Source organism: Microbacterium sp. CR_7 (genome assembly GCF_041954755.1).
Classification (GTDB): Bacteria; Actinomycetota; Actinomycetes; order Actinomycetales; family Microbacteriaceae; genus Microbacterium.
Genome location: NZ_JAVAYF010000001.1, coordinates 621,321 through 677,529 on the forward strand (window position 1 = coordinate 621,321; position 56,209 = coordinate 677,529).

At 69.4% G+C, this 56,209-nt stretch carries 50 protein-coding genes (1 of these 50 running past the window's edge); 8 read left to right on the plus strand and 42 right to left on the minus strand.

Features of this window, described 5'->3' with window-relative positions; genetic code table 11:
* The 22 genes from carB to RAC81_RS03105 form a co-directional block, all read right to left on the minus strand.
* A protein-coding gene (gene carB, locus RAC81_RS03000; protein ID WP_375080933.1) for a carbamoyl-phosphate synthase large subunit crosses the window boundary here: on the minus strand, window positions 1-2,417 show its 5' portion. It extends 871 nt beyond the left edge of the window; 2,417 of the gene's 3,288 nt are visible here — the first part of the coding sequence; its start codon is at window positions 2,415-2,417; the stop codon falls past the left edge of the window.
* Window positions 2,417-3,571, minus strand: coding sequence for a glutamine-hydrolyzing carbamoyl-phosphate synthase small subunit (gene carA / locus RAC81_RS03005; RefSeq protein WP_375080934.1), 1,155 nt, complete (start codon window positions 3,569-3,571; stop codon window positions 2,417-2,419). The genes carB and carA overlap by 1 nt, the downstream gene beginning before the upstream one ends.
* Complete coding sequence (locus RAC81_RS03010) at window positions 3,568-4,104, minus strand: hypothetical protein (RefSeq protein WP_375080935.1); 537 nt, start codon at window positions 4,102-4,104, stop codon at window positions 3,568-3,570. The genes carA and RAC81_RS03010 overlap by 4 nt, the downstream gene beginning before the upstream one ends.
* Window positions 4,101-5,405, minus strand: a complete 1,305-nt coding sequence (locus RAC81_RS03015) for a dihydroorotase (RefSeq protein ID WP_375080936.1) — start codon at window positions 5,403-5,405, stop codon at window positions 4,101-4,103. The genes RAC81_RS03010 and RAC81_RS03015 overlap by 4 nt, the downstream gene beginning before the upstream one ends.
* Window positions 5,402-6,367, minus strand: a complete 966-nt coding sequence (locus RAC81_RS03020; protein ID WP_375080937.1) for an aspartate carbamoyltransferase catalytic subunit — start codon at window positions 6,365-6,367, stop codon at window positions 5,402-5,404. The genes RAC81_RS03015 and RAC81_RS03020 overlap by 4 nt, the downstream gene beginning before the upstream one ends.
* Window positions 6,364-6,894 carry a bifunctional pyr operon transcriptional regulator/uracil phosphoribosyltransferase PyrR gene (pyrR, locus tag RAC81_RS03025; protein ID WP_375080938.1) on the minus strand — a complete coding sequence of 177 codons (531 nt, stop codon included), beginning with the start codon at window positions 6,892-6,894 and terminating at the stop codon, window positions 6,364-6,366. The genes RAC81_RS03020 and pyrR overlap by 4 nt, the downstream gene beginning before the upstream one ends.
* Window positions 6,895-6,976: 82 nt before the next feature.
* Window positions 6,977-8,554, minus strand: coding sequence for a Rieske 2Fe-2S domain-containing protein (locus RAC81_RS03030; RefSeq protein WP_375080939.1), 1,578 nt, complete (start codon window positions 8,552-8,554; stop codon window positions 6,977-6,979).
* Between the two features lie 117 nt (window positions 8,555-8,671).
* Window positions 8,672-11,974: an SNF2-related protein gene (locus RAC81_RS03035; protein WP_375080940.1), complete on the minus strand. Its 3,303-nt coding sequence runs from the start codon at window positions 11,972-11,974 to the stop codon at window positions 8,672-8,674.
* 59 nt (window positions 11,975-12,033) lie between these two features.
* Window positions 12,034-12,444, minus strand: a complete 411-nt coding sequence (gene nusB / locus RAC81_RS03040) for a transcription antitermination factor NusB (RefSeq protein ID WP_096716109.1) — start codon at window positions 12,442-12,444, stop codon at window positions 12,034-12,036.
* 3 nt (window positions 12,445-12,447) lie between these two features.
* Window positions 12,448-13,008: an elongation factor P gene (gene efp, locus RAC81_RS03045; RefSeq protein ID WP_067118332.1), complete on the minus strand. Its 561-nt coding sequence runs from the start codon at window positions 13,006-13,008 to the stop codon at window positions 12,448-12,450.
* A gap of 75 nt (window positions 13,009-13,083) precedes the next feature.
* Window positions 13,084-13,521 (minus strand): type II 3-dehydroquinate dehydratase, encoded by a 438-nt coding sequence (gene aroQ / locus RAC81_RS03050; protein ID WP_375080941.1) that lies wholly within the window; start codon window positions 13,519-13,521, stop codon window positions 13,084-13,086.
* Window positions 13,518-14,606 carry a 3-dehydroquinate synthase gene (gene aroB / locus RAC81_RS03055; RefSeq protein ID WP_375080942.1) on the minus strand — a complete coding sequence of 363 codons (1,089 nt, stop codon included), beginning with the start codon at window positions 14,604-14,606 and terminating at the stop codon, window positions 13,518-13,520. Before aroB ends, aroQ begins: the two co-directional genes overlap by 4 nt.
* Window positions 14,603-15,121 carry a shikimate kinase gene (locus RAC81_RS03060; protein WP_375080943.1) on the minus strand — a complete coding sequence of 173 codons (519 nt, stop codon included), beginning with the start codon at window positions 15,119-15,121 and terminating at the stop codon, window positions 14,603-14,605. Before RAC81_RS03060 ends, aroB begins: the two co-directional genes overlap by 4 nt.
* Window positions 15,105-16,334 (minus strand): chorismate synthase, encoded by a 1,230-nt coding sequence (gene aroC / locus RAC81_RS03065; protein ID WP_375080944.1) that lies wholly within the window; start codon window positions 16,332-16,334, stop codon window positions 15,105-15,107. Before aroC ends, RAC81_RS03060 begins: the two co-directional genes overlap by 17 nt.
* A gap of 48 nt (window positions 16,335-16,382) precedes the next feature.
* Window positions 16,383-17,198 (minus strand): shikimate dehydrogenase family protein, encoded by an 816-nt coding sequence (locus tag RAC81_RS03070; RefSeq protein WP_375080945.1) that lies wholly within the window; start codon window positions 17,196-17,198, stop codon window positions 16,383-16,385.
* Window positions 17,195-18,745, minus strand: coding sequence for an endolytic transglycosylase MltG (gene mltG / locus RAC81_RS03075; protein WP_375080946.1), 1,551 nt, complete (start codon window positions 18,743-18,745; stop codon window positions 17,195-17,197). The genes RAC81_RS03070 and mltG overlap by 4 nt, the downstream gene beginning before the upstream one ends.
* A 2-nt stretch (window positions 18,746-18,747) precedes the next feature.
* The gene (ruvX, locus tag RAC81_RS03080; protein WP_375080947.1) at window positions 18,748-19,221 is read right to left on the minus strand and encodes a Holliday junction resolvase RuvX; all 474 of its coding nucleotides are present in this window, start codon (window positions 19,219-19,221) and stop codon (window positions 18,748-18,750) included.
* The gene (alaS, locus tag RAC81_RS03085; protein WP_375080948.1) at window positions 19,218-21,878 is read right to left on the minus strand and encodes an alanine--tRNA ligase; all 2,661 of its coding nucleotides are present in this window, start codon (window positions 21,876-21,878) and stop codon (window positions 19,218-19,220) included. The genes ruvX and alaS overlap by 4 nt, the downstream gene beginning before the upstream one ends.
* Window positions 21,879-21,951: 73 nt before the next feature.
* Window positions 21,952-22,140, minus strand: a complete 189-nt coding sequence (locus RAC81_RS03090; protein ID WP_096716118.1) for a hypothetical protein — start codon at window positions 22,138-22,140, stop codon at window positions 21,952-21,954.
* Between the two features lie 116 nt (window positions 22,141-22,256).
* Window positions 22,257-22,886, minus strand: a complete 630-nt coding sequence (rpsD, locus tag RAC81_RS03095) for a 30S ribosomal protein S4 (protein WP_375080949.1) — start codon at window positions 22,884-22,886, stop codon at window positions 22,257-22,259.
* Between the two features lie 160 nt (window positions 22,887-23,046).
* A complete protein-coding gene (locus RAC81_RS03100) occupies window positions 23,047-24,420 on the minus strand; it encodes a replication-associated recombination protein A (RefSeq protein ID WP_375080950.1) in 1,374 nt (457 codons plus the stop codon).
* Window positions 24,421-24,454: 34 nt separating this feature from the next.
* A complete protein-coding gene (locus RAC81_RS03105; RefSeq protein WP_375080951.1) occupies window positions 24,455-25,315 on the minus strand; it encodes a CAP domain-containing protein in 861 nt (286 codons plus the stop codon).
* A gap of 178 nt (window positions 25,316-25,493) precedes the next feature.
* On the opposite strand from RAC81_RS03105, the gene RAC81_RS03110 reads away from it, so the two are divergent.
* The gene (locus RAC81_RS03110; protein WP_375080952.1) at window positions 25,494-25,808 is read left to right on the plus strand and encodes a hypothetical protein; all 315 of its coding nucleotides are present in this window, start codon (window positions 25,494-25,496) and stop codon (window positions 25,806-25,808) included.
* A 3-nt stretch (window positions 25,809-25,811) separates the two neighbouring features.
* Here RAC81_RS03110 and RAC81_RS03115 read toward each other — a convergent pair whose 3' ends face one another.
* The 5 genes from RAC81_RS03115 to nirB are packed head-to-tail and all read right to left on the minus strand — an operon-like array spanning window position 25,812 to window position 31,732.
* A complete protein-coding gene (locus RAC81_RS03115) occupies window positions 25,812-26,489 on the minus strand; it encodes a sirohydrochlorin chelatase (RefSeq protein ID WP_375080953.1) in 678 nt (225 codons plus the stop codon).
* Window positions 26,486-27,613 carry a uroporphyrinogen-III synthase gene (locus RAC81_RS03120; protein ID WP_375080954.1) on the minus strand — a complete coding sequence of 376 codons (1,128 nt, stop codon included), beginning with the start codon at window positions 27,611-27,613 and terminating at the stop codon, window positions 26,486-26,488. Before RAC81_RS03120 ends, RAC81_RS03115 begins: the two co-directional genes overlap by 4 nt.
* Entirely contained in the window at window positions 27,613-28,848 is a 1,236-nt protein-coding gene (gene cobA / locus RAC81_RS03125; protein ID WP_375080955.1) for a uroporphyrinogen-III C-methyltransferase, read from the minus strand. The genes RAC81_RS03120 and cobA overlap by 1 nt, the downstream gene beginning before the upstream one ends.
* Window positions 28,845-29,210: a nitrite reductase small subunit NirD gene (gene nirD / locus RAC81_RS03130; protein ID WP_375080956.1), complete on the minus strand. Its 366-nt coding sequence runs from the start codon at window positions 29,208-29,210 to the stop codon at window positions 28,845-28,847. Before nirD ends, cobA begins: the two co-directional genes overlap by 4 nt.
* Entirely contained in the window at window positions 29,207-31,732 is a 2,526-nt protein-coding gene (gene nirB / locus RAC81_RS03135; protein WP_375080996.1) for a nitrite reductase large subunit NirB, read from the minus strand. The genes nirD and nirB overlap by 4 nt, the downstream gene beginning before the upstream one ends.
* Window positions 31,733-31,996: 264 nt before the next feature.
* Between nirB and RAC81_RS03140 the strand changes: the two genes are divergently transcribed.
* Window positions 31,997-33,352, plus strand: a complete 1,356-nt coding sequence (locus RAC81_RS03140) for a DUF349 domain-containing protein (protein ID WP_375080957.1) — start codon at window positions 31,997-31,999, stop codon at window positions 33,350-33,352.
* Window positions 33,353-33,413: 61 nt separating this feature from the next.
* Window positions 33,414-33,965 carry a hypothetical protein gene (locus RAC81_RS03145; RefSeq protein WP_375080958.1) on the plus strand — a complete coding sequence of 184 codons (552 nt, stop codon included), beginning with the start codon at window positions 33,414-33,416 and terminating at the stop codon, window positions 33,963-33,965.
* Here the strand turns inward: RAC81_RS03145 and RAC81_RS03150 are convergent.
* From RAC81_RS03150 to RAC81_RS03185, 8 genes are all read right to left on the minus strand, one after another.
* Window positions 33,952-36,201 carry a bifunctional (p)ppGpp synthetase/guanosine-3',5'-bis(diphosphate) 3'-pyrophosphohydrolase gene (locus RAC81_RS03150; RefSeq protein WP_096716123.1) on the minus strand — a complete coding sequence of 750 codons (2,250 nt, stop codon included), beginning with the start codon at window positions 36,199-36,201 and terminating at the stop codon, window positions 33,952-33,954. The genes RAC81_RS03145 and RAC81_RS03150 overlap by 14 nt on opposite strands.
* 68 nt (window positions 36,202-36,269) lie before the next feature.
* Window positions 36,270-37,259, minus strand: a complete 990-nt coding sequence (gene secF, locus RAC81_RS03155) for a protein translocase subunit SecF (protein ID WP_375080959.1) — start codon at window positions 37,257-37,259, stop codon at window positions 36,270-36,272.
* On the minus strand, window positions 37,259-38,989 hold the full coding sequence (gene secD / locus RAC81_RS03160) for a protein translocase subunit SecD (RefSeq protein WP_375080960.1): 1,731 nt from the start codon (window positions 38,987-38,989) through the stop codon (window positions 37,259-37,261). The genes secF and secD overlap by 1 nt, the downstream gene beginning before the upstream one ends.
* A gap of 50 nt (window positions 38,990-39,039) precedes the next feature.
* Entirely contained in the window at window positions 39,040-39,456 is a 417-nt protein-coding gene (gene yajC / locus RAC81_RS03165) for a preprotein translocase subunit YajC (RefSeq protein WP_375080961.1), read from the minus strand.
* Between the two features lie 73 nt (window positions 39,457-39,529).
* The gene (ruvB, locus tag RAC81_RS03170; protein WP_375080962.1) at window positions 39,530-40,555 is read right to left on the minus strand and encodes a Holliday junction branch migration DNA helicase RuvB; all 1,026 of its coding nucleotides are present in this window, start codon (window positions 40,553-40,555) and stop codon (window positions 39,530-39,532) included.
* The gene (gene ruvA, locus RAC81_RS03175) at window positions 40,548-41,153 is read right to left on the minus strand and encodes a Holliday junction branch migration protein RuvA (protein WP_375080963.1); all 606 of its coding nucleotides are present in this window, start codon (window positions 41,151-41,153) and stop codon (window positions 40,548-40,550) included. Before ruvA ends, ruvB begins: the two co-directional genes overlap by 8 nt.
* A gap of 9 nt (window positions 41,154-41,162) precedes the next feature.
* Complete coding sequence (gene ruvC / locus RAC81_RS03180; RefSeq protein ID WP_375080964.1) at window positions 41,163-41,744, minus strand: crossover junction endodeoxyribonuclease RuvC; 582 nt, start codon at window positions 41,742-41,744, stop codon at window positions 41,163-41,165.
* Window positions 41,745-41,789: 45 nt separating this feature from the next.
* Window positions 41,790-42,551: a YebC/PmpR family DNA-binding transcriptional regulator gene (locus tag RAC81_RS03185; protein WP_251587808.1), complete on the minus strand. Its 762-nt coding sequence runs from the start codon at window positions 42,549-42,551 to the stop codon at window positions 41,790-41,792.
* A gap of 147 nt (window positions 42,552-42,698) precedes the next feature.
* Between RAC81_RS03185 and RAC81_RS03190 the strand changes: the two genes are divergently transcribed.
* On the plus strand, window positions 42,699-44,078 hold the full coding sequence (locus tag RAC81_RS03190; protein ID WP_375080965.1) for a pyridoxal phosphate-dependent decarboxylase family protein: 1,380 nt from the start codon (window positions 42,699-42,701) through the stop codon (window positions 44,076-44,078).
* Here RAC81_RS03190 and pdxT read toward each other — a convergent pair.
* On the minus strand, window positions 44,075-44,683 hold the full coding sequence (gene pdxT, locus RAC81_RS03195; RefSeq protein WP_375080966.1) for a pyridoxal 5'-phosphate synthase glutaminase subunit PdxT: 609 nt from the start codon (window positions 44,681-44,683) through the stop codon (window positions 44,075-44,077). The two genes, RAC81_RS03190 and pdxT, sit on opposite strands and share 4 nt — an antisense overlap.
* A complete protein-coding gene (gene pdxS, locus RAC81_RS03200) occupies window positions 44,673-45,566 on the minus strand; it encodes a pyridoxal 5'-phosphate synthase lyase subunit PdxS (RefSeq protein WP_375080967.1) in 894 nt (297 codons plus the stop codon). Before pdxS ends, pdxT begins: the two co-directional genes overlap by 11 nt.
* Window positions 45,567-45,643: 77 nt before the next feature.
* Here pdxS and RAC81_RS03205 point away from each other — a divergent pair, with 77 nt between their 5' ends.
* Window positions 45,644-46,951, plus strand: coding sequence for an aminotransferase class I/II-fold pyridoxal phosphate-dependent enzyme (locus RAC81_RS03205; protein ID WP_375080968.1), 1,308 nt, complete (start codon window positions 45,644-45,646; stop codon window positions 46,949-46,951).
* Between the two features lie 46 nt (window positions 46,952-46,997).
* Window positions 46,998-47,849 carry a pyridoxal kinase PdxY gene (pdxY, locus tag RAC81_RS03210; RefSeq protein ID WP_375080969.1) on the plus strand — a complete coding sequence of 284 codons (852 nt, stop codon included), beginning with the start codon at window positions 46,998-47,000 and terminating at the stop codon, window positions 47,847-47,849.
* An 89-nt stretch (window positions 47,850-47,938) separates the two neighbouring features.
* On the opposite strand, the gene RAC81_RS03215 is transcribed toward pdxY, so the two are convergent.
* The 3 genes from RAC81_RS03215 to RAC81_RS03225 form a co-directional block, all read right to left on the minus strand.
* Window positions 47,939-48,499 (minus strand): HIT domain-containing protein, encoded by a 561-nt coding sequence (locus RAC81_RS03215; RefSeq protein WP_375080970.1) that lies wholly within the window; start codon window positions 48,497-48,499, stop codon window positions 47,939-47,941.
* A complete protein-coding gene (gene thrS, locus RAC81_RS03220) occupies window positions 48,496-50,421 on the minus strand; it encodes a threonine--tRNA ligase (RefSeq protein WP_375080997.1) in 1,926 nt (641 codons plus the stop codon). The genes RAC81_RS03215 and thrS overlap by 4 nt, the downstream gene beginning before the upstream one ends.
* A gap of 121 nt (window positions 50,422-50,542) precedes the next feature.
* Window positions 50,543-50,902, minus strand: coding sequence for a YnfA family protein (locus tag RAC81_RS03225; protein WP_375080971.1), 360 nt, complete (start codon window positions 50,900-50,902; stop codon window positions 50,543-50,545).
* A 22-nt stretch (window positions 50,903-50,924) separates the two neighbouring features.
* On the opposite strand from RAC81_RS03225, the gene RAC81_RS03230 reads away from it, so the two are divergent.
* Window positions 50,925-51,374, plus strand: coding sequence for a hypothetical protein (locus tag RAC81_RS03230; protein WP_375080972.1), 450 nt, complete (start codon window positions 50,925-50,927; stop codon window positions 51,372-51,374).
* Window positions 51,375-51,386: 12 nt separating this feature from the next.
* On the plus strand, window positions 51,387-52,733 hold the full coding sequence (locus tag RAC81_RS03235; protein WP_375080973.1) for a cryptochrome/photolyase family protein: 1,347 nt from the start codon (window positions 51,387-51,389) through the stop codon (window positions 52,731-52,733).
* A gap of 13 nt (window positions 52,734-52,746) precedes the next feature.
* Here the strand turns inward: RAC81_RS03235 and RAC81_RS03240 are convergent, their stop codons facing one another.
* Both RAC81_RS03240 and RAC81_RS03245 read right to left on the minus strand, forming a co-directional pair.
* Complete coding sequence (locus tag RAC81_RS03240) at window positions 52,747-53,229, minus strand: hypothetical protein (protein WP_375080974.1); 483 nt, start codon at window positions 53,227-53,229, stop codon at window positions 52,747-52,749.
* A gap of 25 nt (window positions 53,230-53,254) precedes the next feature.
* Window positions 53,255-56,209: beta strand repeat-containing protein (locus tag RAC81_RS03245; RefSeq protein WP_375080975.1), on the minus strand; the 2,955-nt coding region annotated here is incomplete at its 5' end.

Genomic DNA, 56,209 nt, shown 5'->3' on the forward strand with positions numbered 1-56,209 from the left:
ACGTCGCTGCGGCCCAGCGACACGGGCGGCAGGGTGCAGCTCGAGTCGCCGGAGTGGATGCCGGCCTCCTCGAGGTGCTCCATGACGCCGCCGATGAAGAGGTCGGTGCCGTCGTACAGCGCGTCGACGTCGAGCTCGATCGCGTCGTCCAGGAAGCGGTCGACGAGCAGCGGCTTGCCCTCCTCGATGACGACCTCGTCGGCGGTGCGCACGAAGTAGTCGCGCAGCGAGTCGGTGGAGTAGACGATCTCCATGCCGCGTCCGCCAAGCACGAAGCTCGGACGCACCAGCACGGGGTACCCGATCTCCTCGGCCACTGCCACGGCGCCCTCGACGTCGATCGCCGTGCCGTGACGGGGAGCCAGCAGACCGGCGGAGTCGAGAAGCTGGGAGAACAGCTCGCGCTCCTCGGCGATGTCGATCGCCTCGGGGCTGGTGCCCAGCACGGTGTAGCCGGCCGCCTCGATGCCCTTCGCCAGACCGAGCGGCGTCTGGCCGCCCAACTGGCAGACCACGCCGAGGATGGTGCCGCTGGCCGCCTCGGCGTCCAGCACCTCGAGCACGTCCTCGAGCGTCAGCGGCTCGAAGTACAGACGGTCCGAGGTGTCGTAGTCGGTCGACACGGTCTCGGGGTTGCAGTTGACCATGACGGTCTCGAACCCGGCATCCGCGAGCGCGAAGGACGCGTGGACGCAGGAGTAGTCGAACTCGACGCCCTGCCCGATGCGGTTCGGACCGGAGCCGATGATGACGACCTTGGTGCGATCCGACGGCTGGACCTCGGTCTCGAAGTCGTAGCTGGAGTAGTGGTACGGCGTGAGAGCGGGGAACTCCCCGGCGCACGTGTCGACCGTCTTGTACACGGGACGGATGCCGAGACCGTGCCTGACCCCGCGGATCTCCGCCTCCGTCTCGCCGCGCAGCTGCGCGAGCTGTGCGTCGGAGAAGCCGTGCTCCTTGGCGTACCGCAGGGTCGCCGCGTCGAGCTCGGGAGCCGTGCGCACGAGCTCGGCGACCTCGTTGATGAGCACGATCTGGTCGAGGAACCACGGGTCCATCGCTGTCGACGCGAAGGCCTGCTCGACCGTCGCCCCCTTGCGCAGCGCCTGCTGCAGGGTGACGATGCGACCGTCGGTCGGGGTCTTCGCGATCTCCAGGAGCTCCTCTACCGATCGGTCCTCCTCGCCCCAGTGGAAGCTGGAGCCGCGCTTCTCGAGCGAGCGGAGAGCCTTCTGCAGCGCGGTCGCGTAGTTGCGGCCGATCGCCATGGCCTCGCCGACCGACTTCATGGTGGTGGTGAGGGTGGCGTCGGCGGCGGGGAACTTCTCGAACGCGAAGCGCGGCACCTTCACGACCACGTAGTCGAGCGTCGGCTCGAAGCTCGCGGGGGTCACACCGGTGATGTCGTTGGGGATCTCGTCGAGACGGTAGCCCAGTGCGAGCTTCGCGGCGAGCTTGGCGATCGGGAAGCCGGTCGCCTTGGAGGCGAGGGCGCTCGACCGGGAGACACGCGGGTTCATCTCGATCACGATGATGCGCCCGTTCGTCGGGTCCACCGCGAACTGGATGTTGCAGCCGCCGGTGTCGACGCCGACCGCGCGGATGATGTCGATGCCGATGTCGCGCATCTTCTGGTACTCGCGGTCCGTGAGGGTCAGAGCAGGCGCGACCGTGATCGAGTCGCCCGTGTGCACGCCGACCGGGTCGACGTTCTCGATGGAGCAGACGACGACCGTGTTGTCGGCGGTGTCGCGCATGAGCTCGAGCTCGTACTCCTTCCACCCGAGGATCGACTCCTCCAGGAGCACCTCGGTCGTCGGAGAGTCGCGGAGACCGGCGCCGCCGATACGGCGGAGGTCCTCCTCGTCGTAGGCGAAGCCGGAGCCGAGGCCGCCCATCGTGAACGACGGGCGCACCACGAGCGGGTACCCGAGCTTCTCGGCGCCCGCGAGCAGGTCGTCCATCGTGTGCGCGATGACGCTCTTGGCGACGTCCGCACCCGCTTCGAGCACGAGCTCCTTGAAGACCTGGCGGTCCTCGCCCTTCTTGATCGCGTCGACCTTCGCGCCGATGAGCTCGACGCCGTACTTGGCGAGGATTCCGCGCTCGTCGAGCGCCATGGCCGCGTTCAGAGCGGTCTGGCCGCCGAGGGTCGGCAGGATGGCGTCGGGCTTCTCCTTGGCGATGATCGTCTCGATGACCTCGGGGGTGATCGGCTCGATGTACGTCGCATCGGCGAAGTCGGGGTCGGTCATGATCGTGGCGGGGTTCGAGTTCACGAGGATGACGCGGACGCCCTCCTCGCGGAGCACGCGGCAGGCCTGGGTGCCCGAGTAGTCGAACTCGCAGGCCTGACCGATGACGATCGGGCCGGATCCGATGACGAGAACGGAGTTGATGTCGTCGCGCTTGGGCATTACTGGGCGTCCTTCTTGTTCGCGTTGTTCGCGATGACCATGTCGCGGAAGCGGTCGAAGAGGTAGTTGGCGTCGTGCGGACCGGCCGCGGCCTCCGGGTGGTACTGGACCGAGAAGGCGGGGATGTCGAGGGCGCGGAGACCCTCGACGACGTTGTCGTTGAGGCCGACGTGGCTCACCTCGACCTTGCCGTAGCCGTGCGGGCTGTCGAACGAGCCCTCGAGCGGGGCGTCGACCGCGAACCCGTGGTTGTGGGCGGTGATCTCGACCCGACCCGTCTGCTTGTCGAGCACAGGCTGGTTGATCCCTCGGTGGCCGAACGGCAGCTTGTAGGTGCCGAGGCCGAGGGCGCGGCCGAGCAGCTGGTTGCCGAAGCAGATGCCGAAGAACGGCAGCCCGTCGTCGAGGACGGAGCGGAGCAGTTCGACGTGGTCCCCCGAGGCCGCGGGGTCGCCGGGCCCGTTCGAGTAGAACACCGCGACGGGATCGATCGCACGGAGCTCGTCGATGGTGACGTCCTGCGGCAGCACGTGAACCTCGAAGCCGCGCGCAGCGAGGTTGTCGATCGTGGCCTGCTTGACGCCGAGGTCGAGGACGGCGAGGTTGCCGACCTTCTCGCCCACGGCATCCGTCACCGTGGCGACCTCGACCGAGACCTGCGCCGAGAGGTTCTGACCGGCCATCTGCGGGGCCTCGCGCACGATGCGCAGCTGCTCGTCGGCGTCGAGGCGTGCCGCCTCGCCCGAGAAGATGCCGCCGCGCATAGAGCCGGCGGAGCGGATGTGGCGGGTGATCGAACGGGTGTCGATGCCGCTGATGCCGACGATGCCGTCCTGCACGAGGATCTCGTCGAGCGACGCGTTCGCGCGCCAGTTCGAGACGACGCGTGAGGGGTCGCGCACGATGTAGCCGGCCACCCAGATGCGACGCGACTCGGGGTCCTCGTCGTTCATGCCGGTGTTGCCGATGTGCGGGGCGGTCTGCAGGACGATCTGTCCGGCGTACGAGGGGTCGGTGAGCGTCTCCTGATAGCCGGACATGCCGGTCGCGAAGACGACCTCGCCGAGGGTGGTGCCCAGCGCGCCGTAAGCGCGGCCGCTGTGACGGGTGCCGTCCTCGAGGACCAGGACGGCGGGTTCGGGGAGGGAGGTCATGACTGTTCTCCTGTGTCGGTCGTGGCGATGTCGTCGCGGGCGCCGGAGGCGGGGACGAGTCGCTGCAGTTCTGAGATGAAGTTCTTCGGGTCGCCGTCGGTGAGGCGGAGGTAGGAGTCGACCACCGTGTCGTCGGCGGCGTTCCAGGCGACCCGCACGAGGCCGCCCGGCTCGACCACGCGGTCGATCGTGACCGTGGCCCGGTCTACACCGGCGAGCCGCTCCTTGGCGAGGAACACGGTGGGCGCGCCGTCGAGGCACAGGGCGAGACCGCGATCCGTGACCGCGGCCTCTCCCCTCGCCCGGTAGGCGAGCGGAGACATCGTGAGGCGTTCGAGCGGCTGGTCGTGCTTCGTGGTGGACACGTACAGCACCTCGTGCCGGTCGAGGACCTCGGCGTGCTCGGGGACGCCGAGCGGGGCCGCGAGCCCCGCGTCGCGTCGGAGACGCCGCCGCCAGGCGACGAGCATGGCCAGGAGTGCGAGCGCGGCGAGAGCGATCATCACGGCGATCGCGACATCCCTGGGGATCATGCGCGCAGCTCCTCGACCACCGAGCCCGCCTCCACGGTCAGCGTGCCGCCGTGGATCGTGTACTCGACGCGTCCCGGCAGATCGCGACCCAGGTAGGGCGAGTTCGCGCTGCGGCCGTGCAGGTCCGCCTCCGTGAACACACCGGAGACGGCTGCGTCGTACAGGGTGATCTGCGCGGGCGCTCCCACCTCGAGCGCGGTGCCGTGGCCCGCGAGCCTTCCGATGCGGGCGGGGGCGGAACTCATGACGCGGGCGACGTCGCTCCACCCGATCAGTCCGGTCTGCACCATCGTGTGGTGCACGACGCGCAGTGCGCTCTCGAGTCCGACCATGCCGTTCGCCGCGGCCTGCCATTCGCACGCCTTGTGCTCGCTGGGGTGCGGGGCATGGTCCGTCGCGACGATGTCGATCGTGCCGTCGGCGAGCCCCTCGCGCACCGCGATCACATCCTCCTCGCGCCGGAGCGGAGGGTTCACCTTGTATCGGGCGTCGTAGCCGCGCACGAGCTCGTCGGTGAGGAGGAGGTGATGCGGTGTCACCTCGGCGGTCACCGCGATCCCGCGCTTCTTCGCCCAGCGGATGATGTCGACCGAGCCCGCCGTCGACAGGTGGCAGACGTGCAGGCGCGAGCCGACGTGCTCAGCGAGGAGCACGTCGCGCGCGATGATCGACTCCTCGGCGACCGCCGGCCATCCGGCGAGCCCGAGTTCCGCCGACACGACGCCCTCGTTCATCTGGGCGCCCTCGGTCAGGCGGGGGTCCTGAGCGTGCTGGGCGATCACACCGTCGAAGGCCTTCACGTACTCGAGCGCACGCCGCATGATCAGCGGGTCGAACACGCAGAAGCCGTCGTCGCTGAACACCCGCACCTGAGCGCGGGATGTCGCCATCGCGCCGAGCTCGGCGAGTCGCTCGCCCTTCTGCCCCACGGTGACGGCGCCGATCGGCTGCACGGTGGCGTAGCCCGCCGCCTCGCCGAGGGCGAGCTCCTGCTCGACCACACCGGCGGTATCGGCGACGGGCGAGGTGTTCGGCATCGCGAACACGGCGGTGAATCCACCGGCAGCCGCGGCGCGGGTTCCGGTGAGGATCGTCTCGGATGCCTCGTAGCCGGGCTCGCGGAGGTGCGTGTGCAGATCGACGAGGCCGGGCAGCGCGACGAGGCCCTCGGCGTCGATCACGCGTGCGCCGCTGCGGCTCAGACCGCTGCCGATCTCGGCGATCCGCCCGTCCTCCACGATGATGTCGGCGCTCTCCGCGCCGAGAAGCTGTGCGCCGGTGATGACGAGGGTCTCGCTCACAGGTCCCCCCCTCGTTCGTCGTCTCGTTCGCCCGCAAGGAGCAGGTACAGCACTGCCATCCGGATGGACACCCCGTTCGTGACCTGCTCCAGCACGGTGGAGCGCGGCGAATCGGCGGCTTCGGAGGAGATCTCCAACCCGCGGTTCATGGGCCCGGGATGCATGACAATGCTATCGTCCGGCAGAGCGGCCACGCGCCGTGCGTCGAGGCCCCACCGACGGGAATACTCCCGCTCAGTCGGGAAATACGCGGCATTCATCCGCTCCAGCTGGATTCGCAGCATCATCACCGCGTCCGGACCGTGTGCGAGCGCCTCGTCGAGGTCGTAGAGCACGCGCACCGGCCAGAGCGACACGTTCTGCGGAACCAGCGTCGGCGGCGAGACGAGAGTCACCTCGGCACCCAACGTGGTCAGCAGCCAGACGTTGGATCGGGCCACCCGCGAGTGCAGGACGTCGCCGACGATCACCACCCGGATGCCGGAGAGATCGCGCCCGCGGCTCTCCGAGCCGAAGCGGCGCTTGCGGATGGTGAAGGCATCGAGCAGCGCCTGAGTGGGATGCTCGTGCGTGCCGTCTCCGGCGTTCACGACGCCCGCGGAGATCCAGCCGCTGGTGGCGAGCGTCTGCGGGGCGCCCGAGGCGTGGTGGCGGATGACGACGGCATCCGCCCCCATCGCCTGCAGCGTCTGGGCGGTGTCCTTCAGGCTCTCGCCCTTCGAGACGCTTGACCCTTTGGCGGCGAAGTTGATCACGTCGGCCGAGAGGCGCTTGGCTGCGGCCTCGAAGGAGATGCGCGTGCGGGTCGAGTCCTCGAAGAAGAGGTTCACGACGGTCTTGCCGCGCAGCGTCGGGAGCTTCTTGACCTCGCGAGACTGCGTGTCGGACATGTCCTCCGCGACGTCGAGGATGCGAAGGGCGGTCGCGCGGTCGAGAGTGCGGGTGTCGAGGAGATGCCTCATGCCTCGATCGTCACCTCCTCAGCGCCGTCGTACTCGCGCAGGCGCACGTTCACGCGCTCCTGCCGCGACGACGGGATGTTCTTGCCGACGAAGTCGGGTCGGATCGGCAGTTCCCGGTGGCCGCGGTCGACCAGGATCGCCAGGCGCACGACCGCAGGACGTCCGATCGACTGCAGGGCGTCGAGTGCCGCGCGGATGCTGCGGCCGGAGAACAGCACGTCGTCGACGAGCACGACGGTGCGGCCGTCGATGCCGCCGGCCGGGATGTCGGTCGGGTGCGGCGACCTGGTCGGATGCTTCGCGAGGTCGTCGCGGAAGAGGGTGACGTCGAGAGCCCCGACAGGGACGGACGTCTGCGCGATCTCGGTGATCAGCCGAGCGAGGCGCTGGGCGAGAGCGACGCCGCGGGTCGGAATGCCCAGCAAGACGAGGTTCTCGGCCCCTCGATTCGACTCGAGGATCTCGTGCGCGATGCGGGTCAGCGCCCGCGTGATATCGGCGTCGTGCAGCACTGTGCGTGCGCTCATCAGCCGCTCCCTTCTCCGCCTCACAGGACGGTGTTAAAGGTTGCTTGCCACTCCACTCTATCGGAGGCGCCGAGTCGGTCTGTCAGCTGGCCTCGCGGAGCACGGCGTCGGTGACCTCGTCGATCTTCTTCGAGCGGATCGGGTGACCGGTGGTCGACAGGCAGCGACCGGTCTTGAGGTCCCACTTCCAGTCGTGCATGCTGCAGGTCAGGATGCCGTCGTCGTCGACCTTGCCGGTCTTGGTGAGATCGGCGCGCAGGTGCGGGCACCGCCGCTGCACGACCCAGTCGCCGATCTCGGCGTCCTCGGTCTGATCGGTCTGCTCCTGGTACCAGTTCTCCACGTACTCGATGCGGTCGACCGACAGGCACTTGAGGAAGGTGGTGAGGAACTCGTTGAACTTGCCGCTGCGCCCCACGTGGAACTGCATCGACAGGAAGATCGAGTTCGACCAGTCGATCTCGTGGTCACGGATGTTCGTCGACACGAGGTCCGCCGGGATCGTGTACCAGTAGATGCAGTCCTCGCCCGCGTACTCGCGGACCTTGGCACGCGGGAAGTCCACGACCATGTCGAGGTCGCCGATCTTGAAGCGCACGTTGCCGCCCACGCCCAACCGGATGGTGCGGGACTTCTTCAGCAGCGGCTCCCACCAGGCCTTGAGCTCCTCGAGGATCTCCTGTGCCGGGAGGACCGCCGCGCGCGATTCCTCCTCGTCGCGGATCTCCTGCTGGCGCGACGCGCGCTGTTCCTCGAGGTACTCCCACTTCTCGTCGAAGATGTGGGTGAGCTCCGCCTCGCTGTAGAGCGTCTGCTCGGTCGTGACCTCGCCGTTCTCGACGGTGACGAGCGTGCCTGGCACGAACAGCTGGCCGTCGTACTGCGGCGACAGCTCCTTCATGTGCTCCAGGAACTGCTTCTGGTCGGTGAAGATCGACTCCCCGTTGCGTCCCATGCCGTTGAAGTCGAACAGGTCGTCGCGCAGGAACATGGGCGGGCCTGCCATCGGGAACACGTGCGGGGCGTCGACCTTGTCGATGTAGTACATGGCGCGCTTGTTCTGCGCCTCGCGCTTGAGGCGCGCGAAGTTCTGCTTGGCATCCATCGGCAGGTCGTAGACCATGGGCCACCAGATCGCACCGGACACCTGGGTGAAGTACGCATCGGGCTTGCCGAAGTGCAGCAGCTTCTCGAGGTCGAGCGGGTGCGAGTCGTTCTGGTTGAGCACCGACCCTGTGCCGTCGTCGACGCTGAGCGAGGAGTCGCCGATCGGGCCGTCGCTCGGCGCGCGCAGCGGGGTGATCATGATCTTCGTGCCGCCGCGCTCGATGATCTCGCCCGCGGGGGCGTAGGTGATGTTCGTGTAGCCGAGCGCGCGGATGTCCTGCTCGAGATCGTCGATCGGGTACTCGGGCAGCAGCACTTCGATGTCCTTGCGGATGTAGCGCTCCAGGAGCTTCGGATCGAAGTGATCGCGGTGACGGTGCGAGATGTAGAGGAAGTCCGCTTCTCGCCCGAACCGCTCCCAGTCAAGGCCGCGGTTGTCCGGGAAGGGGAACCAGGAGCCGAAGAACGACGGCCCGAGAACGGGGTCGCAGATGATGTTCCCGCCGACCGTCTCGATGAACATCCCGGCGTGGCCGAGTCCCGTGATCCTCATGTATGACCTCCTGAAGTAGCCGTACGAGTCTACCGGCGGGCTCCTGGACGGCAGCGGTGACCGGCCGTGAATACCCGAGGTCGGAGCCGTCCCCCGCCCGCGGCGCCGATCCGTCCGCTAGTCGTCGAACAGGCCGCGGATGTCGGCGGCGGTGAGCGACTGGGCGAACAGCTCCTCGTCATCCATCACCGCCGTGAACAGTCGCGCCTTGCGCTGCTGCAGCTCGAGCACCTTCTCCTCGATCGTTCCGACCGAGATCATGCGGTACACGAACACCTGGCTGGTCTGACCGATGCGGTGCGTGCGGTCGACAGCCTGAGCCTCGGCGGCCGGGTTCCACCACGGATCCAGGAGGAACACGTAGTCGGCCTCGGTGAGGGTGAGTCCGAATCCGCCGGCCTTCAGGCTGATCAGGAAGACCGGCTGCTGCCCCTCCTTGAACGACTCGATCACGTCCTGCCGGCGCCGCGTGGAGCCGTCGAGGTGGGCGTACGGAATGCCGGCGTCGCGCAGCCGCCGGGCGGCGAGGTCGAGGAACGACGTGAACTGACTGAAAACAAGCGCCCGGTGCCCCTCGGCCTGCAGCTCCGCGACGCGGTCGAGGAGCGTGTCGAGCTTGCTCGAGCCGATCTCGCCCTCGTCCTCGTCGATCAGCGCCGGGGCGAGGCTCAGCATCCGCAGCAGTGTGAGCGAGCGGAAGACGATGAAGCGGTTCCGGTCGAGATCGTCGAGGAGGCCGAGCACCTTCTGCCGCTCGCGCTGCAGCACCACGTCGTAGAGCGCGCGATGATCCGGGCTCAGCTCGACCTCGAGCACCTGCTCCTGCTTCGGGGGCAGGTCGCCGGCGACGTGCTCCTTCGTGCGGCGCAGTACGAGGGGCCGGATGCGGCGGCGCAGCTGCGCCAACCGACGGGCCCGGTACGCGCCGCCCTCCTCGTTCTCGGGCACCTTGCCCTTCTCGATCGGGTGGATGTAGCGGTCGCGGAACTTCCGCGCCGAGGGGAACAGGCCGGGGGCTGCCAGCTTCAGCAGCGCCCACAGCTCGGTCAGGCTGTTCTCCATCGGCGTGCCAGTGACGGCGTAGACCGCATCCGCGCGGAAGGTCGAGATCGCGCGGTGCAGCTTGGTCTTGGGGTTCTTCACGAACTGCGCCTCGTCGAGGATGAGGCCTGCCCACTCGACGGTCTGGAACTCGTCCTCGTCGAGCCGGGCCACGGTGTACGAGCTCACCACGATGTCGGCTTCCGCGGCGGCCTCGACGAGGCGAGCTGTGCGCTTGCCGTGCGTGCTCTCCACGACCGCGACCCTGAGGCCCGGCGTGAAGCGCGCAGCCTCGCTGCGCCAGGTGCTGAGGACGGAGGTCGGGGCGAGCACGAGGAACGGGCGGGTCTCCCCCCTCTCGCGGGTGTGCTGGACGAACGTGAGCAGCTGCAGCGTCTTGCCGAGGCCCATGTCGTCGGCGAGGATGCCACCAAGGCGGTGGTCCCAGAGGAAGGCGAGCCAGTCGAATCCGCGCTTCTGGTAGGTGCGCAGTTCGGCGTGCAGACCTGCAGGGACGGGGGTCGGCGGGACGCCGGTGGCGCCGCGGAGACCCTCGGCCGTGGAACGCCAGCTGACCGCGGGCTGCGCCTCGTCCGCCAGATCCTCGAACTCCTCCCAGAGGTCGGTCTGATAGCGGCTGATGCGCGGACCCGTCTCCCACTCGTCGAGTTCGCCCGCCTCCTCGATGAGTTCGCGCAGCCGATCGAGTGCGGGGTGAGCGAGGGAGAAGTAGCCGCCGTCGGAGAGCAGCAGCTTCCTGCGACCGCGGCTGAGCGCCGTGAACAGCGGTCCGAACGGGATCGTGCGACCGTCGATCGACACGATGATGCCGAGGTCGAACCAGTCCGCATCGGTCGTCTCGACCGTGGTGACCTTCACCTCCGGCGTCCCGGTCAGCTCGCGATACTCCTTGCGCTCCCCCGTGCGCCTCACGGTGACGCCCGCCGCCTCGAAGGCGGGGACGGCGTGCGCGACGAAGTCCGCGGCGTCGATGTCGTGGAACGCGCCGGACGGAGCGAAGCGCCTGCCGCTGTGCTCCCGCCATACCCGTTCGAGGACGGCTCGCCACTCCGCCTCGGCGGCGGGATCGCGCACCGCGGATGCGTTCGCGCCCTGGAGGAACGGCACCGTGCCGAAACCCTCGTACGTCCACGAGAAGGAGTACTCGACGACGTCGCCGCGCTCGAACGAGACGGCCAGGGCCGGGACGGGAGCGGGGATCTCAGGCAGTGCGACACGATCGGAGGTGCGCACCACGGAGCGCCGCGCGAGCAGCGGATAGACCGTCGAGACGAAGTCCTCCTCGTCGGCGGCCGGCACGACGAGGGGCTGCGCAGCCGTGAGCAGCGCATGCGTCTGCTCGCTCAACGGCGCCTCGGCCAGCACGAGCTCGATGCGGTTGCCGCCGAGCGTCGCCGCGTAGACCCCGGAGCGGCCGATCGGGTGAACGTCCAGGGCGCTCACCGCGCGATCGTCGATCGACACCTCGGCCGTCAACTCGAGCGGACCGTCGTCGTCGGGGCGCGTGATCGCCGCCGATACCTCGGCCGTCGCAGCGAGCCGCACCGACGCCGATCTCTGGGTGGACACGAGGGGGATGCCGAGCTCGGCGCCGGCTCTGAGGTGTCGCCACAGCAGGGCGGACTCGATCTGGTCGACGACGAGCCAATCGCCCGCGTTGCCGGACAGCAGCGAGTCGCGCGAGATGCTGAGCAGGTCACCGAACCAGCGGGTCTGCAGGCGGCCGAACTGCACGACGTCGCGGCGGACCGAGTCCCAGCTCGCCTGGCCCCGGATCCACGCACCGGTCTGGGCGCTCCGCACGAGCGGGCGGATCGCGAGCAGCAGCTCTCCGGTCCGCCGCGCGACGTCGCGGGCGGTCGCCGCACGGACGGGGCGCGGCGCCCAGTGGTTGTCCCCCCGCGCCGCGCGATGACGCAGCTCGACGCCGAGGGCGAGCTCCTGCGGCTGACGAGGAGCTTCGGGGCCGATCAGCGATCGCCACGACGGAGCAACGTGCGGCGTCGCGGCGACCGGAGCCTCGCGCTGCGGCGGCGATGCCATCGCCTCCGCCTGTCTCGAGTACTCGTGGACGTTCGACGCGAGCACGGTCGCCACGACGTGCTTGCAGCCCGACCGCACCGGACAGGTGCACCGGGTGGATCGGATGCGGGGCTTTCCGTTCGACGAGACGAACGCGATCTCCGTGACGTAGGGAAGGTCCTGTCCGCCTCGGACGTGTCCCTCGAGCGTGAGCGACTCCTCCTCCCACGCGACATCGAGCACGTTGCCCTCGCGGAAGTACGCGAGTCCTCGCGTGTAGCCGCCGGCATCCGTGACCTGCAGGAGATCACGGAGATCGACGTGAGGCGCGGGCATACCCGACATCCTTCCCGCGGCATCCGACATCGCGGATGCCGCCGCGATGAGGCGCGGGCTCAGGCCGCTCGGGCCACCCGCGCGAGCACGCCGTGCACGAACGCTCCGGAATCATCGGTCGAGAACTCCTTGGCGAGCTCTACCGCCTCGTCGATCGCCACGGCGGTCGGCACCTCGTCGTTGAAGAGGATCTCCCAGACGCCGATGCGCAGCAGAGCGCGGTCGACCGCGGGCATCCGCTCGAGCTTCCAGTCGCGACTGTGGGTGGTGATGTGCTCGTCGATCTCGTCGCGATGGTCGATGATCCCGTCGACCACCTCACGAGCGTAGAGCCAGGAGGCCTCGCGTGCCGGCTCGCTCGCCGCGCGAGATGCCTCGGCGGCGAGGGTCACCGCCAGGTCGTCGCCGCGGACGTCGGACGAGAACAGGATGTCGAGTGCGCGCTTGCGCGCCTTCGTGCGGGCGCTCACGCCTTACTTCTCGCGGCCGAGGTAGTCGCCCGTACGGGTGTCGACCTTGACCTTCGTGCCGGCCTCGACGAACAGCGGGACCTGGATCTCGTATCCGGTCTCGAGCGTCGCGGGCTTGGTTCCGGCCGACGAGCGGTCGCCCTGCAGACCGGGCTCGGTGTACGTGATCTCGAGGATCACCGAGGCAGGCAGGTCGATGTAGAGCGGGTTGCCGTTGTTGAGCGCGATCGTGACCTGCTGGTTCTCGAGGAGGAAGTTCTTCGCGTCGCCGACCGTGGGCGCGCCGACCGTGATCTGGTCGAAGTCGGTCTGGTCCATGAAGACGTAGCCGTCGCCGTCGGTGTACAGGTAGGTGAAGTCACGACGGTCGACGTTCTCGATGTCGATCTTCGCGCCGGCGTTGTAGGTGCGGTCGACGACCTTGCCCGAGACGACGTTCTTCAGCTTGGTGCGCACGAACGCACCGCCCTTGCCGGGCTTCACGTGCTGGAACTCGATGACGCTCCAGAGCTGCCCATCGATGCTGAGGACGACGCCGTTCTTGATGTCTGCGGTAGATGCCATGCGCGGAAGTTCCGTTTCGTGAGTCCGTGGGGCCGCTCTCATCCGGGTGGAGCCCGGGGCGGCCGACAGTCGATTCTACGGGATGAGCGCGGCGAGCTGTCGCACGGCGGTCTCGTAGCCCGCGACCCCCTCCCCGATGACGCGGACGGCGGCGACGTCGTGGAGGTACGAGTGGTGGCGGAACTCCTCCCGGGCGTAGACGTCGGAGATGTGCACCTCGGCGAACGGAAGAGCCACGCCGGTGAGGGCGTCTCGCAGCGACACCGAGGTGTGCGTGAGGCCACCGGGGTTGATGACGATCGCCGCGCAGTCCTCCCGCGCGGCGTGGATCGCGTCGATCAGGACGCCCTCGTGATTGCTCTGGATCGCGCGGAGCTCGAACCCGTGCGAGGCCGCGGCGTCGCTCGTGAGCGCGACGACGTCGGCGAGCGTCGTGGTGCCGTACACCTCCGGCTCCCGGGTCCCCAGCAGGTTGAGGTTCGGACCGTTCACGAGGAGGATCCGCCGTGTCACGCGCCCACCTCCTGGTATGCCGCGAACAACAGCGACTCATCGGGCGCCTGCAGCACGGTGGGCTTGGCGATGTCGTCGAGCAGGATGAAGCGCAGCATGCCGCCTCGCGACTTCTTGTCGCGCTGCATGGTGGCGAGCAGCTGCGGCCACGCGCCGGCCCGGTACGAGGCGGGCAGCCCGAGGGATTCGAGGATCGAGCGGTGGCGCTCGGCTGCCGCATCAGGCAGACGACCGGCCAGGCGCGACAGCTCGGCGGCGTAGAGCATCCCAACTGAGATGGCGGCGCCGTGCCGCCAGCGGTAGCGCTCCGCGTGCTCGATCGCGTGACCCAGCGTGTGGCCGTAGTTCAGGATCTCGCGCTGACCGGCCTCGCGGAAGTCGTCGGAGACGACCTGCGCCTTCATGCCGATCGCCAGCTCGACCGCACGGCGGAACTCGTCGGTCGTCGTGTCGACCGCGCGCTGCGGATCGGCCTCGATGATGTCGAGGATCTCCGGAGCCCAGATGAACCCCGCCTTCACGACCTCGGCGAACCCCGCGGTCGCCTCATTGGCGCTCAGGCTCCCGAGCTCGTCGAGGTCCCCGATCACGGCCCGCGGCGTCCAGAACGCCCCGACGAGGTTCTTGCCCTCGGCGGTGTTGATGCCGGTCTTGCCTCCGACGGCGGCGTCGACCAGGCCGAGCACCGTCGTCGGCACCTGGACGACCTGCACGCCGCGCAGCCACGTCGCCGCGACGAAGCCGGCGAGGTCCGTGACGGCTCCGCCGCCGTACCCGATCACGGCATCCGTGCGCGTGAAGTCGGCCTGACCCATCACCTGCCAGCAGAACGCCGCGACCTCGATGCGCTTGCCCTGCTCGGCGTCCGGCACCTCCGCGAGGAGCACCTCGCGCGCGCCGTTCGCCGTGTCGGCGAGCAATCGGTCGCGCAGTTCGGCCGCCCGGGCGGCGAGCGTGGGCGGGTGCACGACGAGCACCTTGCGCACGCCGGGCTCCAGCGCCTCCGACACCCGGTCGAGGATGCCGCGGCCGATCGCGATGTCGTACGGGGTCTCCCCCGTCACGCTGATGGTCGTGGTGCTCATTCCAGTCCTCTCCTCCACGCGGCGATCTCCTCCGCGATCCGCTGCATCGGTCGACGCGATGTGTCGACCGTCATCGATGCCACTTCCTCGTACCAGGCTCTGCGCTCGTCGAAGATGCGAGTCCACGCGCTCACCGGGTCGTCACCCGCGAGAAGCGGTCGTCCTCCCCCGCCGATCCGATGCACGACGGCCTCGGGCGCGACGGTCAGGAACACGACCGGGTGCTCGCGGAGCAGCGCCCGCGTGCCCGAATCCGTGACAGCGCCCCCGCCGAGCGAGACGACCCCGCCCTCGGCCAACGCGGCGGCGACCGCCTCCCGCTCGAGCTCGCGGAATCGCGACTCGCCGAACTCGGCGAAGATCTGCGGAATCGGCCCGTGCGCGCTCACGACCCGCTTGTCGGTGTCGACGAAGGGCACACCCAGTCGACGCGCCACCCGACGACCCACGCTGGTCTTGCCGGCGGCCATAGGGCCGACCAGCACCAGCGTCAGCGGGTCAGCCTCGCTCGTCATGCGCGATGAGCGCCGCCTCGGAGACCGGAGCCGTGCGCAGCTCGGCGGGGATGGCATCGAGGTACGACTCGAGGTTTCGGCGGGTCTCGCCGACGCTGTCGCCGCCGAACTTCTCGAGCACGGCGCGGGCGAGTTCGATCGCGACCATGGCCTCGGCGACGACTCCGGCCGCAGGCACGGCACAGACGTCGGAGCGCTGGTGGTGCGCCGTGGCGTCCTCGCCGGTCGCGACATCGATCGTCCGGAGGGCGTGCGGCACCGTCGCGATCGGCTTCATGCCGGCGCGGACGCGCAGGACGGTGCCCGTCGACATGCCTCCCTCGGTGCCGCCGGCGCGGTCGGAACCGCGGGTGATGCCGTCGCCCGTCGCGAACAGCTCGTCATGGGCGGCCGAGCCGCGGCGGCGGGTGGTCTCGAAACCGTCGCCGACCTCGACCCCCTTGATCGCCTGGATGCTCATGAGCGCCTGCGCCAGACGCGCGTCGAGGCGGCGATCCCAGTGCACGTGCGACCCGAGGCCCGGGGGCAGGCCGTACGCGAGCACCTCGACGATGCCGCCCAGGGTGTCGCCGTCCTTCTTCGCGTCGTCGACCTCGGCGACCATGCGCGCGGAAGTCTCCGCGTCGAAGCACCGCAGCGGATCGGCGTCGAGAGCCTCGACGTCATCTGGCGTGGGCAGTACGGCGCCGTCCGGCACCCGCACCGGCCCGATCGACAGCGTGTGGCTCACGAGGCGGATGCCGAGCTCGCCGAGGAACGACCGCGCGACCGCTCCGAGCGCGACGCGAGCAGCCGTCTCGCGCGCGCTGGCACGTTCGAGGATCGGTCGGGCCTCGTCGAAGTCGTACTTCTGCATGCCGACGAGGTCGGCGTGGCCCGGGCGCGGGCGGGTGAGCGGGGCGCTCCGTCCGCGCGAGCGGTCGGTGAGCTCGACGGGCTCGGGGTTCATGACCTCGATCCACTTCGGCCACTCGGTGTTGCCTATGCGCAGGGCGATGGGGCTGCCGAGCGTCTTGCCGTGGCGCACACCGCCGGAGATCGACAGTTCGTCCTGCTCGAACTTCATGCGCGAACCCCGGCCGTAGCCGAGCTTGCGTCGTGCCAGGTCGGCCTGGATGGCCTCGGACGACACCGGAACACCCGAGGGCAGGCCCTCCATGACGGCAATGAGTTCTGGACCGTGCGATTCGCCGGCCGTGAGCACGCGGAGCATTGCTCTAGTCTCCCACGAGCCGCGACCGCGCTCGTGCCCCGTGTCGTCCTAAGACCGCAGAACCTCGCGCATCGCCTCGACCACGGACTCCTCGTCGGGCAGCGAGCGGTCCTGGTCGCCGTGGTGGAAGATCCTGATCTGACGGACGGCCTGGTGCAGCAGCATCCCGAGTCCCGAGATCGATCGGGCGGGCCATCGTGCCGCGAGGACCGAGGGCCACGGGGCGTAGGCGACATCGAACAGCACCCCGCCGCCCTCGCCGATCCGCTCGACCACGCGCTCGTCGAGCGTCGTCCCGCCGGGCAGCGTGGCGATCGTCAGGTCCACCGACTCGACGGGTGCGTCGAAGGTCTGCACCGAGCCGGTGAGTCCGAGTCGCACGGCGAGTGCGAGAAGCCCCTCGGCACGTGGCGGGCGTCGTGCGCGCACGTCGACGCGGCGCGCACCCAGCTCCGCCACCGCCACGAGAGCGGATGCCGCCGTCGCACCGGCTCCGAGGATCCGGATCGACTCGACGCCGGAGATGCCGTCTTCACCGAGCGCGTCGACGATCCCGCCGACATCGGTGTTGAACCCCTTCGGCCCGTCAGCGAGCAGCAGCGTGTTCACCGCTCCCGTCAGGTCGGCGTGCCGGTCGCGGACCACGGCCGCCCGGTGCGCCTGCTCCTTGAGCGGCATCGTCAACGAGAGGCCGCGCCACGAGTCGTCGAGAGAGGCGAGAGCATTCCCGAACCCGAACTCGTCGACGCGACGCCTGGTGTACTCCCAGTCGAGGCCGAGCGCGCGATAGGCCGCGCCGTGCAGCTGCGGGGAGCGGGAGTGCGCGATCGGATCGCCCCAGACCGCGAGCTGAGATCGGGTCATCCCGCCGAGCATCCGCCGTCGGGGTTCTCCTGGCACCACTTCTCCCACTTCTCCACGCCCTGCAGGTGCTCCTCGTAGGTCTCGGAGAACTGCGTCTCGCCGGTCGCGAGGTTGATCGTGACGAAGTAGAGCCACGGACCGTCGGCCGGACTCATCGCGGCCTTGATGGCTGCGTCGCTCGGACTCGCGATCGGGGTCACCGGGAGCCCGACGTTGACGTAGGTGTTCCACGGGTTCGGGTCGGCCAGCGCCTCGGCCGAGCTCGACACGACGCCCTCGTGCAGCGACCCGTAACCGTACTGAGCCGTCGAGTCCATCTGCAGCTTCATGTCGATGTCGAGGCGGTTCTGGATCACTCTCGAGACCTTGGCGAAGTCAGCGGTGGCGCCCTCGCGCTGGATGATGGAGGCGATCGTCAGGATGCGCTGCGCGTCCTCCGCGGGGACGCCTGCGGCGTTCAGCGACTCCCGGGTGCGGTCGACCATGCGCTGGATCACCTGCTGCGCCGTGACGCCGGGGTCGAACGTGTAGACCGCGGGGAACAGCCATCCCTCGAGGCTCTGGGCGTCGACGCCGTACGCCGCCGGGCCGAGATCGACCGCAGCCTGGAAGTCCTCGACCGGCATGCCCAGCGACTCCGCGATGGTCGGGAGCGACGACTCGATCGTCGCCCCCTCGGATACGCTCGCGGAGTTCTCCATCTTGTTCTCGGGGTTCTGGAGGGCTTCGAGCGCTGCTTCCGCCGTCATCTTCTCCTGCAGGCGATAGATGCCCGGGTAGAAGGTGACAGCGATGTTCTCGTTCACGAGGTAGTCGTAGAAGACATCCTCGGTGCGGGTCACGCCGGCATCGAACAGGGACTTGGAGACGGGGCCTCCGGTGTCGCCCTCGCTGATCGTGACGAGGACCTCGCCCGTGGCCTGACCGGCCTCCCAGTCGTCGGGCTCGCCCCACCCCATCGCGTCGCTGATCTTGTCGCCGTACGTGTTCCATGCCCACACGCCGCCGGCGACGATGCCGCCGATCACCGCGAGCACGATGATGAGGGCGACGAGGCAGCCGGTGCGGCGCTTCTTCTTCGGAGCGGCGGGCTTGTCGTGGTCGCGGGAGTCGTCGTGGAACAGGTCGTCGAGACTTCCGCTGCGCGATGGTGTCTCCGTGGCGGGGTCGTCGGCGCGCGGAGCCTCCGCGACGCGCGACGGTTCTGCGATGGAGCCGCTCGACGAAACACCGTGCTCTGCGGATGCCGCAGTCGCGGCGCCCGCGGTCGGCGCCGACACGGGCGCGGCGCGGGTCGGAGTTCCGAGCTCCTCGTCGTGCTGGGAGGGAGCCGCCTGCGGCTCGGTCTCGCGGGCCCCGGCGGAAAGGTCATCCGCCCTGACACCGGACCGCGCTGCCGCCTCGCGCGCCGCGCGCCGCGACCCCGGAGCCGGCGGGGTGTTGTCCACCGTCGGGCTCTGCTGCAGGGGATCGGGCAGGTTCTCGAACAGGTCGCCCAGGCGGGCATCCGGATCGTGCTGGGGGGAGGCACTCTCACGTTCGGGCATTGTCAGGGGGACTCCTCGTCGAGCGGAATCGTGGCACCGGGCGGGTTTCCGGTGCTCTTCTCCGTGTCTATCGCCTGCTGCAGCAAGACCACGGCGGCGACCTGATCCACAATGCTACGAGAGTTCTTCTGGGTTCTGCCGGAAGATCTCAGTGCGGCGTGCGCCGTGACCGTGCTGAGCCTCTCGTCTACGAGGCGGATCGGCAGGCCGAGACGGCCTCTCAGCTCGGCCGCGAAGTCGCGGGCGTCAGCGGTGGAGGCGGTGTCGGCGCCCTGGAGGTTCACGGGCAGACCGACGACCACTTCGAGCGGCTCGTGCTCGGCGACGATTTCCGCGATGCGGGCGACCGACGCCTCGTCGCGCTTCACCGTCTCGACAGGCACGGCGAGCATGCCGTCGGGGTCGCACCGGGCGACGCCGATTCTGGCGCGACCCACGTCGATGCCGATGCGCACACCGCGACGGAAGCCCGTCACGCTGCCTGCAGCTCCTGGGAGACGGCCTCGAGCGCCGCGCCGAGCGCCGCAGCCTCGGCACCACCGCCCTGTGCGACGTCGTCGCGCCCGCCTCCGCCTCCGCCGAGCACCGATGCGGCGCGCTTCGCCAGCGCACCGGCCTTGGCGCCGGCAGCGCGAGCGGCGTCGTTCGTGGCGACCACGACGACGGGACGACCGTTCACCACGCCGCCGAGCGCGACGACCGCCGCGTCCGACCCCAGCCGGTCGCGAACGCCGAGCACGATGTCGCGCAGGTCGTCGGCCGAAGCGAGGTCGCCGAGCGACTGTGCGGCGACACGGAACGCTCCGACGCGCGATGCCGCATCGGCGATCGCGGGCACCTGACCGGCGCGCTCCTTGGCCTCGAACTGCGCGATGCGCTTCTCCGCCGCCTTCAGGCTCGACGCCAGGTCGGCGACGCGGTCGACGAGCTGGTCACGCGGCGCCTTCAACGACGCGGTGAGCTGCGACACCAGGGCCCGCTCGGCGGCGAGCTCACGGAACGCGTCCTGTCCGACGAGGGCCTCGATTCGCCGGTTGGAGGCGCCGACCGACGACTCCCCCACCAGGCTCACGAGGCCGATCTCGGAGCTGCTCGAGACGTGCGTGCCCGCGCAGAGTTCGCGCGACCAGGGCCCGCCGATGTCGACCATCCGCACGACGTCGCCGTACTTCTCGCCGAACAGCGCCATGGCGCCGGCTTCTTTCGCCTCGTCCAGCGTCACGATGCGCGTGGTGACCTCGAGAGCGTCGTGGACGGCGCGGTTCGTAATCTCCTCGATCTCGGTCTTCGTGTCGGCGGACAGCGCCTGCGACCACGAGAAGTCGAAGCGCATGTACCCGGCCCGGTTCAGCGATCCCGCCTGCGTGGCGGTCGGTCCGAGCGTGTCGCGCAGCGCGGCGTGCACGAGGTGGGTGGCCGAGTGCGCCTGACGAGCCGCGCGTCGGTTCGCTGCGTCCACGATCGTCGTCGCGGTGTCGTCGACCGACACGGATCCGCGGGTCACCTCGACCGTGTGGCTGATCAGACCCGGTACGGGCTTCTGCACGTCGAGGACCTCGAGTTCGTAGCCGGGGCCGACGATCACGCCCTTGTCGGCCACCTGGCCGCCCGACTCCGCGTACAGCGTCGTCTCGGCGAGCACGACCTCGGCGATCTGGCCCTCGGAAGCGCTGCGGACGACCTGGCCGTCGACGAGGATACCCAGCACGCGCGAGTCGACCTCCAGCTCGGAGTAGCCGTCGAAGCCGGTCTCGCCCAGTGCCCGGAGGTCGCGGTAGACCGAGACGTCGGCGAGCTGACGCTTGCGGTTGCGGGCGTCGGCCTTGGCGCGGTCGCGCTGCTCCTTCATGAGCGAGTCGAAAGCCGCACGGTCGACTTCGAGCCCCGCCTCCTCGGCGACCTCGAGCGTCAGGTCGATCGGGAAGCCGTACGTGTCGTGCAGCAGGAACGCCTCGCGACCGCTGAGCGCGCTGCCGCCGCCCTTCTTCGTCTCGTCGAGTGCGAGATCGAGGATGGTCGATCCCTGCGCGAGAGTGCGACGGAACGTCTCCTCCTCCGCGAACGCCGCGGCGGAGAGCGTCGACCAGTCGGACTCGAGTACCGGGTAGGCCGTCTTCATCGCGTCGCGCGATGCGGCGAACAGCTCGGGGAACGACGGGGCGTCGACACCCAGCAGTCGCATGGCGCGGACCGTCCGGCGCATCAGGCGGCGCAGGATGTAGCCGCGCCCCTCGTTCGAGGGACGGACGCCGTCGGAGAGCAGCATGAGCGACGATCGCACGTGATCGGCGACCACGCGGAAGCGCACATCGTCCTCGTGCGCGGCCCCGTAGCGTCGACCGGACAACTCGACGGCGCGGTCGAGCACCGGACGCACCTGGTCGGTCTCGTACATGTTCTCGACGCCCTGCTTGAGGAAGGCGACGCGCTCGAGGCCCATGCCGGTGTCGATGTTCTTCATCGGCAGCTCGCCGACGATGTCGAACTCCGTCTTGCCGCGGATGTTCTCGATGAAGTCCTGCATGAACACGAGGTTCCAGATCTCCAGGAACCGGGTGTCGTCGGCGGCGGGACCGCCGTCCTTGCCGTACAAGGGCCCGCGGTCGAAGAAGATCTCGGAGTCGGGGCCGCCCGGACCCGGCTGACCCGTGTTCCAGTAGTTGTCGGCGCGACCGAGGCGCTGGATGCGTTCGGGCTTGAGGCCGATGATGTCGCGCCAGATCGACTCCGCCTCGTCGTCGGTCTCGTGGACCGTGACCCAGAGGTCCTTCTCGTCGAAGCCGAGGCCGCCGTCGGACTCGGAGCTGGTGAGCAGCTCCCAGGCGTAGCGGATCGCCCCCTCCTTGAAGTAGTCGCCGAACGACCAGTTGCCGAGCATCTGGAAGAACGTGCCGTGCCGGGCCGTGCGACCGACCTCTTCGATGTCGTTGGTGCGGATGCACTTCTGCAGGTCGGCGATGCGCGGGTGCGGCGCGGGGACGACGCCCGTGAGATACGGGATCATCGGCACCATGCCGGCGACGGTGAACAGCAGCGACGGGTCGTCGCTGACGAGCGACGAGGACGGGACGATGAGGTGGTCGTTCTTCTCGAAGTAATCGAGATAGCGCTGCGCGATCTCCGCAGTGTTCATGGGTGTGCCGGGTGTCCTTGCGTACGGGATGGGGGATGCGGGCAGGCGGATGGCGCGCCGAGGCGCCGCCCGCTCAGTCGTCTGCGGGGTCGGTGAGTCGCGCCTGCTGCTCGCGGTAGGCGTCGCCGATGATCGTCGTGAACTCGTTGATCCGGGCGTCGACCTCGGCGAGGATGTCGTGCCCGCGCGGGTCCTTGTTCATGAAATGCGCCGCGACGAAGCCGCCGATCACGCCGATCAGGAACCACAGCACGTTCTTCATGTCGTCATCCTCGTGTCAGACCCGCGGAGGCGCGGTCTCTCCATCGTATGCGGAAACGGCAGAAGGCGCCGGGTGACCCCGACGCCTTCTGCTGCGTTGCGGATCCTGTGTGGGGATCAGCGAGCTGCGTAGTACTCGACGACGAGCTGCACTTCACAGGTCACGGGGACCTCGGCGCGCATCGGACGACGGACCAGGCGAGCCTGGAGCTTGTCGAGCTCGACCTCGAGGTAGCCCGGAACGGGAGGCAGGACCTCGGCGTGACCGCCGGCGGCTGCGACCTGGAAGGGCTCGGTGCCCTCGCTCTTGGCCTTGACGTGGATGAGCTGACCCGGCTTCACGCGGAACGACGGGCGGTCGACGAGCTGGCCGTCGACGAGGATGTGACGGTGCACGACGAGCTGGCGAGCCTGCGCGGTGGTGCGGGCGAAGCCCGAACGCAGCACGAGGGCGTCGAGACGCATCTCGAGGAGCTCGACGAGGTTCTCACCGGTCAGGCCGTCCTGACGACGGGCCTCGTTGAAGGTGTTGCGCATCTGCTTCTCGCGGATGCCGTACTGCTCGCGAAGACGCTGCTTCTCGCGCAGACGGACGGCGTAGTCGCTGTCAGCCTTGCGCTTGGTGCGGCCGTGCTCGCCGGGAGCGTAGGGACGCTTCTCGAGGTAGCGGGCGGCCTTCGGGGTGAGGGCCACGCCGAGGGCGCGGCTGAGACGGACCTTGCGGCGGTCCTGGGACTTCGTGGTCACGAAGCTGTCCTTCCGATGACGCGGTCGCGGCTTTCGCGACTCGCGGACGTATCGCCGCGTTCTGCCTCGGAGCGCACGCCGGGGCGCTGTCGAGGTGGGGTGTGAACGAGGAGATGCCCGAAAACTCGGTTTCGAGCCGCTCGATCTTATCAGATGCCGCTCAACGCCCGTCGAGGATGCGGCGGATGCGCTCGAGACGCGCGGAGATGTCGCGCTCGGCGCCGAGGTTCTTCGGCTCGTAGTAGCGACGGCCCCGCAGCTCGTCGGGGAGGTACTGCTGCGGGAGGATGCCGAACTCGCTGTCGTGCGGATAGACGTAGCCGCGTCCGTGACCCAGGCGCTTCGCGCCGGGATAGTGCGCGTCGCGAAGGTGCAGCGGCACGCGTCCGAAGCCGCCGGCGCGGATATCGGCGATCGCGGCGTCGATGCCCGTGTAGGCCGCGTTCGACTTGGCGGTCGTCGCGAGGTACACCGTGGCCTCGGCCAACGGGATGCGCCCCTCCGGCATCCCGATGAACGCCACGGCATCCGCTGCCGCGACGGCGATCGAGAGGGCCTGCGGATCGGCGAGACCGACGTCTTCCGACGCGGAGATCACGAGCCTCCTGGCGATGAAACGCGGATCCTCCCCCGCCTCGATCATCCGGGCGAGGTAGTGCAGGGCGGCATCGGGGTCGGAACCGCGGATCGACTTGATGAAGGCGCTGATGACGTCGTAGTGCTCGTCTCCCTGCCGGTCGTAGCGCAGCAGCGCCTTGTCGACCGCCTGCGCGACGTCGTCGGCGGTGACGGCCGGAAGCTCGGCATCCTTCGCCCCGTCGCCGTCGCCGTCGTCGGAATCCGCTGCACCGCTCGCATGCGACAGCGCGACCGCTGCGGCGGCCTCTAGCCCCGTAAGCGCGCGTCGTGCGTCGCCCGAGGCGAGACGGATGAGCGCTGATCGCGCATCGTCTCCGAGCGAGACCGCGCCGCCCAGACCCCGCGCATCGGCGACGGCCCGGTCTACGAGCACGCCGATGTCGTCGTCTGTCAGCGGCTGCAGGGTCAACAGCAGCGAGCGGGACAGCAGCGGGGAGATGACCGAGAACGACGGGTTCTCGGTGGTCGCGGCGATGAGGATGACCCAGCCGTTCTCGACGCCAGGGAGAAGGGCGTCCTGCTGCGCCTTGGTGAACCGGTGGATCTCATCGAGGAAGAGGATGGTGGTCTGGCCGTACAGGTCTCGCTGAGTGATCGCCTCCTGCATCACCTCGCGCACGTCCTTCACACCGGCGGTGATCGCCGAGAGTTCGACGAACCGACGTCCGGACGAACGGGCGATCGCCTGCGCGAGGGTCGTCTTGCCCGTGCCGGGCGGCCCCCAGAGGATGATCGACACGGCGCCGGGCGATGATGCGGCCGGATCGGCCAGCGCGACGATCGGCGACCCGGCACGCAGGAGATGCTTCTGACCGGCGACCTCGTCGAGCGACACCGGACGCATCCGCACCGCGAGGGGCGTGGCCCCGGAAAGGAGCGGTGCGGAAGGAGTCACCCGCCCAGGCTACTCGTGACCGCTGACATCGAGGTCACCGGAACAACTCGGCGAACTCCAGCTGCAGCGATCGACCGGTGGTGCCGATGGAGATCTGGCCGCCCGGCGTCGACGACACCATCCGCGCCTGCCACCCGATGTTCGAGACGTGTCCCCGCCCGGAGACGCGGTTGTCGGGAGTCCAGACCCGCAGCGCCTCCACGCGGAGTGCACGGCCGGTCGTACCTACGACTGCTTCGGTACCCTTCCCGTTGGTGCACACGGGCGCCATCCAGCCGATGTTCTGGACGTGCGCCTGGAGGCAGATCGTCTTCCCTCCCTGCTGACGAACGCCCAGCGCTTCGAGACGCAGCCCCTGACCGGTCGTCCCGCCTCCGGCTATCCAGCCCCGCTGTGCGACGTGACTGCGCACCGAGAAGTCAGCGGGACCGACCGTCGGAGACGGCTGGGTGACCGGATACTTGGCGAAGACCTGGGTCGCATACCCGTTGACGTAACCGATGCCGATCGTCGTGAAATCACCGAGGATGTTCGCTCGATGACCCGGCGAGTTCATCCAGGCGTTGACGACCGCTGATGGCGCATAGCCGGACGCGACGTTCTCGGCAGCGCGACTCCATCCCGCCGGAATCTGCGTCGAATACTGCGGGTTGTGATACATCCTCCCCTCGCGCGACTGGGTCGCAGACCAGTTCTGGGCCACCGTCGTCATGGCGTCGTCGAGCACGAGGGGCGCGAGACCGTTGGCCGCCCGTGCCGCATTCGTGTCCGACAAGATCCGCTGGATGTCGGCGTTCGGCGGTGGGATCTCCGCCGCCCCGGCGGAGCTGACCCCGCCGAGAGCCGCGAGAGCCGCCACCGTGATGGCGAGGATCGAGTGCCGCATCCGCTTCATGAGATCTCCCTCGTCGGGCCGGGGTAGGCGATGCAGACCAAAATAGACCGTGCACACCGGAATGGCGAGATTCTGCGCGATCTCCCGATCGTCCCCGCACTGTCGGCGCTATCGCGGCCATATGACGACGCTAGGCTCTCAGGCGACGCGTCCTCGCGCGTCGGAGAGGGAGCAGGGCATGGCCGCACGCGGTTCCAGGAACGCACAGCGCGCACGCACCGAAGCGGAGCGCGCCCGTCTGCACAACGCGCGACGCGACTGGCACGACCGCCAGATCGCCCGCCGAGGGCGCGACAACGTCATCGCCGTCGTCGTGGGCGTCGTCATCGTGGCTGGCGCGATCGCGAGCCAGGTCGTGCACGCTCAGGTGACCGCTCCGGAGCCGACGCCGACCCCGTCCCCGTCCGTTCAACCCACGCAGCCGTCGATCACCGATCCCGCCGAGACGCCGGCCCCGACCGAGCCGGTGCCGACGGAGACGCCCGCGGGCTGAGGATCACGCTCGGCGGAAGCGGTCGACGACGACCTCGGCCACCCGGTCGTCGGCCCCCAGCGGCGCCGCGACGACGTCGGCTCCTGCCCGAGCGACGAGACCGGCGAAGTAGCCCGGCGCCAGCACGTGGCTCGCGGCGATCACGCGCCGCGCACCCCGCGCCCTCGCCGTCTCCACCGCCTCTGCGATGCGCGGAGCGATCGCCGAGGCGTACCCGACGCTGACCGGTGCGGGAACGAGCTTCGAGAGATTCTGCGCGGCGAGCGATACATCGCCGACCGCGCGGGGATTGCTCGATCCGGCAGCGGCCAGCACGACATGGTCGCCGTCCTGCCAGTCTCCGTCGACTGCGGTGAGCAGCCGGGTGCGGAGCACCTCTGCGATCAGCGGATGCGTGCCAAGAGGTTCGCCCTGCCGCACGCCCTCGTGGGCGTTCACGGCCTCTGCGATGTCCACGGCGGTGTGGTAGCCGACGGAGAGCAGCAAGGGCACGACCACGACCTCGTCCCGCTCACGCTCCTGCGACACCACCTCGTGCACGGCGGGCTCCTGCACATCGACGAAAGCCTGGACGACGCGCGTCTGCGGGATGCGCGAGCGCACCAGGGCGACCAGCTCCTCGACGGTGCGCTGTCCTACCGGCGAAGCCGTTCCGTGCGAACAGGCGACCAGTGTGGTCATGCGGACTCCTCCACCGTGAGTCGGTACCCCCGCTTGACGATCGTCTGGATCGATGCCGCTCCCCCGAGCGATTCGCGCAGTCGGGCGATGGCCATCTCCACCGCATGTGCGCTCTCGCCGCCACGAGGCAGCGCACGCCCGAGCTGCTCCCGCGTGCGAACGCCACCTGCCGCATCGAAGAGCTCGCCGAGGATGCTCGACCCCGCCCGCGACAGCGGCACGAAGAACCCGTCCACCACGACGCCGCCGCTGCGCATCTCCATGGTGCCGGCGGCCGTGCGCAGCCGCGGCGCCGCACCGCTGCCGAAGTGGTCGACCACGCAGCGCACGAGTGAGCCCAGCCGGCCCCGCGCGGCGAGAGTCGTGCGCAGATCGGCCGCGCGCAGCGGCGCAGCCGTGATCGGCCCCACGGCCGCGAGCAGGAGTCGGTTCGCCGCGGCGCGCCTCCGGATCGCGTCCAGAGATCCGGCCCTCGTCGCGGCTCTGATCCACTCCGCCGCGCCCGGTGCGGACGTGAACAGCACGGCGTCCACCTCCCCCGAGCCCGCATGGAGGACGGAGCGCCGCACGATCTCCGGGTCCGGAGGCGGCCCCCACCGGTACACGGTGATGCTCACGACGTCCGCGCCCTCGCGCGCGAGCAGCTCGTCGAGGCCGTCGGCACCCGCGCCATGGTGCTGGATCGCGATCCGTCGTCCGGCGATCCCCTCGGACAGCAGATAAGCCCCGACCTCGGCGGAGGTCTCGGTCTCCGCGACCCAGTCGGCGCTGAACCCCGCCTGCTGGATCGCCCCGTGCGCTTTGGGTCCGCGCGCGACGAACTGAGCGCCGCCGAGCGCGACGGCGAGTTCCTCGGCGAGGTCGTTCTCGTGCGCGGCGTCGATCCAGCCGCGCAGCCCCACGCCGGTGGTGACGACCACGATGTCCGGCGGATCCTTGATCAGCTGCCGCGTGCGGGCGATGAGCTCGGCGTCATCCTCATTGGGGACGATGCTGAGCGCCGGGGCGCGGTAGACCTGTGCGCCTCGGCGCTCCAGGGCTGAGGCCAGGTCGCCCGCACGGCGATCGGCCGCGATGACGATGGTGCATCCCGCGAGGGCGGGCGACAGAGCAGGACGGGACATCACGCCAGGGCAGCTCCCGTCCGGTTCCTCGTCGGCAGCAGCAGGCTCTCCTCGGCGACCTCGCCGATCACGATGACCGCCGGGTTGCGGAGCCCTATTCTCGCGGCATCCTCGACCGCGCGCCCCAGCGTGGTGCGCGTGGTGCGCTGCTGCGGGGTGTGGCCGCTCTCGACGAACGCGACCGGACGATCGAGGGAGGCTCCCTGTGCCAGCGCAGCGCCCACGAGTCGGGCCAGGGAGGCGACGCCCATCAGCACGACCGTCGTCACGAAAGGGTCCGCGAGCGCGGTGCGCGTGCCCCGTCCGATCGGACCCTGGCCGTTCACGACGTGGAAGGCGCCGGCCGTCCCGCGATGGGTCACGGGGATGCCTGCTGCCTGCGGCACGGCGACGGCACTGGAGATACCGGGGGTGACCTCCACCGGGATGCCGGCGGCGAGGCACGCGCTCATCTCCTCTCCGCCGCGCCCGAACACGAACGGGTCTCCCCCCTTCAGCCGGACGACCCGCCGCCCTTCCCGTGCTCGCGCGACGATGATCCGGTTGATCTCCTCCTGAGGGACGGGATGACGGCCCGGCGCCTTGCCGACGTCGATCACCTCCACCTCGGCATCCGCCTCCGCCACGATCTCTGCAGCGGGGCCGAGCCGGTCGATCACCAGCACGTCCGCTTCAGCGATCAGTCGCCGCGCGCGGATCGTCATCAGATCGATCGGTCCGGGGCCGCCCCCCACCAGGTCCACTCGACCGATGCGTGCCGCGCGTCGCCGACGCAGCGGGAGACGACCGTCGCCGACCAGCTCCGTGATCGCATCGCGCACGGCCACCGAGCGCCGCGGATCCGCCCCCGCCGTGCTCGTCACTCCGATGCTCACGTCGCCGATCTCGGCCTGAGCCGTCAGCCGTGCAGAGCCGCGTTCTCCATCTGACGCGTCGATGCAGAGAATGCGGGCGATCTCGCAGCTCTCGGCGACCTCGCGGTCGATCGCGGGGTCGCCGGTCGCGACGTGCACCAGCCACGCCCCGCCGAGGTCGCGGGAGTGAAAGGCACGCGCCTCCCAGGCGAGTTCGTGGTCGACGACGAGTCGTGCGGTGTCGTCGTGGAGTTCGGGCGCGACGACGCGCACCCGAGCTCCTTCGGCGAGGAATCGGGCGAGTCGTCGTGCCGCGACGCGGCCGCCGCCCACCATGAGCACGTCGCGGCCGGCGAGCGAGATACCGAGCATCAGGGTCATCGGATCTCCTCGGGGTCCAGCTCGACGTGTCCGTCCACGACGACGACCGTCCACACCCGCAGCGGCACCGGATCCGCACCCTGCGCGTCGAGGCACTCGCCGGTGCGAAGGTCGAACACCTGCTTGTGCATGGGCGAGGCCACCGTGGCCGCATCCGCTCTCGTTCCGACGATGCCGCGTGACATCACGTGCGCTCCGCTGTAGGGGTCGCGATTCGACACGGCGTGGACGGAGCCGTCGGCGAGGAGGAACAGGGCGATCTGGACGTCGCCGAACAGAGCTGCGCGCCCACGCTCCACCTCGAGATCGCTCACCGCACACACACGGACCCGGGTGAGTCCATCGCTCGTCGTGGGCATCATCGTCGCACCTCCAGCGTCGTCCCTGCGATGAGCACCGCGCCCATCTCCCGTTCCTCCGCGGTCGCCGGCCGCACCTGCCCGCGCTCCGCCACGTACGCCAGGGACGGATCCGGAGTGTCGGCGGCGTTGACGAAGGACTCGAACCGGCGCAGCTTCGCCGGGTCCCGCAGAGTCGCAGCCCACTCGTCCTCGTAGCGGTCGACGTGGGCCGTCATCGCGGCGTCGAGATCGTCGCAGATCCCGAGGCTGTCGTCGAAGATCACCGCGCGCAGACCGTCGAGGCCGCCCTCCAGCTCCATGCACCAACCCGCAGTGCGCTGGAGTCGGTCAGCCGTGCGGATGTAGTACATGAAGAACCGATCGATCGCGCGGATGAGGGCGTCGTCGTCGAGGTCGGTGGCGAGCAGCTCCGCGTGGCGGGGCGAGAAGCCTCCGTTGCCGCCGACGTACATGTTCCATCCGCTCTCGGTCGCGATGACGCCCACGTCCTTGGATCGGGCTTCCGCGCACTCGCGCGCGCAGCCGGAGACACCCACCTTGAGCTTGTGCGGCGAACGCAGGCCGCGATAGCGGAGCTCGAGCCGCACGGCCATGCCCACGGCATCCAGCACTCCATAGCGGCACCAGGTCGAGCCGACGCAGGACTTCACGGTGCGAAGCGCCTTGCCGTAGGCCTGCCCCGACTCGAAGCCCGCGTCGACGAGCTGCCGCCAGATCAGCGGCAGCTGCTCGAGCCGCGCACCGAACATGTCGATGCGCTGACCGCCCGTGATCTTCGTGTACAGCCCGAAGGTGTCGGCGATGGTGCCGATCGCGATGAGCCCGGCGGGGGTGACCTCGCCGCCCGGCATGCGCGGCACGACCGAGTAGGTCCCGTCCTTCTGCATGTTCGCCATCACATGGTCGTTCGTGTCCTGCAGCGTCGCGTTCTCGCCGTCCAGCACGTGCTCGCCGACGAGGACGGCGAGGATGCTGGCGAGTGCCGGCTTGCAGACGTCGCACCCTCGTCCGGTTCCGAACCGGGCGATGATCGTGCTGAACGTGGTGAGACCCGAGACGCGCACAGCATCGAACAGCTGCCTCCTCGACATCCCGAAGTGCTCGCAGAGGGCGTTCGACGTCGAACGCCCGAGCTTCGTCAGCTCCGTGCCGACGATCTTCTTCACCGCGAACATGCAGGATCCGCACGTGGCTCCTGCCTTCGTGCACGCCTTCACCGCGGCGGCGTCCGCGCAGCCGTCCTCATGCACGGCCGCACGGATGCGTCCTGCGGTCACGGACGAGCACGAGCAGACGACCGCCTCGTCCGGCAACTCGGTCGTGGGGGCCGACCCCGCGGCCGGCGCGAGGTACGCCGCCGGGTCTCCACCCAACGCGGCGCCGACCAGCGGACGCAGTGATCCGTACGCGGACGCATCGCCCACGAGGATGCCGCCGAGCAGCGTCTTCGCGTCGTCGGACAGCACCAGCTTCTTGTAGACGCCGTTCACGGGGTCGGTGAAGACCACATCGAGCGCGTTCGGGGTCGTGGCCATCGCATCGCCGAAGCTCGCGACGTCGACGCCGGAGAGCTTCAGCTTGGTCGAGTCGTCGTACCCAGGGAAAGCAGCGTCTCCGCCGAGCAGCACGGTCGCCGCGACCTCGGCCATCGCGTACCCGGGCGCGACGAGCCCCACGGAGCGCCCGTCGAAGCTCGCGACCTCGCCGATCGCGAAGACATGCGGGTCGGTCGTGCGGCATCGGGCATCGATGATCACGCCCCCGGAGGGGTGCACGCCGAGCTGCGCCTGCCGGGCGAGCGCATCCTGCGGACGGACGCCGACCGTGAAGATCACGATGTCGGTCTCATGCATACTGCCGTCCTGGAACTGCAGCGCTGCGGCGTGACCCGACACGTCCGGGTCGATGCGCGTCGTCCGGGTCTCGGTGCGGACCTCGATCCCCTTCGACTCGATGAGCCGGCGGAGGATGGAGCCGCCCGCGCGATCGAGCTGCGCCGACATGAGTCGATCGGACGACTGGACCACCGTGCACTCCACATCGAGGGTCTGCAGTGCTCCGGCGGCCTCGAGGCCGAGCAGGCCTCCACCGATCACCGTCCCTCGCAGCGGACGACCGAGCTGCGCCCGTCGACGGGCGACGTGGTCCCGGATGGCGGCGACATCGTCGAGGGTGCGGTAGACGTAGCACCCCGGAAGCGAGGCCCCGTCCACGGAGGGACGGAGAGCGGTGGAACCGGTCGCGAGGACGAGCGCGTCGTAAGAGAGCGTCCGCCCCGACCCGGTGCGCACCGCCCGCGCCCGAAGGTCGATGCTCGTCACCCGGTCGTGGGACACGAATCGGACGCGCTCGTCGGTGAGCACCCCCGGGTCGAGCTCGAGATCGTCGGGCGATGCTCCCGCGAAGAACGACGTCAGCGCCACTCGATCGTAGGGTGGCGCCGGCTCCTCACCGATCAGCGTGACCCGTGGGGTCGCGCCCGGCGCACGCAGCAGGCTCTCCACGAAACGGTGCGCCACCATTCCTGCACCGACCACGACGACCTCGGCCGACGCATCATCCCGAACGATCACGGGCCCTCCTGTCGTTGACTGTCTCGACGCTAGACGCGGGGTGTTTCGTGAATCTGCGGGGGCCTGTTACGTCGAGCGAACGTTCTGCTCACAACTGGGTAACGGAGAAGTGAGGAGGGCTGCGCGACGGCGATGGGCGCTCGCACGCCGCGCGTACTAGGCTGAGGCTCGTCCTTTCCGCCTCCCGCGGTACGACCGCGCAAGGAGAATCACGTGTCTGCCAACGAGCCCGCGAAGCCGACTCCCCCCGTTCCCGCTCCCCCGGCGAAGCCCATGCCGCGGAAGCTGCCGACTCCGGCGTCAGCCGCCCCGATCACCGCCGCGATCCCGACGCCGTCGACCGACGCCGCCGAGTGGGGACGGGTCTCCGAAGACGGCACGGTGGAGGTCCGCGAAGGCGAGACCTGGCGCGTCGTCGGACAGTACCCCGACGGCACGCCCGACGAGGCTCTCGCCTACTTCGTGCGCAAGTACGACGACATCGCGTTCAAGGTCGTCGCGCTCGAGCAGCGCCACCAGGCCGGCGGCGCCTCGGCCGCGGACCTCGTCAAGCAGGCGAACCATCTCATCGAGGAGGCGACGGATGCCGCTGCGGTCGGCGACCTCGCGGGCCTTCGGGACCGGCTCACCGCGCTGACGTCCTCGCTGTCCGAGGCCACGGCGCAGGAGGCGCAGCAGGCGAAGGAGCTCGTCGAGAAGGCCGTCGCCGAGCGCACAGCCCTCGTCGAGCGCGCGGAGGCCATCGCCGCCCGAGACCTCTCCAAGGTGCAGTGGAAGCAGGTCACCGCCGAGCTCAACGAGCTGTTCGAGACGTGGCAAGCTCAGCAGCAGTCCGGTCCGCGCCTGTCCAAGGGCATCTCCCAGCAGCTCTGGAAGCGATTCCGCGACGCCCGCTCGACCGTCGACAAGGCGCGTCGTGCGTTCTACTCGGAGCTCGACGACGCGCACAAGACAGCCCGCGACGCGAAGACACGTCTCGTCGAGCGCGCCGAGGCCCTCGCGCCGCGCGGCGTCGACGGCATCCCGGCGTACCGCACCCTGCTGGACGAGTGGAAGAACGCGGGGCGTGCCGGGCGGAAGGCCGACGACGCGCTCTGGGCGCGATTCAAGGCCGCCGGCGACGCGCTGTACGCCGCTCGTGCCGAGCAGGCAGCGGCCGAGGAGGCCGACTCCGCCCCGAAGATCGAAGCCCGCCAGGCGCTCCTCGAAGAGGCCAAGGCCGTCGCGGACGAGCGTGACATCAAGCGTGCCCGCGCTCTCCTCACCCGCATCCAGCGTCAGTGGGACGAGGTCGGCCGCATCTACCCCCGCGACAAGGAGCGGGCGCTCGACGATCGTCTCCGCGTGATCGAGCAGGCACTCAAGGCGCGCGAGGACGTCGACTGGAAGAAGAACAACCCCGAGACGAAGGCGCGCGCGAACGACATGAGCTCGCAGCTGCTCGAGGCGATCGAGAAGCTCGAGTCCGAACTCGCGGCCGCCGAGAAGTCCGGCGACAAGAAGGCCGTCAAGGCGGCATCCGAAGCCCTCGAGGCACGTCGCGCCTGGCTCAGCGCTCTCGGCGGCTGATCTCTCCACAGATCCGACAGCACGCACGGAAGAGCGGGATGCGCTGCGCCACACTGGCGTGATGCATCCCGCTCTCCTGTATCTGCCGGGCGGCCGTCTCACCCTCCCCGAGCTGTCGGCCGCCCGACTCGATGGCCACGTCGTCGAGCTCGGCGAGGGGTACGTGCCCGCGGACCTCGTCGACTCTCCCGCTGCCCGAGCCGCGGCCATCGCAGGAATCGTCCCCGCGAACACCGCTGCCTGCGGCCCGTCCGCAGCGTGGGTGCACGGCGCGGGAGACCGCCCTCCCGCCCGTCACCACGTGCGACGCGCTGTGCCTCGCCGACTGCGCGTCGATCTGCCGCCGCGAGTCGTTCTGCACGACACCGCGCTTCCCGACCGTGACATCGTGCCGCTCGGCGGCATCCTCGTCATGACCGCGGTCCGCACCATGGTCGACCTGGCGCTCGGTCTGCACAGGGACCCGACGCGACGCCCGTGGATCGAGCTCCTCGCCGACGCCCATCCCGAGCTGCTCGCAGACGCCGCATCCGCGATCGACGACATGCATCGGATGCCCGGCGCCCGAGTGGCGCGCGCCGCGCTGCAGCGCGCGCTCGTCAGGACGAGGTGACGCGGTACACGTCGTACACCGCGTCGATGCGTCGGACCGCGTTCAGCACCCGGTCGAGATGAACTGCGTCGCCCATCTCGAACACGAAGCGGCTGAGGGCCAGACGCTCATCGGTCGTGCTTACCGTGGCCGAGAGGATGTTGACGTGGTGCTCGCTGAGGACGCGCGTCACGTCCGAGAGGAGTCCAGAGCGGTCGAGCGCCTCCACCTGGATCTGCACGCGGAACACGCTCTTGGTCGTGGGGGCCCAGGAGACGTCGACGAAGCGGTCCTCCTCGCTCGACAGCGCCTTGACGTTGACGCAGTCGGCGCGATGCACCGAGACGCCGCTGCCGCGCGTCACGAACCCGACGATGTCGTCTCCGGGGACCGGGGTGCAGCACTTGGCGAGCTTCACGAGGATGTCGGCGGCACCGCGCACCAGCACACCCGAATCGCCTGCCCGCGGCTCGCGCGACGGCATCGTGCCAGGCAGATCGATCGGCCCCGTCGCCGGGTCGTCGGTCGCGACGAGGGCGGTGACCTTCTCCAGCACGGACTGCGTGGAGACGTGCCCCTCGCCGACGGCGGCATAGAGGCCCGAAACGTCTTCGTAGTGCAGCTGGTGTGCCACCTCGGCGAACGAGTCCTGGTTCATGAGGCGCTGCAGCGGCAGGTTCTGTCGACGCATCGCGCGGGCGATGGCCTCCTTGCCCTGCTCGATCGCCTCTTCGCGGCGCTCCTTCGTGAACCATCCGCGGATCTTGTTCCGGGCGCGAGTGCTCTTGACGAAACCGAGCCAGTCCTGGCTGGGGCCCGCGTCGGGGTTCTTCGACGTGAACACCTCGACCACGTCACCGCTCTTGAGCTCCGACTCGAGGGGCACGAGTCGCCCGTTCACCTTAGACCCCATGGTGCGGTGCCCGATCTCGGTGTGGACGGCGTAGGCGAAGTCGACGGGGGTGGCACCTGCGGGCAGGCCGATGACGCGACCCTTCGGCGTGAAGACGTAGACCTCCTTCGCTCCGATCTCGAAGCGCAGCGAGTCGAGGAACTCCCCCGGGTCGGCGGTCTCGGCCTGCCAGTCGGAGATGTGGGCGAGCCACGCCATGTCGCGGTCGGCCGCGCGGACCTCGGCCTTGCCGCCGTTCATCCGCTCCTTGTACATCCAGTGCGCCGCGACGCCGTACTCGGCCTGCTGGTGCATCTCGTGCGTGCGGATCTGGATCTCGACCGTACGACCGGAGGGACCGATCACCGTCGTGTGCAGCGACTGGTACAGGTTGAACTTGGGAGTCGCGATGTAGTCCTTGAACCGCCCGGGCAGCGGCGTCCACCGCGCGTGAATGGCCCCGAGGACCGCATAGCAGTCGCGCACGGAGGACACGAGCACGCGGATGCCGATGAGGTCGTAGATGTCGTCGAACTCGCGACCGCGCACGACCATCTTCTGGTACACCGAGTAGAGCTGCTTCGGACGCCCGACCACCTTGCCGCGGATGCGGAGGTCGCGCAGGTCCTCGTCGATCTCCTCGACGACCTGGCCGAGGTACTTCTCGCGCTGCGGGGTGCGCTGCGCGATGAGGTTGTGGATCTCGTTGTAGATCTTCGGGTGCAGTACAGCGAAGGACAGGTCCTCCAGCTCTGACTTGATCGCCTGGATGCCGAGTCGATTCGCCAGCGGGGCGTAGATCTCGAGCGTCTCCTTGGCCTTCTTCGCGGCCTTCTCCGGCGGTACGAAACCCCAGGTGCGGGCGTTGTGCAGACGGTCGGCGAGCTTGATGAGGAGGACCCGGATGTCCTTCGACATCGCGACGATCATCTTGCGGACCGTCTCGGCCTGCGCGCTCTCGCCGTACTTGACCTTGTCGAGCTTCGTTACCCCGTCGACGAGCATCGCGACCTCGTCGCCGAACTCGGCGGTGAGGTCGGTCAGCGCATAGCCCGTGTCCTCCACCGTGTCGTGCAACAGGGCAGCCGCGATCGCTCGCGGTCCGAGACCCATCTCGCCGAGGATCTGCGCGACGGCGAGCGGGTGCGTGATGTACGGCTCGCCGCTCTGCCGCTTCTGGCCCTCGTGCTTCTCCTTGGCGACCGCGTAGGCCCGCTCGATGACCGCGAGGTCGCCCTTGGGATGATTCGCCCTGACCGTGCGGATCAGGTTGTCGAGGTCGTTGACCCGGGGCGCGCGGGAGAAGATGCGGGGAACCAGTCGCCTCAGGCTCGATCCCTGCGACGTCGTCTGCGGTTCCGCCATCCGCTCACCTCCCCAATCAGAACAGCTTACGCGTGCTCAGCGGGGTGCGGCCCCGCTGAGCGGGACGATCAGACCTCGACGGCCGCGCGCTCGCGCGACTCGCGCACCCGGGCGTCACGAGCCTTGATCTGCGGCTCGTTCTCGCGGAAGAGCGAGTAGAGGGGTGCGGCGACGAAGAGCGTCGAATAGGTCGCGACCAGGATGCCGACGAAGATCGACAGCGAGATGTCGGTGAGCGTCTCTGCGCCGAGCCAGAACGAGCCGATGAAGAGGATCGCGCCGACGGGCAGGGCTGCCACGACGGACGTGTTGATCGACCGGACGAGCGTCTGGTTGACAGCGAGGTTGACCGATTCGCCGAAGAGCCGAGCGGACTTCTCCCCGTCCTCGGTCGTGTTCTCGCGGATCTTGTCGAAGACGACCGTGGTGTCGTACAGCGAGTACGCGAGGATCGTCAGGAAGCCGATCACGGCGGCCGGTGAGATCTCGAAGCCGGCCAGTGCGTAGACCCCGACCGTGATGACGAGCACGTCGAGCAGGCCGAGAATGGCTGCCGCCGACATCTTCCAGGTGCGGAAGTAGATCGCGAGGATGAGGAAGGTCAGCGCGAGGAAGATCGCGAGGCCCCAGAGCGACTGCTTGGTGACGTTCTCACCCCAGGCAGGGCCGATGAAGGATGAGGTGACGGCATCGCCGTCGACCTTGTAGGCCTCGGCCAGCGCCGCGGAGACCTGCTGGGTCTCGGCCGCGCTCATCTGGTCGGTCTGGACGCGGATGTCGGAGCCGTTGACGACGACGACCTTGGTGGCGGCCTCCGGGACGACGGACTGCACGGCGTCCGTCGCGGTCTGCTGGTCGGTCGTGTCGGGAGCCTGCACCGTGAACTGGGATCCGCCGGTGAACTCGATCGAGAACTGGATCGGGCGGATCAGCGGAACGAGCGCCGAGCCGACGACGAGTGCGATCGCGATGATGAACCACAGGCGACGCTTGCCGACGAAGGGGAATGACGTCTTGCCCGTGTAGAGGTTGTTTCCGAACTCGTTCATGGAAGCCATCACGCGTCCCCCTCACTTCCGCTGCTGGTGCGTTTCTCACCGGCGAGTGCTTCGGCGCGCTTGCGCTCTGCGATGGTCTGACGGCGGTCGGCCTCTCCGCGAGACCGCGCGTTCCGGGCGTTGCGACCGGTCGAGGTCGCCGCGACCTCGCGGAACTGCGAGCGGCTGCGGTACACGGCGCCGAGGGATTCGGGGTCGAGTCCGGACAGCTTGTGGCCGCCCCCGAAGAACTTCGTGCGCGCGAGGATCTGCATCACCGGGTGCGTGAAGATGACGAAGATCAGCACGTCGATGACGGTCGTGAGACCGAGCGTGAAGGCGAATCCCTTCACGGTGGCGTCGGCGAGGATGTAGAGCACCACGGCCGCGAGGACGTTGATCGACTTGGAGATGTAGATCGTGCGCTTCGCTCGACCCCACCCGTCTTCGACGGCCGCGGTGATCGACTTGCCGTCGCGGAGCTCATCTCGGATGCGTTCGAAGTAGACGATGAACGAGTCGGCGGTGAATCCGATCGACACGATCAGACCCGCGACACCGGCGAGCGAGAGCCGGAATCCGAGCCGCCAGGCCAGGATGCAGATGACGATGTACGTCAGGACCGCCATGACCGCGATCGACGCGATTATCACCGTGCCGAGGGCACGATAGGAGAACAGCGAGTAGAGGGCGACGAGAGCGAGACCGATGAGTCCGGCGATCAGACCGATCTGCAGCTGCTGCGTGCCGAGCGTCGCGGACACGGTGTCGGAGCTCTGTACCTCGAAGCTGAGCGGCAGCGCGCCGAACTTGAGCTGGTCGGCGAGCGTGGTCGCGGTCTCCTGCGTGAAGCTTCCCGAGATGCTCGGCCGACCGTCGAGGATCTGACCGTTCATGACGGGGGCACTGATCACGGAGCCGTCGAGCACGAACGCGAACTGGTCGCGCGGCGAGAGGTTGGCGATGCGGTTCTGGTTGAGACGCGTGCTCACCTTGCCGAACGCCTCGGTGCCGTCGGCGTTCATCGTCAGCTGCACGATCCACGCGCCGGAGCGCGGGTCGCGACCGGCCGTCGCATCCGTGATCGCCTGCCCGGTGAGCTCGGTCGGGCCGAGGATGTACTTCGCCTGGCCTGTCGGGTCGCACGCGATGAGCGGCTGATCGGCCGGCTCGCGCGACGGATCGTTCTCCGGGTCAGAGCAGTCGTACGCCTGGAACTCCGCGGCCAGCTTCTCGCTCACCCAGGACAGGTCGCTCGGGTCGGTCGGCTGGGCCGTGGGGGTGTCGCTGAGCGAGTCGTCGGGGGTCGGATACGGGGTCTCGTTGCCGTCCTCGCCGATGAAGGTGTTCGTCCCTGCGGTCGTCGCGAGGACGGGTCGGAACTGCAGCTGCGCACTCGACTGGATGCGCTCACGCGTCTGGTCGTCTGCCGCGCCGGGGATCTGCACCACGATGTTGCGGCCGCCCTCGGTCGTGATGTCGGCCTCGGCGACGCCGGAGGCATCGACACGCTGCCGGATGATCGCCGCGGCCTGGTCGAGCTGCTCCGACGACGGCGCAGCTCCGTCCTCGGTCTCGGCACTCAGGATGATCTGGGTTCCGCCCTGGAGGTCGAGCGCGAGCTCAGGGGTCCAGGAGCTCTTCTGGAACCCGTAGACGCCGATCGCGTTGATGCCGAACAGGACGCCCGTCACCAGGAGCAGTCCGAGGAGGACCCGCCAGGCGTGACGGACCGGGGAGGAAGTGGCCACGTGTGATCAGCTTTCTGAGATGCCGGAGTGCCGAGTACTGCGAGCGGGTGTTACTTGTCGTCGGCGTCCCGCTCGAGACGACGGCGCGTCTCCTCGGGCGTCTCGACGACCGGAGCGTCATCGACGACGGGGGTCTCCTCGACGACGACCGGGGTTTCCCCGTCGACGATCTCGACGCCGTCGGTCAGATCCTTCGGCTCGACGATGCGGAGGATGGCCTGGCTGTGCACCTCGATGACCGTGCCGGGTGCGATCTCGACGAGGGCCGGAGAGTCGAGGTCGTCGTGGTCGTAGGCCACGATCGTGCCGTAGATGCCGCCCTGGAGGAGCACCTTCACGCCGGGGACGGTCTTGGCCGCCTTCTCCTCCTGCTCCGCCTTCATCTGCTTCTGACGGCGACGGCCGTTCACGAACATGAAGACGACGAGAACGGCGAGAAGGCCGAAGAGGAGGATTTCCATGGGCATGAGGGCTAGCGCCTTTCTCAGGTGCACGCACCAGCCATGGGCGCACAGGTCTATCGGGGGAAGTCTTCAGCGATTATAGGTCATCGAGGCGAAGCACCCCGTCCGGGTGTGCGACGCCGAGGTGCGTGTACGCCTCCGGCATCGCCACACGCCCGCGAGGCGTTCGACCGAGGAAGCCTATCCGCACGAGATAGGGCTCGACGACGCTCTCGACGGTCTCGGCTTCCTCGCCGACCGCGACGGCGAGGGTGCTGAGTCCGACCGGGCCTCCGCGGAAGCGCCGCACCAGAGTCTCGAGCACGGCACGGTCGAGACGGTCGAGCCCGATGGGGTCGACGTCGTAGAGCTCCAGCGCGGCGCGCACATCGGCGAGGGATGCCGCGCCTCCCCCGTGGACGAGCGCGTAGTCGCGCACGCGGCGCAGCAGCCGGTTCGCGATGCGGGGGGTGCCGCGTGAGCGGCGTGCGATCTCGGCGAGCGAGTCACCGGGCAGATCGACGCCGAGCACCAGAGCCGACCGCGCGATGACCTGCTCCAGCTCGGAGTCGTCGTAGAACTCGAGGTGGCCCGTGAAGCCGAAGCGGTCGCGCAGCGGGTTCGGCAGCAGTCCCGACCTCGTCGTGGCGCCCACGAGGGTGAACGGTGCGAGGTCGAGGGGGATGCTCGTGGCGCCGGCGCCCTTGCCGACCATGATGTCTATCCGGAAGTCCTCCATCGCGAGGTACAGCATCTCCTCCGCGGAGCGCGCCATGCGGTGGATCTCGTCGATGAAGAGGACTTCGCCGGGAACGAGGCTCGACAGGAGCGCTGCGAGGTCGCCCGCGTGCTGGATCGCCGGGCCGCTGGAGAGACGCAGCGGCCTCTCGCTCTCGTGCGCCACGATCATCGCCAGTGTCGTCTTGCCGAGGCCGGGAGGGCCGGCGAGGAGGATGTGGTCGGGCGGGCGACTCTGGATGCGGGCTGCATCCAGCAGGAGCTGCAGCTGTCCCCTGACCTTCTGCTGCCCGACGAAGTCGCCGAGGCTGGTCGGTCTCAGCGCTCCCTCGATCGCGAGCTCGGTCTCGTCGACCGGCTCCGCCGCGTCCCTCGCGTCAGACACGCGCCGGCCCCAACAGCGCGAGCGTGCGCCGCAACAGAGGGGCGACGGCGGAGCGTTCGGCCTCCGACGCCTCCTCTGCCGTCTGCGCTGCGGCCTCGGCCGCCACCTTCTCCGACCACCCGAGTCCGACGAGCGCGGCGGTGACCTGGGCGACGACATCCGATCCCGTCCCTGCCGCGGGCTTCGATGCGGGACCGGTGGGGTGCACCTTGCCGGCGAGCTGCACGACGATGAGCTTGGCGGTCTTCGGACCGATGCCCGAGACGCGTCGGAAAGGGGCGTCGTCTTCCGCCGTCACGGCCTCGGCGATCTGATCGACCGTCAGGTGCGACAGCACGCCCAGCGCGGACTTCGGTCCGACGCCGGTGACGCTGATGAGCAGGCCGAAGATCTCGAGCTCGTCGCGCTCCGCGAATCCGTACAGGGAGAGCGCGTCCTCGCGGACGATCAGGCTCGTGTGCAGTCGCAGCCGCTCCCCCACGGTCGCCGTGTGCGCGACATCGGCGGGCACCGCCACCGAGAAGCCGACGCCCCCGACGTCGACGACGACGTGATCGGACGACGTGTACAGCACGGTTCCGTGCAGGGAGGAGATCATCTGCCCAGCCTAGACGCGGGATCGTACGTATGTTCGAGCGACACGCTCGGCATCCGCCCACGCCCGCTGGGCCGGCGTGAGCGCCTCACCGCCCGGAGCGGACGCCGCGCCGCGGCGCCACGCGTGGCACAGCGCGATCGCGAGAGCATCGGCCGCGTCGGCCGGCTGCGGAGGCGCGTCGAGGCGCAGGATGCGGGCGATCATGGCCTGCACCTGCTTCTTGTCGGCGGAGCCGTATCCGGTCACCGCCGCCTTGACCTCGCTCGGGGTGTGCGTGGCGGCGGGAAGACCGGCCTCGGCGGCGAGCAGCAGAGCGACACCGCTCGCCTGGGCCGTGCCCATCACCGTGTGGGTGTTCTGCTGCGCGAAGACGCGCTCGACGGCCACCGCGTCCGGTCGATGCGCCGCGAGCACCTCGCGGATGCCTGCGGCGACCGCCGCCAGTCGCTCGCCGATCGGTGCGTCAGGGGACGATCGGATGACCCCGACGTGCACGAGCGTCCCGCGGCGGGCGCGATCGACGTCGACGACGCCGATACCGCAGCGGGTGAGGCCGGGATCGATGCCGAGGACGCGCAGCGAAGAGGTCACTCCCCCAGGCTATGCCGCTCCTCGTCGGACCCGGCTCCGGCGCGCCTAGTCCTCGTCGTTCTCGAGCTCGGCCTGAACCTCGGGGGTGAGGTCGAGGTTCGTGAAGACGTTCTGCACGTCCTCGCTGTCCTCGAGCGCGTCGATGAGGCGGAACACCTTGCGAGCGGTGTCGGCGTCGATCTCGACCTTGAGGTTCGGGACGAACTCCACGTCCGCCGACTCGTAGTCGATGCCGGCTTCCTGCAGAGCCGAACGCACGGTGACGAGGTCGGTCGCCTCGGTGACGATCTCGAAGCCTTCAGCGCGAGGCTCGATCTCCTCGGCGCCCGCCTCGAGGGCCGCCATCATCACATCGTCCTCGGTCGTGCCCTCGGACCCCACGACGATGACGCCCTTGCGGCTGAAGTTGTAGGCGACGCTGCCGGGATCCGCCAGAGTGCCGCCGTTGCGGCTGAGCGCTGTGCGCACCTCGGCTGCCGCGCGGTTCTTGTTGTCGGTCAGACACTCGATCATGAGGGCCACGCCGTTCGGTCCGTAGCCTTCGTACATGATCGAGGTGTACTCGACGGCCTCGCCGCCGATGCCCGCGCCGCGCTTCACCGCGCGGTCGATGTTGTCCTTCGGGACGGACGTCTTCTTGGCCTTCTGCACCGCGTCGAACAGCGTCGGGTTGCCGGCGAGGTCGGGACCGCCGAGCTTGGCGGCGACCTCGATGTTCTTGATGAGCTTCGCCCACGACTTGGCACGGCGCGCGTCGATGACGGCCTTCTTGTGCTTGGTCGTGGCCCACTTGGAATGCCCGGACATAACTCTCCGCTCGTCGTATCCGCCCGGGCGCTGGGCCTGGGCGTCGTCCAGTCTATCGAACGGCGCCGCGAGCCCGCGGCCCCCTGACCCGCCGGTCGCTCATCGAAGGGTCTGGCGGGGCGGCGTCGACGGGTGTAGTCCTGACACATGGGTGAGTCAGACGGCGACGATCGCAGTCGCGCTCTCGACATCGCGCACCGACGCGCGACGGGGTTCCTCGACGGAGTGACGGAGCGGCCGGTCTGGCCGCGCGCCGATCTCGCGACGATGCTCGACGCCTTCGGCGGTCCGCTGCCCGAGCACGGCGCGGACGCGGCATCCGTCGTCGAGGAGCTGGCGACGCGAGCCGACCCCGGCCTCGTCGCGATCCCCGGCGGCCGGTTCTTCGGGTTCGTCATCGGCGCGACGCATCCCGCGGCACTGGCCGCGGACTGGCTGGTCTCGGCGTGGGACCAGAACTCCGGGTCCTCGACCCTCACGCCGGCGACGGTCGCGATCGAGCGTGTCGCCGGACAGTGGATGCTGGAGCTGTTCGATCTCCCCCGCACGGCGAGTGTGGGGTTCGTGACAGGCGGTCAGATGGCGAACTTCACCTGCCTGGCGACGGCCCGTCACGCCGTGCTTGCACGGATCGGCTGGGATCTCGCCGAGCTCGGCCTCGCGAACTCGCCGCCCGTGCGGTTCGTGGTCGGTGCGGACCGGCACGGCTCGATCGATCGCGCCGCACGGTTTCTCGGCATAGGCCTCGCCGGCATCACGGTCATCGAGGCCGACGAGCAGGGGCGGATGCGGCCGGAGGATCTGGACGAGACGCTCGATCGCGCACAGGGACCGGCGATCGTCTGCCTGCAGGCGGGCGAGGTGCACACCGGGGCCTTCGACGACTTCGAGGCGCTGATCCCGATCGCGCGTCGTCATGGCGCGTGGGTGCACGTCGACGGCGCCTTCGGGCTCTGGGCTGCTGCGTCGCCGCGTCTGCAGGCGCTCACCGCGGGGATGCAGGATGCCGATTCCTGGGCGACGGACGCCCACAAGACCCTGAACGTCCCGTACGACTGCGGGATGGCGATCGTGCGCGACCCCGCCGACTCGATCGCCGCGTTCCGCACGGGCGGCGACTACCTCATGTACACGAGCCTCGACCCATGGGATGTGACGCCTGAGCTCTCCCGACGCGCGCGCGGCGTTCCCGCGTGGGCCGCTCTGCGGAGTCTCGGCAGTGAGGGCGTCGCCGATCTCGTCGACCGTCTGCACGCGAATGCGGTCGCGATGGCAGCCGGTCTCGCATCGATCCCGAGTGTGACGGTCGTCAACGACGTCGGGTACACCCAGGTGATGTTCCGGCTCGAGACCGACGACGCCACCCGCGCGCTCGGCGAGGCCATCCTCCTCGACGGCACGGCCGCCGTGACAGGGGCGCAATGGCGGGGGCGCGCGACGCTGCGGTGCTCGATGTCGTCGTGGGTGACCACCGACGGCGACGTGAGACGGACGGTCGCCGCGATCCGCGCTCTCGTCGTCGCCTAGGTGCGGTGGGCACTCCGAGCGATCGCGAGGGCGAGGAACCGGTCGTGGAAGCGGAGCTCGCCGTCGACCTCGGGGTGGAAGCTGGTCCCGAGGATCGACCCCTGCTCCACGGCGACGATCCTCCCGTCGGGAAGCGTCGCGAGGACGTCGACGCCGGGGCCGACGCGTTCCACGATCGGCGCACGGATGAAGGTCGCGCGCACCGGCGGATCCCCGAGGGTCGGCACGTCGATCTCCGTCTCGAACGACTCGGTCTGACGCCCGAACGCGTTTCGACGCACGGCGACGTCGAGTCCGCCGAAGGACTGCTGACCGTCGATGCCGTCGAGGATCTCATCGGCCAGGAGGATCAGGCCCGCGCACGTGCCGTACACCGGGAGTCCGGAGGAGATGGCCGCCCGGATCGGCTCGGCGACCCCGAACGCGCGGGACAGCTTGTCGATCACGCTGGACTCGCCACCAGGGATCACCAGACCGTCGACCTGGGCGAGCTCCTCGGCGCGCCGCACGAGCGAGACCTCGGCGCCCCGCCCGGCGAGCAGGGCGGCGTGCTCGCGCACGTCGCCCTGCAGGGCCAGGACTCCGACCCGAGGGTTACCAGCCACGCTCGGCGAGACGGTGCGGCGCGGGGAGGTCGGAGACGTTGATCCCGACCATGGCCTCGCCGAGACCGCGCGACACCTCGGCGATCACCTTCGCGTCGTCGTAGAAGGTCGTCGCCTTGACGATGGCCTTGGCGCGCTCAGCCGGGTTGCCCGACTTGAAGATGCCCGACCCCACGAACACGCCGTCGGCGCCGAGCTGCATCATCATGGCGGCGTCCGCGGGAGTGGCGACGCCACCCGCCACGAACAGCACCACCGGGAGCTTCCCGGTCTCGGCGATCTCGGCGACGAGCTCGTACGGCGCCTGGAGCTCCTTCGCGGCGACGAAGAGCTCGTCCTTCGGCAGGGCCGTCAACGCGGCGATCTCGCCGCGGATCTTCCGGATGTGCTTCATGGCCTCGGAGACGTCGCCGGTGCCGGCCTCGCCCTTCGACCGGATCATCGCCGCACCCTCGTTGATGCGGCGCAGTGCTTCGCCGAGGTTCGTGGCCCCGCAGACGAACGGCACGGTGAAGCCGAACTTGTCGATGTGGTTGACGTAGTCCGCAGGGGACAGCACCTCGGACTCGTCGATGTAGTCGACGCCGAGCTCCTGCAGCACCTGCGCCTCGACGAAGTGGCCGATGCGCGCCTTCGCCATCACGGGGATCGAGACGGCGTCGATGATGCTGTCGATCATGTCGGGGTCGCTCATGCGCGAGACGCCGCCCTGGGCCCGGATGTCGGCGGGGACGCGCTCCAGCGCCATGACGGCGACGGCTCCGGCATCCTCCGCGATCTTCGCCTGCTCGGCGGTGACGACGTCCATGATGACGCCGCCCTTCAGCATCTCGGCGAGGCCGCGCTTGACGCGCGAGGATCCGGTGGTGGTCTGTTCGGCCATGACTGACTCCTGTCGAGGTTTGATCTAGGCCAAACGATAGCACTGTCCCCGACGACCTAGAATCGACCTGAGGAGACATGACGGAACAGATCAGCGGAACCACGGCGGCCGACATCGCTGACAGCGTGCGCGACCTGCGCGACCGCGGCGTGCTCGGCGCCGGCAGCCCGCTCCCCCCGGTACGAGAGCTCGCCGCGATGCTCGGCGTGAACCGCAACACCGCGGTCGCGGCGTATCGTCAGCTCGCCCAGGCCGGTCTCGTCATCTCGCGCGGACGCGCCGGCACTGTGATCGCGGGTCACGAATCCGTCGCACAGGAGGGCTTCGCCGCCGACACCGTGCTCCGCGACGTCGGCACCGGCAACCCGGATCCGCGTCTCATCCCCGACCCGTCGGCCGCGCTCGCCACGGTCGCCGGTCGCCCCGTGCTGTACGGCGAGCCTGTGATCGACCGCGGCCTGGAGGCCTGGGCGCGCGAATGGATCGCGACCGACCTCGGGGAGACCGACTTCCGCATCACGGTCACGAGCGGTGCGGTCGACGCCGTCGAGCGACTCCTCGCCCAGGCGCTCATGCGCGACGACGCGGTAGCCCTGGAGGACCCGTGCTTCCTCGCCAGCATCCACACGGTCCGCCTCGGCGGATATCGAGCGGTCCCCGTCCCGGTCGACGATGAGGGCATGACGGTCGAGGGCCTCCGCGCGGCGCTGGACGCCGGGGTGCGCGCCGTCATCTGCACCCCGCGGGCGCAGAACCCGACGGGCGCGAGTCTCTCCGCTCGACGCGCCGCCGACCTGCGCGCCGTGCTCGCCGACCACCCCTACGTGCTGCTCATCGAGGACGATCACTTCTCGATGCTGTCGCAACGGGAGTACGAGAGCCTGATCGGTCCCGAGCATCGACGCTTCGCGCTCGTGCGGTCGGTGTCGAAGTTCCTCGGCCCCGATATGTGCCTCGCCATCGCCGCGACCGACCCCACCACGGCCGAGCGCCTCGCCATGCGGCTCAGCCCCGGCACGACCTGGGTCAGCCACCTCCTGCAGCGGCTCACGCTGGCGCAGCTGACCAACCCCGATGCCGTCGCCCGCATCACCACGGCTCGGGAGCACTACGCCGCCCGCAACGAGTCGTTCGCCGCCCGCCTCCGCGCCGCGGGACTCGACTCCCCGTCGACGGACGGCCTGAGCCTCTGGGTGCGGCTCCCGAAACCGGCCCGCGCCGTCGCCGAGCGCCTGATGCGCCGCGGCTGGCTCGCACGCACGGGCGACGAGTTCGCTCTCGACGACCGCGCCGAACCCTCGCAGCACCTGCGTCTCACCGTGCACGACCTGTCCGACGAGGATGCAGAGACTCTCGTCGCGGACCTCGTCGCGGCGACCCGATGACCGACCCCCGCGGGCACCGGCCCGCCGCTCACGAAAGGATTGAGGAATGAAGGTCCTCTCCATCCAGTCCGCCGTCGCCTATGGACACGTCGGCAACTCCGCCGCCGTGTTCCCGCTGCAGCGCATCGGCGTCGAGGTGCTGCCCGTCTATACCGTGAACTTCTCGAACCACACCGGCTACGGCGCGTGGCGCGGACCGCTCATCTCCCCCGACGACGTCCGCGAGGTCATCACCGGCATCGAGGAGCGCGGCGTCTTCGGCGAGATCGACGCCGTCCTCAGCGGCTACCAGGGCGGCGAGGGCATCGGCGACGTGATCATCGACGCCGTCTCGCGCGTGAAGGCGGCGAACCCGGATGCCGTCTACGCGTGCGACCCCGTGATGGGCAACGCCAAGTCGGGATGCTTCGTCGCCCCGGCGATCCCCGTCCTGCTGCGCGAGAAGGTCGTGCCGGTGGCCGACATCATCACCCCCAATCAGTTCGAGCTCGGCTTCCTCACCGAGACGGAGCCCGACACGCTCGAGTCGACGCTGGCGTCGGTCGACCTCGCGATGGCGATGGGACCGAGCACGGTTCTCGTCACCAGCGTCGAGCGTCCCGACCGCGAGGAGGGCACCATCGAGATGCTGGTGGCCGATGCCAAGGGCGCCTGGCTCGTGCAGACGCCGCGCCTGCCGATGAAGGCCAACGGATCCGGTGACGTGACGGCGGCGCTCTTCACCGCGCACTACGTCGAGACCGGCGACGCGAAGCTCGCGCTCGAGCGCACCGCGTCGAGCGTGTTCGACCTGCTGAGCCTCACCCTCGAGTCCGGCGAGCGGGAGCTGCAGCTCATCGAAGCGCAGGAGTTCTACGCGAACCCGCGGATGCAGTTCGCGGCCCGACAGGTGCGCTGAGGCGCGGCGCTCTTCGTCTCGCGAAGACCCGCACTGAGCGGGCGAAGCGCGTCGAAGTGTCGCTCAACTACCCGGGGTCCGGGGCTGGCTCAACGACCCGGTGAGACGGTGGGCCAGGCGGCGGAGACCGCCTCGCGCACCTCGCCGAGCAACTGCGGCAGCGCCTTCGTCTTGGCGATGATCGGGAAGAAGTTGGCGTCGGACTTCCAGCGGGGGACGACGTGCTGGTGCAGGTGCGCGTCGACACCCGCGCCTGCGACGGCGCCCTGGTTCATGCCGAGGTTGAACCCGTCGCACCGCGAGACCTCACGCAGGACGCGCATGGCGATCTGCGTCATCTCGCCGATCTCTGCCACCTCCTCAGGCGTGGCCTGATCGTACGTGGCGATGTGCCGATACGGGCACACCAGCAGGTGGCCGGAGTTGTACGGGAACAGGTTCAGCAGGACGTAGGCGGTCTCGCCGCGCGCGACGATCAGCCGCTCGGCATCCGGGTACTTCGGCGCCTCGCAGAACGGGCACTCCTCGCGCAGGGGCTCCGGACCCGCCTGGATGTATGCCATCCGGTGCGGGGTCCACAGCCGCTGGAACTCGTCGGGGACGCCGGCCAGCAGACCGGCGTCCTCGACGGAGGAGCGCTCGTCGGTCACGCCAGGTCTCCGGCCTTCAGCACGAGGGCGTGGGTCTCGATCGCGGAACGGATGCGGCGAACGGCATCCGCCACCGGCACGCCGTTCTCCTGCGTGCCGTCGCGGAAGCGGAACGACACGGTGCCGGCTGCGCGGTCCTGCTCGCCGACGATGAGGATGACCGGGACCTTGGCTGTGGTGTGGTTGCGGATCTTCTTCTGCATCCGGTCGTCGGAGTGGTCGACGTCCGCGCGAACCCCAGCGGCGCGGAGCTGCCCGATCACGTCGTCGAGATATTCGCCGTACTGCTCCGCGACCGGGACGCCGACGACCTGGCTCGGGGCCAGCCACAGCGGGAAGTCGCCCGCATAGTGCTCGAGGAGGATCGCGAAGAAGCGCTCGACCGAACCGAGAAGCGCGCGGTGGATCATGACCGGGCGGTGCTTCTGTCCGTCGGATCCGGTGTACTCGAGCTCGAAGCGCTCGGGCTGATTGAAGTCGAGCTGGATCGTCGACATCTGCCACGTGCGGCCGATCGCGTCGCGGGCCTGCACCGAGATCTTCGGACCGTAGAACGCCGCTCCCCCGGGATCGGCGACGAGCTCGAGTCCGGATTCGACCGCGACCTCGCGCAGAGTGTCGATCGCCGTCGACCATTGTTCGGGCTCACCGAGGAACTTGGGGTTCCCCTCCTCGTTGGTCGAGAGCTCGAGGTAGAAGTCGTTGAGCCCGTAGTCGCGCAGCAGGTCGAGCACGAGGTTCAGGTTGGTGGTGAGCTCCTCCTTGACCTGATCCTGGGCGACGTAGATGTGCGCGTCGTCCTGCGTCAGGCCGCGGACGCGGGTGAGACCCGACAGCGTTCCGCTCTTCTCGTACCGGTAAACGGTGCCGAACTCGGCGAGGCGGAGCGGCAGCTCGCGATACGAGCGCCCGCGCGAGCGATAGATGAGGTTGTGGAACGGGCAGTTCATGGGCTTCAGGTAATAGTCCTGGCCCTGGCGCGTGACGTTGCCCTCGTCGTCGACCGCCTCGTCGAGGTGCATCGGCGGGAACATGCCGTCGGCGTAGGTCTGCAGGTGCCCCGACGTCATGAAGAGGTCCTTCTTCGTGATGTGCGGGCTGTTGACGAGGTCGTAGCCGTTGCGCAGCAGGTGCTTGCGGAGGTTCTCCTCGATCTCGTAGCGGATGATCCCGCCCTTCGGGTGGAAGACCGCGAGTCCCGAGCCGATCTCGTCGGGGAACGAGAACAGGTCCATCTCGCTGCCGAGCTTGCGGTGATCGCGACGCTCCGCCTCGGCGAGGCGCTCCTTGTAGGCACGCAGCTCGTCCTTCGACGGCCAGGCCGTGCCGTAGATGCGCTGCAGCTGCGGGTTCTTCTCGCTGCCTCGCCAGTACGCCGCGGCGATGCGCGTCAGATCCCAGCCGTTGCCGATCATGCGCGTGTTGGGCAGGTGGGGTCCGCGGCAGAGGTCCTTCCAGACCACCTCGCCGTCGCGAGTGGTGTTGTCGTAGATCGTGAGCTCGCCCTCGCCGACCTCGACGGAGGCGCCCTCGGCGGCCTCCTTGCCGCCCTTGAGTCCGATGAGCTCGAGCTTGAACGGCTCGTCGACGACCTCGGCGCGCGCCTCCTCATCGGTGACGACCCGGCGCACGAAGCGCTGCCCCTCACGGACGATGCGCTGCATCTCCTTCGTGATGGCCTTCAGGTCTTCGGGCGTGAAGGGCTCGTCCACGCCGAAGTCGTAGTAGAAGCCGTCGGTGACCGGAGGACCGATGCCCAGGTTCGCCTGGGGGTTGATGCGCTGCACGGCCTGCGCCAGGACGTGTGCGGTGGAGTGGCGCAGGATGTCGAGCCCGTCGGGGCTGTCGATCGTGACCGCCTCGACCTCGTCGGCGTCGGTCACGGTGGCAGCGAGGTCCTTGAGGACCCCATTGACGCGCATCGCGACGACGGAACGGTCGGAGAACAGGGCGAAGCCGTCTTTCGGCTGGGCATCTTCAGGCACGGAACACTCCATCTGGGTCTCGATCTAGGCTACTCGCATGGCCGGTGCCCGCCGACCGCTACAGCGCCCCCTGCGCGTCGGCAGAGGAGGCGGCCGGGGCGAGGATGATGATCGCGGCGCCGACGAGCGCGACGGCTGACCCGATCCAGTCCCACAGGGTCGGCTTGAAGCCGTCGACGATGATCCCCCACGCCAGCGAGCCGGCGATGAACACGCCGCCGTACGTCGCCAGCACCCGTCCGAAGTTCGCATCCGGCTGCAACGCGGCGAGAAAGCCGTACGCGCCGAGCGCCATCACCCCGAGGACGGCGAACATCCACCCCCGGTCCTCCTTGACGGACTGCCAGATGAGCCATGCCCCGCCGATCTCCGCAGCGGCGGCGAGCACGAAGAGGATGCTGATGCGGAGCACGGTCATACCGCCACGGTAGCGTGGGCGCATGCTCAAAGACGTCGCACGCTGGTCGCTCGCCCTCCTGCTCGCGGCGGCCGGGGTGATGCACTTCGTGAGCACCCGCGGGTTCCGCATCGTCGTGCCGGACTGGGCGACGCGCCTCACCCGCCTCGACAAGGATGCGATCGTCGTGGCGTCCGGCGCGGTCGAGGTGGGACTCGGCGCCGCACTGATGGCTCTGCCCCGAGAGCGCCGCCGCCTGGGGATCGCGACCGCGGCGTTCTTCGTCGCGGTCTTCCCCGGCAATGTTCACCAGTGGCGGACGGGCCGCTCGGCTCCGGGGCTCGACACCGACCGCCGTCGTTTCGGTCGACTCTTCCTGCAGCCGGTCCTCGTGTCGTGGGCGCTGTGGTCGACGAGCGAGCCGAAGCATACAGTGCAGGCAGCGCGGCGTCGAGGTCGGGGGCTGCACCGCTCATCCCGGCGCGAGCGGTAAGACAATAGGGCCATGTCCTCCCCCTCGCTCGTCTGGCTGCGCGACGATCTGCGCGTCGCCGACAACCCGGCACTGCGTGCCGCGATCGACAGGGGTGAGCCGCTCGTCGTCCTGTACGTCCTCGACGAGGAGTCGGACGGCATCCGCCCGCTGGGCGGGGCGGCACGCTGGTGGCTGCATCACTCGCTGGTCTCGCTCCGCGACCACATAGCCGACCTCGGCGCACAGCTGATCCTCCGCCGCGGGGCGGCGCGCGACGTGGTCCGGGGAGTCGTCGACGACATCGGCGCCTCCGCGGTGTACTGGAACCGCCGTTACAGCGGCCCCGAACGGGAGATCGACGCCGACCTGAAGTCGTCGCTGCGCGAGGACGGCATCGAGGTCGCCTCCTTCGCCGGGTCGCTGCTCCATGAGCCGTGGACCGTCAAGACCGGGAGCGGCACCCACTTCTCCGTCTTCACGCCGTTCTGGCGGGCGGCGCGTGCGCTCCCCGCTCCCCGCGCTCCGCTTCCGGCGCCCCGGAGTCTCGACGGGGTCGGTCGACCGCCGGCATCCGACGATCTGGACGACTGGCAGCTGCTGCCGACGAGTCCCGACTGGGCCGGAGGACTCCGCGACACCTGGGAGCCGGGCGAGCAGGCCGCTCGTGCGCGACTGCGGACCTTTCTCCGCGAGGATCTGGGCTCGTACGACCGCGCCCGTGACGAGCCGTCCGCGGGCGCGACCTCTCAGCTCTCCCCCCGGCTGCGATGGGGCGAGCTCAGCCCCTTCACGGTGTGGCACGAGGCGGTCGAGACCGAGGGCGCCGCAGGTTTCCTCTCCGAACTCGGCTGGCGCGAGTTCGCCTGGCACACGCTCTTCCACTTCCCCGACCTCGCGACGAAGAACCTCCGGAGCGAATTCGACGCCTTCCCGTGGCCCCGCCTGCGGCCATCGCACCTGCAGGCGTGGGAGCGGGGCGAGACCGGCATCCCGCTCGTGGATGCCGGGATGCGTGAGCTGTGGCACACCGGCTACATGCACAACCGCGTGCGGATGGTCACCGCATCCTTCCTCATCAAGAACCTCATGATCGACTGGCGCCGAGGCGAGGAGTGGTTCTGGGACACGCTCGTCGACGCCGACGGCGCGAACAACCCGTTCAACTGGCAGTGGGTCGCGGGATCCGGCGCCGACGCCGCCCCGTACTTCCGCATCTTCAACCCGGAGCTGCAGGCGAAGAAGTTCGACCCGCAGGGTCTGTACATCTCCGAGTGGGCGTCTGACGCACCGAGCGAGCCGATCGTCGACCTCGGCGAGACGAGGAAGGCCGCACTCGCCGCCTACGACGAACTGCGGAGGTCGTCGCGTACGTCGTGACGATCCCGCCGGATCACGACGCGTAGCGCTCGACTCGGAGGACGCAGTCCAGGGTCTCGTCCTGCACGGCGACCGTGGTCTCCCAGTCGGCGCTCGCACCGGCGTCGATCGGATCGACGTTCACCTGGGTGAGCGAGCGCGTATCGCCGCCCTCCGTGAGGAGCGACACGTAGATGCGGTACGACGCGGCGGCGGCGCTCGAGTTCGTCACGCTGCCCGCGACCTCCCAGTGGTCGCCGGCGAGCTCGCAGGTCTTGACCTCCGCGTCCGCGAGAGCGCCTTCGAGTCCTTCGCCGGAACCAGGGGTGTCGACGATGTCGGTGACGCCGGCCTGCGCCTCCTCCGTGGCCGTCGGCGTGGGAGAGGGCTCCGGGGCGGTGTCCGTGCATCCGGCGAGCACGAGACCGAGACTCAGGGCGATTCCCGCTGCAAGCACCCCTTTCGCCGCCGTGCGTCGGCCTGCGGTGAGCTGCGGAGAGGTGCGGTGGTTCTGCATCGTGTCGCCTTTCAGTGCGGTGTCGCTAGGAGGAGAGGTTCTGGGCCCGGGAGTCGCGCCGCCGGCGGCCGATGAGGAGAAGCACGAGGCCGCCCAGGAGGATCACGGCGGCCCCGCCGACCAGCGGCGCCGGGTCACCGCCGCCGGTGAAGGGCAGCAGTCCGGTCGGCGACGGCTCGGGGAGACGCTCGGAGTCGGCGGCGACATCGGTCACCGGGACTCCGGACTCGGCCTCCACGCTCGTCACCACGGCTCGCGACGTTACCACGGTGCCCTCCATCGCCGGGGTGATGACCACGGTCGCGAAGGCCGTCACGCTCTGCCCGGGGAGAAGCACGCCCGGCTCGCCCGGCCACGAGTACGTCAGGGCCGAGAGCCCCGGGTAGGGATCGCGGATGGTGACGCCCGTGAGAATCGTCGTCCCGGTGTTGGTGGCTGTGTAGCGGAAGACGAGCGTGTCGCCCGCGAAGCCCTTCTGACCGTCCTGCACCGAGATGCTCATGCCGAGGCTGATGCGGGGCTCGTTCGGCACGTCGACGCGAACGCTGTCGGTCGCGTCGACCTGCCCGCCGCCGGGGGTCGTGCCGACGACGGATGCCGTGTTGTCGATGTGCCCGCGGGTCACGTCGGCGAGGGTGATGACGTAGTCGGCCGAGAACGTCGCGGATTCCCCGGACCCGAGCACGCCGGGCACGCCGGGCCACGTGACCGTGGGGGCGCCGAGGCCGGCGAGGTCGTCGGTGACCGCGACGTCGGCGAGCGAGACGTTCCCCGTGTTCGTGACGGTGACGAGGTAGCGCACCTTTCCGCCCTGCTGCGCGGCGCCGAGGAGTTCGGCCGTCTTGTCGAGCGAGAGCGACGGCGCGGCCGAGATCAGGTTCTCGCCGGCGTCGTCGTCGCTCACGATCGTTCCCCCGCCGTTGCCGGCGACAGTCGCCACGGAGCCGATACGTCCGGCATCGACATCCGCCTGGGTGAGGATGTAAGAGGCGACGGCGGTCGCGGTAGCCCCGGGAGCCAGCACACCGTCCGCTCCTGGCCACGTGATCCGGAGACCGGTGAGTCCGGACTGCCCGTCGACGAGTGTGATCCCGCGCAGGGTCACGTTGCCGGTGTTCACGATCGTGAACGAGTAATCGACACGGTCGCCAGGGCGACCGGTCGCGCCGTTCGCGAACACCTGGGTCTTCTCGAGGTCGACGGACGGTGCGGAACCGACCGTCGGGACCACGGACTCGGGCGACTCCGCGGTGACGGCGTCGCCGCCGGGCGTGAGCGCCGTGCCCGTCGCTGTATTCCGCACGGACCCTGCATCGATGTCGCTCTGCTGCACGGTGTAGGTCGCGGTGGCCGTGACCGACTGGCCGGGGCCGAGGCGCCCCTCGGCGGACGGCCAGGCACCGAAGACGATGTCCGACAGCCCCTGGAGCGGGTCGCTCAGCGCAACGGACGACAGGGTGAGCGTGCCGGTGTTGCGGAGCACGAAGTCGTACCGCACCTCGGATCCGAGCGCACCGTTACCCAGGCGCGTGCCGACCTTGTCGACCTCGAGCGAGCCCGTGCCACCCGCGAGCGGGATGATCGTCACCGGCGAGCGGTGCGTGACCGTGTCGCCGGCGGGAGTCGTGCCGGTGCCCGTCGCGACGTTGCGCACCGTGCCGGCGTCCACGTCCGGCTGGGTGACGAGATGCGATGCGGTGATCGTCACTATCTGCCCGGGAAGCAGTCGACCGGGGTTCGCCGCCGAGGGCCACGTGTAGACGAAGCCGGTGAGGGCATCGACCGTGTTGCTGAGCGTCACCCCGGTGAGCGTGGTGTTGCCGGTGTTCTCGATCGTGAAGGTGTACTCGATCGTGTCGCCGCGCACCCCGGTGTCGCCCGCCGCGAGTTGTGCGGTCTGCGTCGTCCTGATCGCCTGCCCCGGTGCGGTCGGCTCGTCCGTGCGGATGGTGAACGGATTCGAGCTGTCGGAGACCACGACACCCCTCGGCGACGTGCCGAAGGAGGTCGCCACGTTGCTGATCGAGCCGGCGTCCACGTCGGCCTGCGTCACCGTGTACCGCGCGACACCGCTCGCCGTGCCGCCGGGCGGCAGGATGCCGGTGGTGGAGGGGAACTCGATCTGCGGCGTGCTGAGACCCTGCAGGTCGTCCTGGAGACGGATGAGGCGGAGGGTGACGTTGCCCGTGTTGGTGATGTCGAACGTGTACTCGATGACGCTTCCCACACCACCCGTGCCGGTCACATACGAACCGCCCTTGACCGTACGGATCGATGGCGCCTGCGCGGCGGTCTGCAGCGGCTCCGTCGTCGACCGCGCCGTCAGCACCGCACCGGCAGGAGTCGTGGCTCGGACGGACGCCGTGTTCTGCACCGTGCCGCGGTCGACGTCCTCCTGAGTGATCGCATACGGCGCCGAGCCGGTCGCGACCTGTCCGGGGGCGAGCACACCCGCGCTGCCCGGCCAGTCGACCGTGACGTCTCCGACGCCGGCGAGCTCGTCGGTGATCGCGATGCCCGAGAGCGTCACGGTGCCGGTGTTCTCGATGCGGAACCCGAAGGTGACGCCGTCGCCGGCTCCGTTGGCGCCGGGTGCCGCGAGAGAGGCGGTCTTCGTGAAGACGAGTCCGGGCGCTGGAGCGAGCGACACCGTCGCGGGGGCGACGGCGGTTGCCGGTGCACCGCCGTTGGGAGGGGTGCCGGCTCCGGTGACGAGGCTGGTCACGCTGCCCGCGTCGACGTCGGCCTGGGTGAGGGTGTACGTCGCGGTCGCGGCCACCGACTGTCCGGGCACCAGCACGCCCTCGGCGCCCTGCCACACGTAGTTCGGCGCGCCGGTGCCGGCGAGGGCGTCTGCGAGGGCGACGCCGCTCAGGGTGACATTGCCGTCGTTGGTAAGGGTGTACGACCACGTGATCAGATCGCCCGCGCGGCCAGTCGCACCGGGGGCCAGGGCACCCGAGTTCTGCACCGACACCTC

Bases quoted from the DNA above. Each gene is read 5' to 3' on its own strand.
- RAC81_RS03120 (WP_375080954.1), bottom strand. From the start codon at position 27,613: ATGTCCCGTCCTGCTCTGTCGCCCGCCCTCGCGGGATGCACCATCGTC.
- RAC81_RS03070 (WP_375080945.1), bottom strand. From the start codon at position 17,198: ATGACCCGATCTCAGCTCGCGGTCTGGGGCGATCCGATCGCGCACTCC.
- pdxS (WP_375080967.1), bottom strand. From the start codon at position 45,566: ATGGCCGAACAGACCACCACCGGATCCTCGCGCGTCAAGCGCGGCCTC.
- yajC (WP_375080961.1), bottom strand. From the start codon at position 39,456: ATGCCCATGGAAATCCTCCTCTTCGGCCTTCTCGCCGTTCTCGTCGTC.
- pyrR (WP_375080938.1), bottom strand. From the start codon at position 6,894: ATGAGCGCACGCACAGTGCTGCACGACGCCGATATCACGCGGGCGCTG.
- RAC81_RS03150 (WP_096716123.1), bottom strand. From the start codon at position 36,201: ATGGCGGAACCGCAGACGACGTCGCAGGGATCGAGCCTGAGGCGACTG.
- RAC81_RS03225 (WP_375080971.1), bottom strand. From the start codon at position 50,902: ATGACCGTGCTCCGCATCAGCATCCTCTTCGTGCTCGCCGCCGCTGCG.
- RAC81_RS03090 (WP_096716118.1), bottom strand. From the start codon at position 22,140: ATGAAGAACGTGCTGTGGTTCCTGATCGGCGTGATCGGCGGCTTCGTC.
- aroB (WP_375080942.1), bottom strand. From the start codon at position 14,606: ATGAGCACCACGACCATCAGCGTGACGGGGGAGACCCCGTACGACATC.
- RAC81_RS03020 (WP_375080937.1), bottom strand. From the start codon at position 6,367: ATGAGGCATCTCCTCGACACCCGCACTCTCGACCGCGCGACCGCCCTT.
- carA (WP_375080934.1), bottom strand. From the start codon at position 3,571: ATGACCTCCCTCCCCGAACCCGCCGTCCTGGTCCTCGAGGACGGCACC.
- pdxY (WP_375080969.1), top strand. From the start codon at position 46,998: ATGAAGGTCCTCTCCATCCAGTCCGCCGTCGCCTATGGACACGTCGGC.
- RAC81_RS03105 (WP_375080951.1), bottom strand. From the start codon at position 25,315: ATGAAGCGGATGCGGCACTCGATCCTCGCCATCACGGTGGCGGCTCTC.
- RAC81_RS03185 (WP_251587808.1), bottom strand. From the start codon at position 42,551: ATGTCCGGGCATTCCAAGTGGGCCACGACCAAGCACAAGAAGGCCGTC.
- ruvA (WP_375080963.1), bottom strand. From the start codon at position 41,153: ATGATCTCCTCCCTGCACGGAACCGTGCTGTACACGTCGTCCGATCAC.
- RAC81_RS03060 (WP_375080943.1), bottom strand. From the start codon at position 15,121: ATGACGAGCGAGGCTGACCCGCTGACGCTGGTGCTGGTCGGCCCTATG.
- RAC81_RS03205 (WP_375080968.1), top strand. From the start codon at position 45,644: ATGACGGAACAGATCAGCGGAACCACGGCGGCCGACATCGCTGACAGC.
- RAC81_RS03010 (WP_375080935.1), bottom strand. From the start codon at position 4,104: ATGATCCCCAGGGATGTCGCGATCGCCGTGATGATCGCTCTCGCCGCG.
- mltG (WP_375080946.1), bottom strand. From the start codon at position 18,745: ATGCCCGAACGTGAGAGTGCCTCCCCCCAGCACGATCCGGATGCCCGC.
- RAC81_RS03190 (WP_375080965.1), top strand. From the start codon at position 42,699: ATGGGTGAGTCAGACGGCGACGATCGCAGTCGCGCTCTCGACATCGCG.
- RAC81_RS03240 (WP_375080974.1), bottom strand. From the start codon at position 53,229: ATGCAGAACCACCGCACCTCTCCGCAGCTCACCGCAGGCCGACGCACG.
- thrS (WP_375080997.1), bottom strand. From the start codon at position 50,421: ATGCGCGTCAATGGGGTCCTCAAGGACCTCGCTGCCACCGTGACCGAC.
- RAC81_RS03035 (WP_375080940.1), bottom strand. From the start codon at position 11,974: ATGCCCGCGCCTCACGTCGATCTCCGTGATCTCCTGCAGGTCACGGAT.
- nirD (WP_375080956.1), bottom strand. From the start codon at position 29,210: ATGATGCCCACGACGAGCGATGGACTCACCCGGGTCCGTGTGTGTGCG.
- efp (WP_067118332.1), bottom strand. From the start codon at position 13,008: ATGGCATCTACCGCAGACATCAAGAACGGCGTCGTCCTCAGCATCGAT.
- RAC81_RS03030 (WP_375080939.1), bottom strand. From the start codon at position 8,554: ATGAGGATCACGGGACTCGGCCACGCCGGGATGTTCATCGAGACGGTC.
- nirB (WP_375080996.1), bottom strand. From the start codon at position 31,732: ATGGTGGCGCACCGTTTCGTGGAGAGCCTGCTGCGTGCGCCGGGCGCG.
- cobA (WP_375080955.1), bottom strand. From the start codon at position 28,848: ATGACCCTGATGCTCGGTATCTCGCTCGCCGGCCGCGACGTGCTCATG.
- RAC81_RS03145 (WP_375080958.1), top strand. From the start codon at position 33,414: ATGCATCCCGCTCTCCTGTATCTGCCGGGCGGCCGTCTCACCCTCCCC.
- RAC81_RS03115 (WP_375080953.1), bottom strand. From the start codon at position 26,489: ATGACCACACTGGTCGCCTGTTCGCACGGAACGGCTTCGCCGGTAGGA.
- RAC81_RS03110 (WP_375080952.1), top strand. From the start codon at position 25,494: ATGGCCGCACGCGGTTCCAGGAACGCACAGCGCGCACGCACCGAAGCG.
- alaS (WP_375080948.1), bottom strand. From the start codon at position 21,878: ATGAACACTGCGGAGATCGCGCAGCGCTATCTCGATTACTTCGAGAAG.
- aroC (WP_375080944.1), bottom strand. From the start codon at position 16,334: ATGCTCCGCGTGCTCACGGCCGGCGAATCGCACGGTCCAGAACTCATT.
- RAC81_RS03230 (WP_375080972.1), top strand. From the start codon at position 50,925: ATGCTCAAAGACGTCGCACGCTGGTCGCTCGCCCTCCTGCTCGCGGCG.
- RAC81_RS03235 (WP_375080973.1), top strand. From the start codon at position 51,387: ATGTCCTCCCCCTCGCTCGTCTGGCTGCGCGACGATCTGCGCGTCGCC.
- secF (WP_375080959.1), bottom strand. From the start codon at position 37,259: ATGGCTTCCATGAACGAGTTCGGAAACAACCTCTACACGGGCAAGACG.